Here is a 54,853-nt window from a genome sequence, read left to right on the forward strand (position 1 = left end):
CATCGCTGAAACGCACGGCGCTGACCCGACCGCCATCGCTGCCGATCAGCGCACGGGTCTGCTTGCCGAGGGCGAAGTGCAGGCCGCGGTGCTCCAGGGCACTTTGCAACAGGCGCCCGGCGCGGGCATCGAGCTGGCGCTCCAGCAGGGTGGCGCCGTTGTGCACCACGCTCACCTCCATGCCGCGCAGCTTGAGGCCGTGGGCGGCTTCCAGGCCCAGCAGGCCACCGCCGATGACCACGGCGCGGCGATGCCGGGTGGCGCTGTCGAGCATCAGGCGGGTGTCGGCGATGTCGCGGTAGCCGATCACGCCGTCCAGCGTGTTGCCGGGGATCGGCAGCATGAATGGTCGCGAACCGGTGGCGATCAGCAGGCGGTCGTAGGCCGCGCTGCTGCCGTCATCGGCGATCACCCGGCGGCGTACGCGGTCGATCTCCACCACCGTGCGGCCGAGCAGCAGTTCGATGCCGTGGCTGGCGTACCAGGCCAGGTCGTTGAGCACGATGTCATCGAAGGTCTGCTCGCCGGCCAGTACCGGCGAGAGCAGGATGCGGTTGTAGTTGGGGTGCGGTTCGGCGCCGAACACGGTGATGTCGTAGAGATCCGGGGCGATCTTCAGCAGCTCTTCGAGCGTGCGCACGCCGGCCATGCCGTTGCCGATCATCACCAGTTTCAATCGCTTCATCCTTCACCTCCATGGAGCCAGCCCAGGCGACCGCGAGGCCAAAAAAAAGCGTCCTGCACCGTGAGTGCAAGGACGCCTTTGTCCGGTCCCGATCGTTCGGGGAGCGTGCCGTTTGCCGGCGCGCGCTATGTCTGTGAGGTGAAGAGCAGGGAGTGTGCCAACTCGGCGGAGCCCGCCGCAGCGGGCTACCCGGGACGCGCTGCGCTACTGACAGCGCGCCTGCTGACTTGTATTGGTGCGCTGCGCACCGCCGTTGTGCGTCAAGGCGTCAGCAGCAGGCGCTTGCGCCCGTAGGTCTTCTCCAGGTTCTGTTGCAGCACCGGGAAGCTCACGTACTGGGCACGGCGCCAGGCGTCGATGCCGTCGGCGTAATGGGGGCTGGCCGGGTTGCCGGACTGCCCGGAGCTGTTCAGGCCGATCATCGGCTCCTCGCGGCCGAAGTCGACGATCATGCGCATGCTCGGGATCAGCCAGGTAGTGAAGTCCTGCCCCCAGTTGTAGGCCGAGACGTTCAGGGTGCTGTGGTCACCGCCGGCCGGGTAGGGGCCGCGATCCAGGTAGCCCTTGAGCGAGGCGATGCTGGCGCGCTGGCCGGCACCGAGGTGCGGCGCCAGCTGCGTGCTGCCGCTCAGCCACTCGTAGGTATGCAGCTTGCCCCACTGCCACGCCGTGCGCTCGTTGCCCAGGCGTTGCTCGAGCAGCTCGATGCTGGCCGCCAGGCTGCGAGCGAGGATCGCCGGTTTGTCTTCCTTCTGCGCGGTGCGCACGTCGTCCCAGAACGGGCTGTCTTCGCGGCCGAGCAGGTGATCGGCCTGCGCCGAGTAGGACAGGTTGGCGGTGTTGACCAGGGCTTGCCAGGCGGGCGAGGTGTCCGGGCCCAGCTCGTCGAGGAAGATCTGCCGCGCGCTCTGCTGCAGGAAGGCGCCATACACGGCGGCGTCCGCCGAGGTGGCTGACAGCTTGCCATCGAAAGCCATCAGTCGGCTCAGGGCTTCACGGGCCTTGCCGCGCTGCGCTTCGGGCAGGCGGTCGATGGCCTGGCGCAGCGGCTCGGCCATGTTCTGCGCCTCGAACATGCCCTGCAGCTTGGCCACGAAGGGCGAGGTCTGGTCGTATTGCATGGCGATCATGCTTGGCGTGTCGTGACGGCCGCTGCCCGCCAGCTGGGCGATGCGCTCGTAACGCTCTGGCGCGTACCAGGAGTTGGACAGCTGCATGCCATAGCCGCGTGGCGCGCTGCGCTGGTTGGCGCTGCCCAGCCAGCCTTGCTGCGGATCCTGGTCGTAGGGGTGGAGCATCGGGTCGGCGAAACCGTCCCACTCGTAGCGGCTGTCCCAGCCCGGCGATGGCACCAGGCCCTGGCCTTCACGACGATTGGGGAAGCGCCCGGTGACCTGCCAGCCGATGTTGCTGGCATCGGCGAATACCAGGTTCAGCGGCATGGCGCGGATTTCCCGGGTCGCTTCGAAGGCCTGCTCCACGGACTGGGCGCGGGACAGATTGAAGAAGGCATCGAGGCTGGCGTCTTCCTCGAACTGCGCAGTCTTCAGGGCCAGGCCATAGCCGCTCTGCAATTGCAGTGGCTGCAGCGGATGTTTGCGCTCGCCCAGCACGCTGTTCAGCAGCGGGCCGTGGCGGGTTTCGTAAACGGTCTCGCGGATCGATTTCTGACCCTTGATGAAAAAGGTTTCCTGGCGCTCCTGAGCGGGCAGCCATTTGCCGTCGGCCAGGTACAGCAGGCGATTGCCTTCGCGTTTGACCTTTTCGAGGAACAGGTCCTGGTTGTCGCCCATGACCATGGTCATGCCCCAGGCCAGCTTGCCGTTGAAGCCGGCCACCACGGCCGGCATGCCGGCGACGGTCACCCCGGAGGCCTGGAATTTCGGCGCGCGAATCTGTACGAAGCTCCACACCGAGGGCAGGCCGATCGGCAGGTGCATGTCATTGGCCAGCAGGCTCTTGCCGCTGCGGCTGCGCGACGGGGCGATGGCCCAGTTGTTCGAGGCGGCGACGCCGAGCATGTGCTGCTCGGAGACTTGTGCAGCGGCGCTCTTCACCGCCTGCAGGCCGGCGATGCTGCCGCCCAGGGACAGGCCCTTGAGCTTGTCGGCTTCCTCGAACGGCAGCGGCTCGTCCGGGTAGGTGGGCAGCAGCCAGGCAAGTTTGTCGGCGCCGACCTTCTGAGTCAGGCTCAGCGCGGCGATCTCTTCCTGCAGGTTCACCGAGAGGCCGAAGTTGAGCAGGCAGAAGATCATCACCGAATCTTCCGGCTTCCAATACGGCGGGCGATAGCCCGCCTCGGCCAGGTCCATCGGCAACTTGTCGCGGTAGCGGAACAGGTAGGCGTTGACGCCCCGGGCGTACACCTCGAAGAACGCCTTCATGCGCGGCGAGGCATTCTTGTAAAGCACCTCGGCGCTCTTCTTGAGGTTGGCCGCGCGCATGAACCTGTCCATCTCCAGCACCCCGGGGCCGGCCATTTCCGCCAGGCGACCTTCGGCCATCAGGCGCATGCTGACCATCTGGCTCAGGCGGTCGCTGGCGTGCACGTAGCCCAGGGTGAACAGCGCGTCATGGAAGGTATGCGTCTCGATCAGCGGCATACCCAGCGGGTTGCGGCGTACCGAAGCGGTCTGCGCCAGGCCCTGCACGCGAAAGGAGCCCTGATCCGGGTGCACGCTGTTGCGGTAACGGCTGTCGAGCAGGGACTGGCAACCGCTCAGCGCAACCATGCCGGTGACGAGGCCAGCCAGGCTCAGGGTGGCGAGAGGACGGAAAGCGCGCGGCAGCATGCGGCGGACTCCTGGAGGATTGTTAAAGGGGGTAGGGCGGAATGGCGCTAAAGGTAGAGAGGCCGATGGCGCCTGGCAAGGGGCGCGAGGGCCGATTCGACCTGGGGTTATGGCCGGGCGGCCAGCCCCTCGTCGAGCAACCAGCGCGCCGCCTCGTGGGCCTGCTGCTGATGGGCCTCGGTGAGCTCGGCAAAACGCGCTTCGTGCTGGCGACGTTCGGGGCGGCTCAGGGCCTGCCAGTCGGCGTGGGTCGGTACATGGGCGGTGGCGTCGTAAAGCTGCTGGAACACCTGCGCCTGGGGGCTGATGCTCAGTTGGCTATCGTAATTGTCGAGCAGCACCTTGATGCGGATGGCGCCTTCGATCAGCGGTAACTGGCCATCGAGGAGGGAGCTGGCCAGCACCCGCAGATCGTCATGCAGGCGCTGGCGTTGCGCGAGGTTGCTCTCGGCCTGCTGACGTTGCCTGGTCCAGACCCGGCGCCAGAGTTGAGCGGCGTACAGGGCCAGTGCGGCGACGATCAGTACCGCGAGCAGGATCAGCAACTGATCAGGCGCCATGGCACTTCTTGAATTTCTTCTCGCTGCCGCATGGGCAGGGGTCGTTGCGGCCGACGTCCTTCAAGGAATTGCGCACCGGCTCCTGAGGAGCATGGTTGCAGTGCGGGCCGTGCACATGGCCGTGGTCGTGATGATGATCATGGTCGTGGTTGCAGTCAGGGCCATGAACGTGGGGTTGCTGGGTCATGCGGGTCACTCCGGAAGATAATCGCCGGGAATTATCTCGCCATTGCGCGCCATGTGCACGCGGCGGCCGAAGAATAATCCGGTTTTCACTTCGCCCTGCAGGCGATAGCGAATCGGCTGGTCGGGCTCCTCCAGCAGCTTGACCACCTGGCGCACATGGCGCCACAGGTTGGTGCGCACCGGCACGTCGAATTCGAGATGGCCGTTGGCAGGGACGGTGAACCAGACTTCCGACTCGCCATCGGCGAGCAGCACATCGTTCAGGTGCACCACGTATTCGAGGCCACGTACCGGCAGGCTGACGTCGTTGGGGTTGTCGATGCGAAAACGCAGGATGAAGCGCTGTTCGAGCAGTTTGGCCTTGACCACGTTGACGTCAACCAGACGCACGTCCGGGTCTTCGAAGCTGTCCGAGAACCAGGTCGAGCAACCACCGAGTGTCGAGCCCAGACCGAGGAATACCATTAGGCTAAGAATTCTTATCATTTGCGCCTGAGAAAACATTTCATACTCCGTTCGAGGCCTCAGTGTAACAAGAGACGGCTTGGCTGCCCTAGTGCTGTCGCGCGTGATTCGCCGTGAGGAAAATGCCGACCGACGCTCGTGTATGCGCGAAAAGCTGCGTCATACTGGCCCTCACGCATTTAGGTTTTATTGCCGTGGCCGAAACGGTCCGGCGAGCCGACAGGAAGGAACGAGAAGATGGCGCGATACGAGATCGCATTTTCCGGTGAGCTGGTGCCCGGTGCCCAGCTGGAGGCGGTGCAGGCCAACTTGGCCAAGCTGTTCCAGGCCGACGCCCAGCGAATCGCCCAGCTGTTTTCCGGGCGCCGGGTGGTGATCAAGAACAACCTGGACGAAGCCGCGGCGGAAAAGTACCGCAGCACCCTGGAGCGCGCCGGTGCTCGGGTCGACGTGGTCGACACCGAGGCGCAGCTCATCGAGGAAATCGAGCTGGCGCCGCCGCCCCCGGCCAACCCGGTGAGCCAGGCTGCAGGGCAACCTGCCGCTCGCCTGGTGGTCGCGCCGCGGGACGAATACATGGCCGCCTTCGCCGATGTGGACGCGCCGGATTTCGGCGTGGCGGCACTGGGTGCCGATTTGCAGGATGGCAAGGCGGAGGTGGCGGCGCCTGATCTGGATCTCTCCGCGCTAAGCCTGGCACCGGTGGGCAGCGATATGGGCCAGGCCAAGGCTGCGCCCGCAGCGCCGGCCCCGGATACCTCGCACCTCAAGTTGCTCTGAGAAGCGCGCCTACAGATAGGTCGCGCAGCACTTCTTGAACTTCTGCCCGCTGGCGCATGGGCACGGGTCGTTGCGGCCCGCCTGCAAACCCACGGTGGGGTCGATGAAGTACCAGCGGCCGCCGTTCTGCACGAACGCCGAACGTTCGCGGTGGCTGTGCTCGCCAGCGGCGTCATGCCAACGGGCCACGAAGGTGACCCGCGCATGCTCGGGCTGGCCGCCGAGCAATTCCGAATGCTCGACCTCCAGGCCCAGCCAGGTGCTTTGCAGACTCCAGGCACGAATACCTTCTATATCCAGTTTCGCCTGCTGCGCCGGCAGTGAGGTGGCGACCAGGTAATCGACATTACCCAGCACATAGGCGCTATAGCGCGAGCGCATCAGGCTGGTGGCACAGGGCGCGTGGGCGCCGGCGTGGTAGCGCCCGCAGCAGTCGGGGAGGGAGTTGCCGCTGCCGCAGGGGCAGCCGCTTGGCGTGGCGTCAGGCATCGTGCTTACCACCAGTATTTGCCGAAGTTTTCCGGATTGGCCCAGAACTTGGCGTTCAGCCAGTCGGGCGCCTGTTTGTATTCGAGCAGGTCGTAGGTAAACAGGCTCAGTACTTGTTCATCCCGAGAAAAGCGTTCGCTGACATGCAGTGCCAGGGCGAAGAAGTCGGTGTCTTTCCAGCCGCAGGCCGGCAGATCGACCAGCACCGCCAGGCGGCTGGCATTCAGATTGCGGATGCCGCCGAGCAACTGCAGACCGGCGCGTCGCTCCAGATGCTCGAGACAGTCGACCACCACGGCGAGATCGAAACGTTGCCCGGCAAGCTCTGCTGGCAGGTAACCGGGGCTGGCGTGGGCCACCAGGCTGTGCGGATGCGCCTTTTTGAACGCATTGACCGCGGGTTGCTCGCTGGCACTGACCAACAGCAGCCGGGCAGGCGCATAACGTTGCATTAGAGCGGCCAGTGATTGTTGGGGGGTGCGGGCGGACGTGATTTGGCTCATTGGAAACCTCGAAACAATCACAAAAGACTACCGCGCATCCTCATATTCAACTAGAACTGTTCGGCCTGCAGTGATGTCGTAATGCTGTCTGGCAGATTTTGAAGCGGGCGTCTTTAATCCAGAGTGTCGGTTTTTGCGCCGATTCCATTAGGAGACTTGCATATGAGTATTACAAGGAAAGCGGTACCCCTGATCATTGCGTCCACCCTTCTGACGGGTTGCGCTGGCGTTCAGAAATCCGACTGGCCGACCTGTGCCGCTGTTGGTGGTGTGAGCGGTGCCGCTCTGGGTGCCATCGAAAGCTCGGCCTGGGCGGGCGGTGGTGCAGTAATTGGCGCGGGTTTCGCCGCTGCCTATTGCTGGGTTCACGGCGCCGAAGACCAGCAAGTGGCGGTAGTCGAAGAGACCGTCATGGTCGAAGAGACTGTTGCACCTGAGCCGGTTGCCGAAGCGGTGCGTGTCGAACTGGACGTCAAGTTCGACTTCGACAAGGCGCAGGTCAAGCCGGAGAGCATGGGCGATATCCAGAGCCTGGCTGACTTCATGAAGCAATACCCGCAAACCACCACCGTGGTTGAAGGCCATACCGACTCGGTTGGTACCGACGCCTACAACCAGAAGCTGTCCGAGCGCCGTGCCACCGCTGTGCGTGACGTGCTGGTCAACCAGTACGGTGTCGGCGGTACCCGCGTGAACGCAGTCGGCTATGGTGAAAGCCGCCCGGTTGCCGACAACGCCACCGAAGAAGGCCGTGCGATCAACCGTCGCGTAGAAGCCGAAGTCGAAGCCCGGCCATAAGCCTGACTCGACCTTCGTGAGCTTCCTGGCCGGCCCTGTGCCGGCCAGGAACACGATGTCACGCAATGGACATCGTTTTTGCTTGAGCCCTCTGTTTCCTCGCCCATAAAAGCAGTAATGTGCCGCACGATAACAAGTGGGGAGGGGCGTTAATGAGGATGATCGCAAGGCTGGGCAAACTGCTGGCGACACTGTTCTGGTGCGTCGTACTGGTCAATCTCGTCTCCCCCTATGCACAACCCTTCGCGCAGCTGCTGACGCTGGCCGGCGTCGCCGTGCTGGGCCTGCATCTGGCCGAACTGCTGCTGTTCAATGCGCTGCTCCGCGCGCAGCCACGGGTGGCCGTCGAGCGCGCCAAGGTGCTGGCGTTCGGCATGTTCCATGTCTGGTCGTTGCCTGCCGCCGAGACGGTGACCGCGGCGGTGCCGACGAATGCCGAGGAGGCCGCCCCATGCGCAAGCTGATTTTCCTGGCTGCCTTGTGCTGCCCGCTGGCAGCGCTGGCTGCAGCCGTGATCGAAGTCGATTCCCACCATTTCACCCGACTACCCGTGCAGGGCAGTGTTCTGCAGCTGGATCGCGTTGCCGTGGCTGACAGCGGCACCTTGCTGATTCCTGTCGGGGTCAGCGAAGTGCGCATCGGCGAATTGTATCTGGGCCACGATGCGCAGATCGCCATCGCACCGTCGAACGAGCGTCTGTTGCTGGATATCGGCAGCGGCCAGATTGCCGCGGGTGCGCAGATCAGCGCACCGGGGGCGCCAGGTACGCCACAACAGGCGGCCATGCCTGGGCGCACCCTGGTGATTCGCATGCAGTCGGTGAGCACCGAACCCTGGTTGCTCGATGCCCGTGGCGGCCGTGGTGCGGCGGGTTACGCCGGCCTCGACGGTGCCAATGGCAAGGCCGGCGGTTGCGCCTGGGGCAAGGCCGGCGCTGGCCATGACGGCCAGGATGGTAGCGACGGTCACCCTGGCGCCCCAGGCGGCCAGGTTCGCCTGGAAGTACCCAGTGATTTTCCTGTCGAGCACGTGCAGGCGCGGCTCGACGGTGGCGCGGGTGGCCCGGCGGGTACGGCGGGCAATGCCGGTAGCGGCGGCGCGAGCAAGGGCTGCTGGATCTACAGCACCAGTGCCGGCCTCGATGGCCGCCCTGGCGCACCTGGGCAGCCAGGCGCCGCGGGCCAAGCAGGGCGGCTGGATGTGGTGCGTTTCTAAGAGGAAAAGGGCCTGGCCCTTTTCATTACAGGCTGGGACGCGCCGCGGCGAGAGCCACCACGGCCAGACCTAGCAGCAGGTTGAAGGCCACCAGGCGGCGGATACGCCCCAGCACGGCGCCTGCCACCGGCCAGTCCTGCGCTTGCACGGCGCGGCGCATGGCCGGCAGTTGCAGCGCCTGGATGCGCAGGAACAACGCCAGCATCGCCAGGTACAGGCCCATCATCACGTGCACGTAGCGCGGCGCACCATCGAAACCACTGAAGCCCATGTGCAGCAGGCCGATGCCACTGACCGGCAGCAGCACGACGGCGATCCATACCCACACGAAGAAGCGTCGAAAAACTTCCAGCCACAGCGTCAGGCGCTCCGGCGCCTGCAGCGTAGCGGCCGCCGGGCGCAGCACCATCCACGCGAAGAACATGCCGCCGACCCAGATCAGCGCCGCGAGCAGGTGCAAGGTGTAGATGAGCGAATAGGGCGGCATTCAGGTACTCCGGTAGCCAGCGGATCATCTCGACGCAACTGCACAGCCGTCGGTTTGGCTGGTCCTGCATCGTGCAGGTCGCGCTCGGCCTGCCGTGATCGGTTTCAGAAAGTCGGGCCCGCTGCCGCGTTGCAGCGGTACTCTTCATCGGGAGCCGGCAAGCGAATCAGCACAGGGGCGATAGGCGCGTTATGATAGCGGCCGTCAGCGAATACTGAAAATATATCCAGCCTTTCTAAGCCAAGATCCTTAATGCTCAGCACCGAACTCAAGGCCCAGATTCAGGGCGCCTACACCCGTTTTCTCGAATCCAAGGGCCTCAAGCCTCGCTATGGGCAGCGCCTGATGATCGCCGAGGTGGCCAAGGTGCTGGGCACCATCAAGGTCGATGACGAAGGTCGTCGGCTCGGCGACCCCGCGGTGGTCGCCGTCGAGGCCGGCACCGGTACCGGCAAGACCGTGGCCTACTGCATCGCCGTGATTCCCACCGCCAAGGCCGCTGGCAAGCGCCTGGTGCTCGCCACCGCCACCGTGGCGCTGCAGGAGCAGATCGTGCACAAGGATCTGCCCGATCTGATGCGCAACAGCGGCCTGAACTTCAGCTTTGCACTGGCCAAAGGCCGTGGCCGTTATCTGTGTCTGTCCAAGCTCGACGTACTGCTGCAAGAGGGGCAGGCGCAAAGCTCCACGGCACAGTTGTTCGAGGAAGAAGGCTTTCGCATCGACGTGGACGAAGAAGGCCAGAAGCTGTTCACCAGCATGATCGAGAAGCTCGCCGGCAACAAATGGGACGGCGACCGTGACAGCTGGCCCCAGGAGCTGGAAGACAGCCGCTGGGCGCAGCTGACCACCGATCACAGCCAGTGCACCGGCCGCCATTGCCCGAATTTCGGCCAATGCACCTTCTATAAGGCCCGTGAAGGCATGGGCAAGGTCGACGTGATCGTCACCAACCACGACATGGTGCTGGCCGACCTTGCCCTGGGCGGTGGCGCGGTGCTGCCCGATCCGCGCGACACCCTGTACGTGTTCGACGAAGGTCATCACCTGCCGGACAAGGCCATCGGCCATTTCGCCCATTTCACCCGCCTGCGCTCGACGGCCGACTGGCTCGAGCAGATCGCCAAGAACCTCACCAAATTGCTGGCCCAACACCCGCTGCCGGGTGATCTCGGTCGGCTGATCGAGCAGGTGCCGGAGCTGGCCCGCGAGCTCAAAACTCACCAGCAATTCATGTTCAGCGCCTGCGAGCAGGTCGCCGATTTCAAGCCTGGTGAAGACATGGAAGGCCGCGAGCGGCCACGCCACCGGTTTGTCGGCGGCGTGGTGCCCGAGCATCTGATCGAGTTGGGGCTGGAGCTGAAAAAGGGCTTCTCCAAGCTCAACGACCTGTTCACCGGGGTGACCGAAAAGCTCAAGGAAGCCATGGATGGCGAGGGCAGCATCGGCATCGCCAGCCATCAGGCCGAGGAATGGTACCCGCTGTTCGGCAGCCTGCTGGCGCGCGCCCAGAGTACCTGGGAGCTGTGGCTGGCGTTCACCGCCGAAGACCCCGAGAACAGTCCGCCCATGGCACGCTGGCTGACCCTGGCCGAGAGCGGTGCGCTGTTCGATATCGAGGTCAATGCCAGCCCGATCCTGGCCGCGGAAACCCTGCGCCGCAACCTGTGGAGCGTTGCCTACGGCGCGCTGGTCACCTCGGCAACGCTCACGGCGTTGGGTACCTTCGACCGTTACCGCATGCGTGCCGGGTTGCCCAAGGCAGCGGCTACGGCGGTGGTGCCCAGCCCGTTCCACCATGCCGATGCCGGCGTGTTGCGCGTACCGGATCTGAAAGCGGATCCGCGCAACGCCGCCGAACACACCGCGGCGATCATTCGCGAGTTGCCGGGGTTGGTGCAGGGCTCGCGCGGTACGCTGGTACTGTTCTCCTCGCGGCGGCAGATGCAGGACGTGTTCGACGGCCTGGAGCGCGACTGGCGCAAGCGTGTGTTCATCCAGGGCAACCTGTCCAAGCAGGAAACCCTCAACAAGCACAAAGCGCGGGTCGACAGCGGCGAGGAGAGCGTGTTGTTCGGCCTGGCCAGTTTTGCCGAGGGCGTCGACCTGCCGGGCGCCTACTGCGAGCATGTGGTGATCGCGAAGATTCCCTTCGCCGTGCCGGACGATCCGGTCGAGGCGGCCCTGGCCGAGTGGATCGAAGCGCGCGGCGGCAACCCGTTCATGGAGATCGCCGTGCCCGATGCTTCGCTGCGCCTGGTGCAGGCCTGCGGGCGCCTGCTGCGTACCGAAGAGGATCGCGGCACCATCACCCTGCTGGATCGGCGCGTGGTCACCCAGCGCTATGGCAAGGCGATTCTCAACGCGCTGCCGCCGTTCCGCCGGGAAATCAGTTAGGCGTCTGCGGCGCTGCGCAAGAAAATCTCGCCGCCGGCCCGTCATCGGACATGCGGGCTTTGCGGTGGAGCCCCCATCTGTCGCACTATTGCGCCTGCGCGCGTGATGCGCGGCAACAGGCTCGTGACGGGATGGTCGCGAGCACTCATATTCGTCGTCGAGTTGCGGGGAGAAGGGGTCTTGAAGGTCAACACCTGGCTGCTGTCGGCCGATCGTTCGGGGCAGTGCACTGCGCACGCACCTGTAGGTCTGGTTTCCAAAGTTCTGTCACTGTGCATCGCTGCAGCCCGTCCTCGACACCCACTGGCGATGCGGCGCCTGGCGCTGGTCACGCTGCTAGGCCTGCCGGCCCTGGGCAGTGCGGCCGATCGCCAGGAGCTGTTCAACTTCGTGCGGCCGATGGATGCCGTGCAGGTATCTGGCGATAACGCCTACCTGCCCAGCGTCACGGCTGAGAGTGCCGCCCAGGGCGAGATCCTGCGCCGCCTGACCTTCAACCCGAGCGAGCGCCCGACCCTGCGCCTGACGCCGCAAAGCGGCAGTTGGGACTGGTCCGAGGCGAGCGCCATGAGCCTGCGCGTGCAGAATGCCATGGACTGGGCGCTGACCCTGGATGTGACCATCGAAAGTGCCGATGGCAAGCGCCTGACCAGCCAGATCGCCTTGCCGGCCGGCCCGGCGCAGACGCTGCTGATGCCCCTGGGCGCCACTTCGCCGCGTGCCCAGGGCATGCGTGCCGGTGCGCCGATGCCCTGGCGCTACGACGGTCGTCTGCTGCTCCTGGCGGAAACCGTGACGGGTGAAATCGACCCCAACAACGTTACTGCCGTGACCCTGTCGATGCCCAACCCCCAGGCCGCGCAGCACGTGCTGCTGGGCCGTTTCGGCGTGCGTGGCAGTGCTGATCTGGAGCAGGCCTACCGCGGTATCGTCGACGGCTACGGCCAGTTCACCCGCCGCGACTGGCCGGGCAAGATCAAGAACGACGAGCAACTGCGCCAAGCCGTTGTGCAGGAAGACAAGCAGCTGCAGGCCTGGAAGGCCGACCACCCCAGGCAGGACATCTACGGTGGCTGGATCGGCGGCCCGTCTTTCGAGGCCAGCGGCTTTTTCCGCACCGAGAAGCGTGGCGATCGCTGGTTCCTGGTCACCCCGGAAGGCAATCCCTTCTATTCACTGGGCGTGAACACGGTAATCGGCACCGAGAGCCAGACTTATATCGAAGGGCGTGAAGCGATGTTCAGCGCCCTGCCGGCCGAGGGCGAGCCGCTGGCGGCCTTCTATGGCAGCAGCGACAGCCAGTCCGAGACCGGCGCCAACCGTGGGCGCGACTTCGCCAGCGGTCGCTGGTACGACTTCTACTCCGCCAACCTGCAGCGTACCTATGGCGAGCTGAAGCCGCAGCTCTGGCGCGAGCGCGCGCAGAACCGCCTGCAGGCCTGGGGCTTCAATACCCTGGGTAACTGGAGCGACAACGATTTCGCCCAGGACAAGCGCATGCCCTACAGCATTCCGCTGTCGATCCATGGCGACTACGCGACCATCAGTACCGGCGTTGACTGGTGGGGCGGCATGCCCGACCCGTTCGACCCACGGTTCGCCATGGCCGCCGAGCGGGCCATCGCCATCGCCACCCGTGACCACCGCGACGATCCCTGGGTGATGGGCTATTACGCCGACAACGAACTGGCCTGGGCCGGCCCGGCGGAAGATCCGCTGTCACGCTATGCACTGGCCTACGCCACGCTGCGCCTGACCACCGACGTACCGGCCAAGCGCGCCTTCCTCAAGCAACTGCGTGACAAGTACCGTAACCAGGAAGGGCTGTCCAAGGCCTGGGGCATCGACCTCAAGGCCTGGGAGCTGATGGAGGATCCGGGCTTCCAGGCGCCGCCGGTGAACCCGGCGTATCCGGCCATCGAAAACGACATGAAGCGCTTTCTGCGCCTGTTCGCCGATACCTACTTCAAGACCATCGCCGACTCGCTCGACTGGCATACGCCCAACCACCTGCTGCTAGGTGGCCGCTTCTCGGCCAGTATTCCCGAGGCGGTCGAGGCGTGCGCGCAGTATTGCGACGTGCTGAGCTTCAACTTCTATACCCGCGAACCACAGCAGGGCTATGACTTCGAAGCCCTGCGCAAGCTGGACAAACCGCTGCTGGTCACCGAATTCCATTTCGGCTCCCGCGACCGTGGCCCGTTCTGGGGCGGCGTCGCCGAGGTGTACAAGGAAGAGGAGCGTGGCCCGGCTTATGCCAACTTCCTGAAAAAGGCCCTGGAAGAACCGCAGATCGTCGGCGTGCACTGGTTTCAGTATCTCGATCAGCCGGTTACCGGGCGCTTGCTCGACGGCGAGAATGGTCACCTGGGCCTGGTGGCGATCACCGATCGGCCGTGGGATGGTTTCGTCAGCGCCGTGCGCAAGGCCAACCTGAGCGTGCCGCCGTTGGTGCTCGAGCAGGCCGCCAAGGAACCCGAGGTAAAACCGGCCGCCGCGCCTGCTCAGAATGCTGCGCCGGCCACCGCGCCGGCAGCCGATAGCAACGCGCCGGCCGCCGAGCCCAAGCCGTAATCATCGCGCGCCAGCCGGGCTGGCGCCTTTCCCATGCAGGAGCCGTCAGTGCAGATTCAGGGTTACTTCGACCTCAAGTTCGAAGCGGTAAAAGACGCGTTCGCGGCCTTGTTCGATGATCCGCAGGAACGTGGCGCCGGCCTGTGCGTGCAGGTCGGCGGGGAAACCGTGGTGGACATCTGGGCCGGCGTCGCCGACAAGGACGGCCAGCAGGCCTGGCACAGCGATACCATCCTCAACCTGTTCTCCTGCACCAAGCCGTTCACGGCGGTGACCGCATTGCAACTGGTGGGCGAGGGCAAACTCGAGCTGGATGCGCCGGTCGCGCGTTACTGGCCGGAGTTCGCGGCAGCGGGCAAGGAGCGCATCACCCTGCGCCATTTGCTCAGCCACCAGGCGGGGCTGCCGGCGATCCGCCAGAACCTGCCTGCCGAGGCCCTGTACGACTGGCCGACGATGACCGCCGCGCTGGCCGCCGAGGCGCCCTGGTGGGCGTTGGGCGAGGGCCATGGTTATGCGCCGATCACCTTCGGCTGGCTGGTCGGTGAACTGTTGCGGCGGGTCGAGGGGCGTGGTCCGGGCGAGTCGATCGTGGCGCGCACCGCCAAGCCGTTGGGCCTGGATTTCCATGTCGGCCTGGCGGACGAGGAGTTTCACCGCGTCGCCACCATCAGCCGCGGCAAGGGCAACCTGGGCGATGCGGCAGCCCAGCGCATGCTCAAGACCATGATGAGCGACGCCCAGGCCATGACCACCCGGGCGTTCACCAACCCGCCGTCGATCATGACCAGCACCAACAAACCCGAATGGCGACGCATGCAGCAGCCGGCGGCCAATGGCCATGGCAACGCCCGCAGCCTGGCTGGTTTCTACAGCGGCCTGCTCGATGGCAGCCTGCTCGACAGCGAGCTGCTCGCTGAACTCACCCGCGAACACAGTGTCGGTGAGGACAAGACGTTGCTGACCTCCACGCGTTTCGGCCTTGGTTGCATGCTCGATCAGCCCACCGTTGGCAATGCCACATACGGCATGGGGCCGCGTACGTTTGGCCATCCCGGGGCGGGCGGTACCACCGGCTTTGCCGACCCCGAGCGTGATGTGGCCGTGGGTTTCGTTACGAATAACCTGGGGCCGTTCGTCTTAATGGACCCGCGTGCACAGAAACTTGCGGTTATCTTATGCGAGTGTTTTTAAGAACCGCGCTTAAACTCTTGCGCTACAACGCTTTTAGCTGACTCCGGATAACCCGGGTGCCTTCGACCGATTAGATACGGATGAACCGATGCTTTCCTATAAGACTTGCGCGCTGGCGCTTTGCGTACTGCTGACAGGTTGCTCCCTGTTCGAGAAGAAGGAAGACCCCAAGCCGGTTCCCATGCCGCCGCCCGAAGTCACCCAGGCCTGGCTGGACGAATACGAGCCGCTGCTGCGTGAGGCCATCAAGGACAGCAATTTCGAGATGGAGCGCCGCGAGAACCTGCTGGTGGTCACCGCGCCGGTCAAGGGCTCGTTCAACCCGGACCGCCCCGGCATGCTGCTGCCGATCACCCTGAGCCCGATCACCCGCGTGGCCAAGGTGCTGGAAAAGGACAGCAAGGTCGGCGTGCTGGTACTCGGCCACGCTGACAGCAGCGGCGCCCTGGAGACCAACCGCGCGCTGAGCCTCGAGCGCGCCCGTGCCTTCACCGCCATCTTCCGCCTCAGCGGCCTCAAGCAGGATCGCCTGATGGTCAAGGGCATGGGCCCGGACATGCCGCGCGCCGCCAACGACAGTGCCAACGGTCGTGAGCTGAACCGCCGTGTGGAAATCCTCCTGACCCGCCAGGACACCCTGCAGGCGCTGATTGCCAAATACAGCACCCCCGATCCGGCACCGGCTGCCGCCACTGCTGTTGCCGCCGCCGACAAGCCAGCCGAGAAGCCGGCTGCCAAGGCTGCCGCCAAACCTGCAGCCAAGGCCGTGGCCAAGGCGTCGGCCAAGCCCAAGGCAGCTGCAAAGCCGGCCGCCAAGCCCGCAACCAAGGCGGTTGCCAAAACTGCCGACAAGGGCACCACCAAACTGGCCGATGCCAAGAAAGTGGTTGCCGCAGATCAAGCCAAATAAGGCCTGTCCCGTTAAGCTAGGGTCTTTGTCGCTTTCGAGAGTACGCTCATGACTCAGACCCTGGCCGACATGCGCCGTGATTACACCCGTGACGGGTTGAGCGAGGATCAGGCGCCGCTGGAGCCCCTCGCGCTGTTCAGAAGCTGGTTCGCCGACGCGGTGAAAACCGAGCAGCCTCCTGTAGAACCCAATGCCATGACCCTGGCGACCGTCGATGCCGATGGTCGCCCGCATTGCCGTGTGCTGCTGCTCAAGGGCCTGGACGAGCGGGGCTTCACCTTCTTCAGCAACTACCAGAGCGCCAAGGGCGAGCAGCTGCAGGCCAATCCCTTTGCAGCATTGACCTTTTTCTGGCCGACCCTGGAGCGCCAGGTGCGTATCGAAGGGCGCGTCGAGCGGGTGACGCCTGGCGAATCCGATGCCTATTTTCAGGTACGCCCGCTGGGCAGCCGCCTCGGTGCTTGGGCATCGCCGCAGAGCCGGGTGATCCATGACCGCGGTGAGCTGGAAGGCCTGCTGGCACAAACCGAACGACGCTTCGCCGACCGGGCGCCCGAGTGCCCGCCGCACTGGGGTGGTTACCGCCTGCTGCCCGAGCGCATCGAGTTCTGGCAGGGGCGTGCCAGCCGCCTGCATGATCGTCTCGACTATCGGCTCAATGGCGAAGCCTGGCTGCGCCAGCGCCTGGCGCCCTGACGACCTTTCGTTGCGCCGCCGCTGCGGCGCACGGCATGCCCCTGGACACCCGCCCAGCCTGGCGGCTCGCCCCAAGCAGAGCGCACGATGCTAGAACTCGACTCCACCCTGGCCCAGCACATCGTTGATCGCGCCATGGCCATCCTGCCGTACAACATCAACGTGATGGATGCCCAGGGCATGATCATCGGCAGTGGCGACCCGCTGCGTCTGCACACCCGCCACGAGGGCGCACAGCTGGTGCTGGCCAACCGGCGGGTGGTGGAGATCGACGAGCAGGCCGCGGCCTGCCTGCGTGGCGTGCGCCCCGGGGTGAATCTGCCGCTGCTGCATGCCGACGAGCTGATCGGCGTGCTGGGCATTACCGGCGCCCCCGAGGTGGTGCGGCCCTACGCCGAACTGGTGCGCATGGCGGCGGAAATGCTGGTCGAACAACGCCAACTGCAAGCCGAACGCCACTGGCAACGGCATCAGCTCGACGCCTGGGTGCGTCAGCTGTTCGACCCCTCGGTTGCCATCGCGGCATTGGCGGCCGAAGCCGAGCGCCAGGGCCTGACGTTCACTTGGCCCCGTCAGGTATGCCTGCTTGAGCTGCACGGGCAGGGCGAGCCCCTGGCGCAGCAGGCGCGCCTGCTTGGCGCCCTGGCCGGCAAGAAGGAGCACCTGTGGGCGCCGTTGGGCATGCGTGAGCTGCTCTGGTGCCGGCCGCTGGCCGCCGGTCAGGACGACTCTCACTGGCTGGAGGGCGCCGACGAGCGTGGTTGGGGCGTGGGCCGTCTGCTGGTCAGCGACGCGGTTCAGTCACTCGCTGAACTGCGCCAGGCTTGTCTGGCGCTGCGTGATCTGCAGGCCTTCGCCCGGGCACGGCATCCGTCACTGCGCCTGGTGGCGCTGGAACAGCATCGTCTGCCGACCTTGCTGCATGCCCAGCGCCACAGCTGGTTGCTGCAGGGCTGGCTGGCGCCCTTGAAGCAGGTGCTCGCCCATGACGCCAGCGGCGTGTTGCGCGAAACCCTGGAAGCCTGGTGCCGGCATGACGGCCAGGTGCAGAGCTGCGCGGCGGCGCTGGGCATTCACCGCAACACGCTGCGCTATCGCCTGGAGCGAATCGCCGAACTCAATGGCGTCGAGTTGACGCGCCTGGATCGCCGTCTGCAGCTTTCCCTCGGGCTGGGTCTGATCGAACCCAATGGCTGAACCTCGTGGTGCGTGGGCACAGTAAATGTTGCCGCTGGCCTCTCTCTCGTTGTGCGCGTGAACAGGGTGCGAGCGCCCGCCGCTGAGTGACAATGTGTGACAGTGGCATCCCATAACAACAACGAGGACTCCGGCATGGCTCTGGTTCTGATCCTGGTCGCACTGATCGCGTTTATCGTGCTGTCGACCACCCGTCTCAAGCTGCACCCCTTTCTGGCCTTACTGGCGGCTGCGCTGATCGCCGGTTTCGCTTATCAACTGCCCCATCAGGACATTATCAAGACCATCACCACCGGCTTTGGCGGCATCCTCGGCAATATCGGCATCGTCATCGTGCTCGGCACCATCATCGGGGTGATTCTCGAGCGCAGCGGCGCGGCGATCACCATGGCCGAAACCGTGATCAAACTGCTCGGTGAGCGCTTCCCGACCCTGACCATGTCGATCATCGGTTATCTGGTGTCGATCCCGGTGTTCTGCGACTCGGGCTACGTGATCCTCAATTCCCTGAAGAATGCCCTGGCGGCACGCATGAAGGTATCGATCGTGGCCATGAGCGTGGCCCTGGCTACCGGCCTCTACGCCACCCATACCTTCGTGCCGCCGACACCGGGCCCGATCGCCGCTGCCGGCAACCTCGGGCTGGAATCGAGCCTGGGCCTGGTGATCGCCGTTGGCCTGTTCGTGGCCATGATTACCGCCCTGGCCGGCATGTGGTGGGCCAACCGTTTCATCGGCAAGGACATCGCCCTCGTGGATGACGGCACGCCGCTGCCCAGCGCCGAAGAGTTCGCCGAGCTGCGCAGCCAGTACGGCAAGCTGCCGAGCGCTGCCCAGGCCTTCGCGCCGATCTTCGTGCCCATCCTGCTGATCTGCCTGGGCTCCATCGCGGTGTTCCCCAGCAAGCCATTCGGCGAGGGCGAAATTCTGGCGGTGCTGCGTTTCTGTGGGCAGCCGGTAGTGGCGTTGCTGATCGGTCTGCTATTGGCTTGCACCCTGCTCAAGGGCAACGGCAAGCGCCAGAATCTGCATGACCGGGTCAGCGAGGGTATCGTTTCCGCAGCGCCCATTCTGCTGATTACCGGTGCTGGCGGCGCGTTCGGCGCGGTGTTGAGCGCCTCGCCGCTGGGTGCCTACCTGGGCGCCACGCTATCGGCACTGGGCGTCGGCTTGTTCATGCCGTTTCTGGTTGCCGCTGCCCTGAAAACCGCCCAGGGCTCGAGCACCGTGGCCCTGGTTACCACCTCGGCGATGGTGGCACCGCTGCTGGCGCAGCTTGGCCTGGACAGCGAAATGGGCCGGGTGCTGACGGTCATGGCGATCGGTGCGGGGGCGATGACCGTGTCCCACGCCAACGACAGTTTCTTCTGGGTGGTCACCCAGTTCAGCCGCATGCCAGTGGCGGTCGCCTACCGCGCCCAGACCATGGCTACGCTGATCCAGGGCCTGGTCGGCATGCTCACCGTGTGGCTGCTCAGCCTGGTCCTGCTGTAAGCCTTTTCCTCCACGGGGCGCTTGCGGGCGCTCCGCCGTTTTCGAGGTTTCTGCATGAAAATCGTCATTGCTCCGGATTCGTTCAAGGAGAGCCTGAGTGCGCCCGACGTGGCCCAGGCCATCGCGCGCGGCTGGTTGGCCGTGTACCCGGATGCCGAGATCGCCCTGTGCCCGATGGCCGATGGTGGCGAAGGTACGGTCGATGCCGTGCTGGCGGCGAGCGGCGGCGAGCGGCGCGAGCTGTTGGTGAAAGGGCCGCTGGACACGCCGGTGAAGGCTCACTGGGGTTGGCTTGGCGACGCCACGGCAGTGATCGAGATGGCCGCAGCCAGTGGCCTGCACTGGGTCCCCAGCGGCCAGCGCGACGCCCGCCTGACCTGCAGCTACGGCACTGGGCAATTGATCCTGGCGGCTCTGGATGCCGGGGCCACACGGATCATTCTCGGCCTGGGCGGCAGTGCCACCAACGATGGCGGCAGCGGCTTGCTGCGCGCTCTGGGCGTGCGCTTTCTGGATGCCGGCGGCAACCAGCTGCGTGCCGGTGGCGCGGCCTTGGCGGCGTTGCAGCGCATTGATCTCAGCGGTCTCGACAAGCGTTTGCAGCACGTGCAGGTCGAGGTGGCCGCGGACGTGGACAACCCACTGTGCGGCCCCAAGGGCGCCTCGGCGGTCTTCGGCCCGCAGAAGGGCGCAAGTGCCGCCCAGGTCATCGAACTCGATGCCGCGCTGGCGCGCCTGGCCGAAGTGGCGGGCGAGGCGCTGGGCGAAGATTTCAGTACCTTCCCGGGGGGTGGTGCCGCCGGAGGCCTGGGCTTTGCGGCCAAGGCGTTTCTCGGTGCGCGCTTTCGCCCTGGTGTCGAGCTGGTTGCCGAGCTGTCCGGCCTCGCTGACGCGGTGCGCGGCGCAACCTTGGTGATCACCGGGGAAGGGCGGCTGGATGCCCAGAGCCTGCACGGCAAGACCCCGGTCGGCGTAGCGCGGGTTGCCCAGGCCCACGGGGTACCGGTGATCGCCCTGGCAGGCAGCCTGGGGGAGGGTTATCAACAGGTACGCGAAGCCGGCATCGAAGCCTGTTTCAGCCTGGCTCCGGGACCGATCACCCTGGAGTACGCCTGCGCCCATGCCGGGCAGGAGCTCGAAGCACGTGCCGCCGACCTCGCCAGGTTGTGGCGCATCGCCCAGCGTGCCGGTCGCCGAGATTCGTTGTGAGACCAAGGTGACGATTTGCCAGTACGGCTGTCTATACTGACGTCGGGTTGATCAGATGCCGACCCTGTACCGATGCTGAACGGATGAAGCAATTTGTCGGCAATTACAGTGACCGTCCTGACGGCCAAGGTGTCGTAGGGTTATCAGTCAAGTCTGGAGAATCGTCATGCTTAAACCTGGTTTTTTTGCCGCCCTGTTCGCCGCCGCGACGCTGACGCTTGGCGGCTGTGCATCCAGCCTGACCGGCGACAGCTATTCGCGTGACGAGGCGCGAGCCGTACAGACCGTGCGCATGGGCACCATCGAGTCGCTGCGACCGGTCAAGATCGAGGGCACCAAGACGCCAATCGGTGGCGGTGCGGGTGCGGTGATCGGTGGCGTGGCGGGTAGCGGCGTCGGTGGTGGCCGGGGCTCCGCCGTGGCGGCGGTGATCGGTGCGGTTGCCGGTGGCTTGCTGGGCGCTGCGGCCGAGGAAGGCATCACCCGTACCCAGGGTGTGGAAATCACCGTACGCGAAGACGACGGCAGCATGCGTGCCTACGTGCAGGCCGTGGAGGAGAATCAGATCTTCCGCGTCGGTGAGCGTGTGCGCATCGTGACCGTCAATGGCACCAGCCGCGTCACCCATTGAGCCAACCTCCAGCACCGGTAGTTGAGCGGTGTCAATCGGGGCCGGAACAGCCTAGCTGTTTCGGCCCCTTTGCTTATGCTGTTGGTATGTAAGCAGGCGCTTTTGATAGCGTTTGGTAATAGTTCTACCCATGACCTCGCGTTGATAGCTAAGCATAATCACCCTGCGCTGCGAAGCGAGCGTCCGGGCTAAACAGATCGAACATAACGTGCGGATTATCAGTCAGTTATAACCAATCACTGGCCATCGATCGGGTCCCTGCTCCTGTGCATGGGCAGCGATTGGAGTTGTATCGGCTGCTGATCGGGCTTCGCGCATACCCTTGCAAGCATCGGTCGGACTGCAGTCGACCGGATTTGGCACACATCAATGGGCCGCCAGGTTGCAGGCGGGCTGGTACGAGAGGTTTTAGTGTATGGCGCTTGCGCTGGTCGTCGCCTTACCATTTCTAGGCATCCTTCTTCCACTCCTGGCTGACCGCAAGGGGCGCTCGCTGTGCGCCTTGGCCGCGGCACTGGCGCCGGCCGCCGCCATGGTCTTGCTGTGGGCGGAACGGCCAGGCACCTTCGAAGGGCATGGCCATGTGGTGCGCTATCCCTGGCTGACCGAGCTGGGGCTGGACCTGAGCTTTCGTCTCGACGGCCTGTCTTTCCTGTTCGCGCTGCTGATTCTGGGGATCGGCCTGCTGGTCATCCTCTACGCCCGTTATTACCTGGGCAAGCAGGAGCCGATGGGGCGTTTCTTTGCCTACCTGCTGTTGTTCATGGGTGCCATGCTGGGTGTGGTGCTGTCCGAAAACCTGCTGCTGATGTTGATGTTCTGGGAACTGACCAGCCTGTCTTCATTCCTGCTGGTGGGCTTCTGGAGTGGTAGCAGCGACGCGCGGCGAGGCGCGCGCATGGCGTTGACCGTCACGGGGGGCGGTGGCCTGGCATTGCTGGCCGGCATCCTGCTGCTGGGCCACATGGCCGGCAGCTTCGAGCTGAGCGTGGTGCTCGAGGCGGGTGACATCGTTCGCGCCCACTCGCTGTACCCCGTGGCCCTGACCCTGATTCTGCTTGGCGTGTTCACCAAGTCGGCGCAGTTTCCCTTCCACTTCTGGCTGCCCCAGGCCATGGCGGCGCCTACCCCGGTATCGGCCTACCTGCATTCGGCCACCATGGTCAAAGCCGGGGTGTTCCTGCTGGCGCGCCTCTATCCGGTGCTCGCCGGCACCGACTGGTGGTTCTACATGGTCAGCATGACCGGCATGGTCACGCTGTTGTTCGGCGCCTGCATGGCGCTGTTCCAGCATGACCTCAAGGGCTTGCTGGCCTACTCGACCATCAGCCACCTGGGCCTGATCACCCTGCTGTTCGGCCTCGATACCGAACTGGCGACCGTGGCGGCGCTGTTCCATATCATCAACCACGCCACCTTCAAGGCGTCGTTGTTCATGGCTGCCGGCATCATCGACCACGAAACCGGGAGCCGCGACATGCGGCGCATCGCCGGGCTATGGAAATACATGCCGCACACCGCGGTGCTGGCCATGGTGGCGGCCTCGGCGATGGCCGGTGTGCCGCTGCTCAATGGCTTCCTGAGCAAGGAAATGTTCTTCAGCGAAACGCTCAGCCAGGATCTGCTGGGCATCTTCAACTGGATGATTCCGGTGGCGGCAACCCTGGCGGGGGTGTTCTCGGTGGCGTATTCGCTGCGCTTCATTCACGACGTGTTCTTCAATGGCGAGCCCAAGGACCTGCCCAAATATCCGCCCCATGAGCCGCCGCGCTACATGAAGATTCCGGTGGAGATCCTGGTGTTCCTGTGCCTGCTGGTCGGCATGCTGCCCGCGTATACCGTGGCACCGCTGCTGAGCGCCGCGGTGTCGGCCAGCCTGGGTGGCGAGGCGCCGCAATACAGCCTGGCGATCTGGCACGGGTTCAACCTGCCGTTGGCCATGAGCGTGGTGGCACTGGCCGGCGGGGTGCTGGTCTACGCCTGCCGCGAGCCCCTGTTCCGCTGGTACAACGGCATGCCGACGGTGGACGCCAAGGATGTTTTCGAACGCGTGATCTACCGCCTGGTAAAGAGTGCCCGTGGCCTGACCCACCTGCTCGAGAGCGGCTCGCTGCAGCGCTACATCGCGCTGTTGCTGCTCAGTGCGCTGGTGCTGCTGGTGGTGGCGCTGTCGGAGCTCAAGAAACTCGATGGTGGGGTACCGTTGTCGCCGGTGGATGGCATAACCGCACTGGGCATGCTGATCCTCTGCCTGATGGCCGTGCTCACCGTGGTGTTCCACCGCAACCGGCTCAAGGCGCTGATGACGCTCAGTTGCGCCGGGCTCATGGTGGCCCTGGCCTTCGCCCGCTACTCGGCGCCGGACCTGGCCCTGACCCAGCTGTCGGTGGAGGTGGTGACCATCATCCTGCTGGTGCTGGCGCTGTTCTTCATGCCCGACCGCACGCCGCAGGAGTCCAGCAGCCTGCGCGGGCTGCGCGACGTGGCCCTGGCGGGCGGTGCCGGTATCGCCATCGCCTTGCTGACCTACGCGGTGATGACCCGTCCGTACGACAGCATCTCGGCGTTCTTCCTGGAAAACAGCGTCAGTGGCGGCGGCGGCACCAACGTCGTCAACGTGATTCTGGTGGACTTCCGCGGCTTCGATACCCTGGGTGAGATCGTCGTGCTGGCCATCGCCGCGGTCGGCATCTACGGCTTGCTGGCCGGGCTGCACCTGCCGCACCCGGATACCGACCGCAATGGCAAACTCTGGTCGACCGATAGCCACCCCATGATCCTCGATGTGATCGCCCGGTTGATGATGCCCATGGCACTGCTGGTGTCGGCGTTCATCTTCCTGCGCGGCCACAACCTGCCGGGCGGCGGCTTCATCGCCGGTCTGATCACCGCCATCGCCCTGATCCTCCAGTACGTTGCCCATGGCGTCGAGTGGACCCAGCAGCGGCTGCGCTGGAGTTACCACTCCATGGCCGGCCTGGGCATTCTCATCGCCGCGCTGACCGGCCTGGGCAGCCTGGCGTTCGGCGCACCGTTCCTGACCTCGGCGTTCGACTATTTCCATCTGCCGCTGATCGGCAAGTTCGAATTGGCCACGGCGCTGCTCTTCGACCTCGGTGTGTACCTCACGGTAGTGGGGGCGACGCTGCTGATCCTTTCCAACATTGGCCATGTCAGCCAGGACGAATCCAGCAAGGAGGTTCACTGATGGAAGCGCTCTACGCCCTGACCCTTGGCGTGCTGACCGCAGCGGGCGTGTATCTGCTGATGCGTGCGCGGGTCTACCCGGTGGTAATGGGGCTTACCCTGATCTCCTACGCCGTCAACCTGTTCCTGTTCGCCATGGGGCGCCTCGGCACCGGCGTGCCGGCGGTCATCGGCAAGAGCGCCGAGCACGGCGATCCGCTGCCCCAGGCGCTGGTGCTCACCGCGATCGTCATCGGCTTCGCGATGACGGCCTTCGTGGTGGTGCTGTCATTGCGTGCCCTGGGTGAGCTGCACACCGACCATGTGGATGGCGAGGAGCCGCGTTGATGAACCATGGGCTGATCCTGCCAATCCTGTTGCCAATGCTCGCCGGCAGCCTGCTGCTGGTACGTTCCTACCTCTCGTTGCGCGTCAAGCGCGTGCTTTCCCTGGCCGTGACCTGGGCGTTGCTGCCGATCAGCATCTGGCTGCTGCTGCAGGCCGATAGCGGTGAGCTGCAGCTCTATGCGCTGGGCAACTGGCAGGCGCCGTTCGGCATCGTGCTGATGCTCGATCGCCTGTCGGCATTGATGCTGGTGACCACCGCCGTGCTGGCCGGGTTCGCGATGCTCTACGCGGTGCGCGGCGACGACGAGCGGGGTGCCAATTTCCACGCCCTGTTCCAGTTCCAGCTGCTGGGCATCAATGGCGCGTTCCTGACCGGCGATCTGTTCAACCTGTTCGTGTTCTTCGAGATCCTGCTGATCGCCTCCTACTCGCTGCTGGTCTACGGCGGTGGGGCGCAGCGGATCAAGACCGGCGTGCACTACGTGGTGCTCAACCTGGTGGCCTCGTCGCTGTTCCTGATCGGTATCGGCATCCTCTACGGCCTGCTCGGCACCCTGAACCTGGCCGACCTGGCGCTCAAGATCGCCGAAGCCGATGCCGAGCGGCAGCCGCTGCTGGCCGCTGCCGGCTTCCTGCTGCTGATCGTGTTCGGCCTCAAGGCGGCGATACTGCCCTTGTATTTCTGGCTGCCCAGCGCCTATGCCGCGGCTACCGCTCCGGTCGCGGCACTGTTCGCGATCATGACCAAGGTGGGCCTGTATGCGATCGTGCGGGTGTTCACACTGCTGTTCGGCAACCAGGCCGGCGGCCTGGCCCACCTGGTCGACGACCTGCTCTGGCCGGTGGCGATGTTGACGCTGGTGGCGGGGGTTATCGGTGCGCTGGCGGTTCGCCGCTTCGAGCGGTTGATCGGTTACCTGGTCATCGTCTCGGTCGGCACCTTGCTGGCCGGCATTGCCCTGGGCACCGCCGATAGCCTGAGCGGCGCGCTGTTCTACCTGATCCACAGCAGCTGGATCTGTGCAGCACTGTTCCTGCTCGCCGATCTGGTCGCGCGTCAGCGCGGCGAACTGGGTGGGCGCCTGCGCACCGGCCCACGGCTGGCCAACCCGCTATTGCTGGGGGCGATGTTCTTTATCGCCGCAGTGTCGGTGGCCGGGCTACCGCCATTTTCGGGGTTTCTTGGTAAGGTGATGCTGCTGCGCGCCGCTGGCACCGGGCAACAGGCTCTGGAGCTCTGGCCGGTGGTATTGATCGGCGGGTTGGGCATGCTGGTCGCCCTGTCCCGTGCGGGCAGCGTGCTGTTCTGGCGCACTGCGGACGAGGCCGTCGCCAAGCCCGAACTCGATAGCGTGCGTACGTTGGCTGCCATCGGCCTGTTGGCCTGCAGCCCGTTGCTGGTGGTGGCGGCGCAACCGGTGTACGCCTACACCCAGGCCACGGCTGAGCAGTTGCTGGACGTTGGCGCTTACCTGCAACTGGTACGCGGAGGTGGAGCATGAGTCTCAAGCGCTGGCTTCCTCACCCCATATTTACCCTGATGCTGACGGTGATCTGGCTGTTTCTGGTCAACAAGCCGAGTCTCGGGCACCTGGTGCTGGGCGCCTTTCTCAGCTGGGGCATCATGCTGCTGTGCCGCGACTTCATGTTCGACGTGCCGCGCCTGCGCCGTCCGCTGAAGCTGTGCCGTTACATCCTGATGGTGCTGTGGGACATCCTGGTGGCCAACATTCATGTGGCGCGCCTGGTACTGGGCCCGACGCGCAGGCTCAGGCCGGCCTTCGTCGAGGTGCCGGTGCGCATCGAGAACGAGTTCTTGCTGGGCGTGCTGGCGTGCATCCTGTCGTTGACGCCAGGTACCGTATCCTCGGGGCTCAGCGCCGATCACAAGACGCTGTTGCTGCACGTGCTGGATGCGGCGGACGGCGATGACATCATCGCGCAGGTCAAGTCGCGCTACGAAGCGCCGCTGCTGGAGATTTTCGAATGCTCGATATCGTGATTCCCTTCTGCATGGCCCTGATGGGCCTTGCCATGGTACTCAACGTGGTCCGGCTGGTGCGTGGGCCGTCGATGCCGGATCGCGTGTTGGCGCTCGATACCCTGTACATCAACGCGCTGGCACTGATCGTGCTGTTCGGTATCTGGCTGCAATCGGATCTGTTCTTCGAGGCCGCGCTACTGATCGCCATCATGGGCTTCGTCGGCACCGTGGCGGTGGGCAAGCACATGATGCACGGCGAAATCATCGACTGAACGGAGGATCGTCAGCATGCCATTCTGGATCGAAGCACTGGTCGCATTCTTCTTGCTGGTGGGTTGCTCGTTCGCGCTGATCGGCGCGATCGGCCTGTATCGCCTGCCGGATTTCTTCACCCGCCTGCACGGCCCGACCAAGGCCACCACCCTGGGCGTTGGCGCCATGGTCGTGGCCTCGATGATCTTCTTTGGTAACCAGTCGCAGGGGCTCAGCATTCACGAACTGCTGATCACCCTGTTCCTGTTCATCACCGCGCCGGTCAGCGCGCACATGCTGGCCAAGGCGGCCATGCAGGACAAGGTCAAACTGGTCAGGCGCACCCGCGGTCGCCCCTGGGAATCCTGAGCGGCCTGGCGCGTCAGCGTTGCTGCGCGCCCCTTGGCCTGACCGGTTAGCCGGCGTTCTCGCCAAGGATTGCCCGTGCCACGCCCTCGGCCACACGAATACCGTCGACACCGGCAGACAGGATGCCGCCGGCGTAGCCTGCGCCTTCACCGGCCGGGAACAGTCCGCGCACGTTGAGGCTTTGCAGGTCTTCGCCACGGGTAATGCGCAGTGGTGACGAGGTACGCGTTTCGATACCGGTCAGCACCGCATCGTGCAGGTCGAAGCCCTTGATCTGCTTGGCGAACGCCGGCAAGGCCTCGCGGATCGCCTCGATGGCGAAATCCGGCAACGAGGGCGCCAGATCCCCCAGCTTGATCCCCGGCTTGTAGGACGGCTCCACGCTGCCCAGTGCGGTGCTTGGCCTGCCGGCGATGAAGTCGCCGACCAGTTGCCCCGGCGCTTCGTAATTGCTGCCGCCGAGCACGTAGGCGTGGGCTTCCAGGCGCTCCTGCAATTCCACACCGGCCAGCGGACTGCCGGGATAGTCCTGCTCGGGGGTGATGCCGACCACGATACCGGCATTGGCGTTACGCTCGTTGCGCGAGTACTGGCTCATGCCGTTGGTGACCACCCGGTGTGGCTCGCTGGTGGCCGCGACCACGGTGCCGCCCGGGCACATGCAGAAGCTGTACACCGAGCGGCCGTTTTTTGCGTGGTGCACCAGCTTGTAGTCGGCGGCGCCGAGCTTCGGGTGACCGGCGTATTTGCCGAGGCGTGCTCGGTCGATCAGCGACTGCGGGTGTTCGATGCGGAAACCCACCGAGAACGGCTTGGCTTCCATGAACACGCCGCGCGCGTGCAGGGCGCGGAAGGTGTCGCGCGAGCTGTGGCCAAGGGCCAGGATGACGTGGCGGCTGTGTATCTGCTCGCCGCTTTCCAGCTCCACGCCGACCAGTTGGCCGTCTTCGATCAGCACATCGCTGACGCGCTGCTGGAAGCGCACTTCGCCGCCGAGGGCCTTGATCTCTTCACGCATGGTGGCCACCACGCCGGTCAGGCGGAAGGTGCCGATATGCGGCTTGCTGACGTAGAGGATCTCCTCCGGCGCACCGGCCTTGACGAACTCTTCCAGCACCTTGCGCCCGTAGTGGTTGGGATCCTTGATCTGGCTGTACAGCTTGCCATCGGAAAAGGTGCCCGCGCCGCCTTCGCCGAACTGCACGTTGGACTCGGGGTCGAGCACCTTCTTGCGCCACAGGCCCCAGGTGTCCTTGGTGCGCTGGCGCACCTCCTTGCCACGCTCCAGGACGATGGGCTTGAGGCCCATTTGCGCCAGGATCAGCGCTGCGAAGATGCCGCACGGGCCGAAGCCGATGACCAGCGGGCGCTGGGCCGGTTGCTGTTCGGCAGCAATGCTCAGCGGCTTGTAGCGCACGTCCGGAGCGATGCCGATATGGCGGTCGTCGGCGAAGCGCGCCAGCAGCCCGGCCTCGTCGCGCACGCTGAAATCCAGGGTGTAGATGAACGGCATGTCGCCGGATTTCTTGCGGGCATCGTAGCTGCGCTTGAACACGCTGAGTTCCAGCAGCTCGTTGTCGTCGATACCCAGGCGTTCGACCAGGGCCGGGCGCAGGGCGTCGTCTGCATGGTCGAGGGGCAGTTTCAGTTCGGTGATGCGCAGCATGGAATCGTCCTTTCAGGGCCGGAGGCAACCCGGCAGCTTTTCGAGGGCGGCGATTATGGACGAAAAAGACGCGTGAGGCTGCAGTTCGCGCATTGCAGTCGACAAGTCGCCGCGTGAGTCGATGTGTCGCGTAATGCCAAGTCTGCGTCCACTGGGCAGAGGCTCATGACCAACAAGGATAGGCGCATGCACGGGAACAGGACGCTCAAAGCAGGGTACTTGGCAGGTTTGGTCGGGGCACTGGTGCTGATGCTGTTGCGCCGCCCCGGCTGACCGGGCGGCTGCGATCAGGCGCTGGCGCGGGCGCTCATCCAGCGCTGACGCTGCTCGGCCGTATGAAAGCTCCAGGCCACAAAGCGGCTCTGCTTCTGGCCCTGGCTCATTTCCACCGTGCGGGTTTGCAGGGCGCCGACTTTGTTCAGCGTGGCGTACACACCCGGCAGGTTGCCGGCCTTGGAGATCAGTGTGCTGAACCACAGCACCTGGTCGCGGTGTTCGGCGCTTTCCCCAATCAGCCGGGCCACGAACGCCGCCTCACCGCCCGGGCACCACAGCTCCGCCGCCTGGCCGCCGAAGTTGAGCACCGGCAGCTTGCGCTTGGGGTCGAGTTTGCCGAGGTTGCGCCATTTGCGCTTGCTGCCGCTGCCGGCTTCGGCGGCCGAGGCATGGAAGGGTGGATTGCAGAGGGTCAGCTCGAAGCGTTCGTCGGCGTTCAGCAGCCCCTTGAATACATGCCCGGCATCCGCCTGCAGGCGCAGCTCGATTGGCTCGCGGAGACCCGGGTTCGCCTGCACGATGGCCTGTGCCGAGGCGATGGCCTCGGGCGCGATGTCCGCGCCGAGGAAACGCCAGCCGTATTCGCGGTTGCCCAATAGCGGGTAGATGCAATTGGCGCCCACGCCGATATCCAGCGCCCGAACTGCCGCGCCGCGGGGGATGTCACCGCCGTTGTCGCCCGCCAGCAGGTCGGCCAGGTAGTGCAGGTAGTCGGCGCGCCCGGGAATCGGCGGGCACAGGTAGTCGGCCGGAATGTCCCAGTGATTGATGCCGTAGAACTGCTTGAGCAGCGTGCGGTTGAACACCTTGACCGCTGCCGGGTTGGCGAAGTCGATGCTCTGGTTGCCATAGGGGTTGATGATCACGAACGCCCCGAGCTCCGGGCTGGCCTTGATCAACGCCGGAAAGTCATAACGGCCCTGATGGCGATTGCGGGGGTGCAGCTGACCTTTGGCAGTGGAGGCGGCGGGCGGTTTGGGCGGGCGTTTGCTGGGCATGCTGATCATTGCGAAAGTGGCGGGCCGGGCATTTTCCCACAGGTGGTGGTGGTGTGCTTGGTGGTTTGCTGTTGGTGTTGCGGCGAGCTGAACTGCATATCCCAGTGGGAGCGGGCCGTGCCCGCGATTTCGCGCGCATGGCGCGCTCCCACAAAAACACCTTCTTTGGCGCTTGAACTACAGCGGAAATATCCACGGCACCATCACCACGCTGACGATCATCACCAGCACGGTGAACGGCACGCCGATGCGCACGAAGTCGCCGAAGCGATACTGGCCCGGCCCCAGTACCAGGGTGTTTACCGGGGATGAAATCGGCGTCATGAACGCCGCCGAGGCGGCGAGGGCGACGGTCATGGCGAACGGCAGTGGCGATGCGCCCAGTGCCTGGGCGGTGGCGATGGCGACCGGCGCCATCAGCACCGCGGTTGCGGTATTGGAGATGAACAGACCGATCAGCGCGGTGACCGCGAACAGGCTGGCCAGGATCACCCGTGGCCCGGCGTTGCCAAGCGCACTCACCAGGCCGTTGACCGCCAGGTCGATGCCGCCGGTTTTCTGCAGGGCCAGGGCGAACGGCAGCATGCCGACGATCAGGATCAGGCTCGGCCAGTGGATCGACCGGTAGGCGCTGGGCATGTCGATGCAGCGAAAGGCGCCCATCAGCAGGCAGCCGATCAATGCGGCCATCACGTTGGGCACCAGGCCGCTGATCATCAGCCCGACCATCACCGCCAGGCTCAGCAGGGCGTAGGGCGCCTTGCGCGCGGCGGGCGCCACCTCATCGACCTCGGCGGGCAGGCTGAGCACCAGGAAATCCCGATTGAGGCTTTGCAGGTGATGGATCTGCTTCCAACTGCCGGCCACCAGCAGGGTGTCGGCGTGGGTCAGCTTCTCGTCCACCAGCAAGCCTTCGAGTGCCTGCCCATGGCGACGCAAGCCGACCACGTTGAGCTTGTAACGGCTGCGCAGTCCCAACTCCTGGATGCTCTTGCCCGGCAGGTGCGACTCCGGCGGCAACGCCACCTCGGCCAAGCCGAGTTCGTGGGAGTGCACGCTGTAGTAGGAGCTGCGCAGCGGCAGCGCCTCCAGGCCCAGCTCCTGGTAGGCGCCGAGCACTGCGATGGCGGGGCTGGCCAGGTCGACCAGCAACACGTCGCCGGGCAGCAGCTGGGTGTTGCCGGTAGCCATCAACAGCAGGGTGCGAAATTGCCGCTGGCGTTCCACGGCAATCACGTTGATGCCGTACTGCGAACGCAACTGCAGCTCGTCCAGGGCCTGGTTGGCCAGGGGCGAGTCGGCACGCACCTGCAGGCGGCGCTCGCGCTCACTGAGCCGGTAACTGTCGGCCAGGTCGGCGAGGGTCAGGCGCGGCGGCGCAGAGGTATCGCCATCGGCGTCACGTTGCAGCCAGCGCCGCGTGGCGAGCATGTAGAGCACACCCAGCACCAGCACGGCCAGGCCAATCGGCGTGAAACTGAAGAAGCTGAAACCCGGCAGGCCAGCGCGCAGCAGCTCGCTGTGCACCACCATGTTCGGCGGTGTGGCCACCAGGGTCAGCATGCCGCTGATCAGGCCGGCGAAGGCCAGGGGCATCATCAGCCGGGCCGGTGCGACCTTCAGCCGCGCCGCCACACCAAGTACCACCGGAATGAAGATCGCCACCACGCCGGTCGAGCTCATCACCGAGCCAAGCCCGGCGACGGCCACCATCAGCAGTACCAGCAGGCGGGTTTCGCTGCTGCCAGCCTTGGCTACCAGCCAGTCGCCAAGCCGATAAGCGATACCGGTGCGTACCAGGCCTTCGCCAATCACGAACAGCGCCGCGATCAGAATCACGCTGGGGTCGGCGAAGCCGGCCAGGGTTTCCTGGATGCTCAGCACACCGGTCAGTGGCAGGGCGACGAGGATCATCAAGGCAACCACGTCCATACGCGGCTTGTTCAGGACGAACAGCACCACGGCCGTGAACAGCAGGCCGAGCACCATGAGTAAATCGAGGGTCATTCTGGCTCCTTGCCCCGATCTGCTGCCTTGGCCGTTACTCAGGCCTTAGCGCGAGATCGTATGAGTTTCCTGCAGTGTTTCAGGGATAGCCGAGGACAGCCTTGATCTGCTGCAGGTTGGCGGCGATCCAGCGTTTGTCGATGGCGCCCCAGTCGCGGATCAGGTAGTGGCCGGCGTTGTTGCGCTCGCCCTCCTGCTGCTGGAACTGGCAGTCGATATCCAGCTCTTCCAGTGCGCTCAGGGTGTCCTGGGCGGTGCGTCGTGGCATGCCGGTGGCGGCCATCAGGGCCGGCACGCTATCGGCAGCGCCACTGTCGATCAGCCAGGCGACGTAGAGCCGGCGGTAGAAGCTGGTCTTGGTCTTGCTCACTTGCATTTGCAGGGATCCCATCATGTGGTGGGCTTCGAGGATACTGCTTGCCAGAGCGGTATAACAAACCTCTTGTCTATAAACGAAAACGGCCTACCGGGGCTTTCACCACGGCAGGCCGTTTTTCGTTACGCGCTGGTTTACAGGCTGGCGATCTTGCCGCGCTGTTCCACCAGATTGGCCAGCGCCTGCTCGGCCTCGGCCAGCTTGGCGCGCTCTTTCTCCAGCACCTCGGCCGGTGCCTTGGCGACGAAACCTTCGTTGGCCAGCTTGCCGCCGACCCGCTTGGCTTCACCTTCCAGGCGCTGGATTTCCTTGTCCAGGCGCGCCAGTTCGGCCTCCTTGTCGATCAGCCCGGCCATCGGCACCAGTACCTGCATGTCGCCGACCAGGGCAGTGGCGGACATCGGCGCTTGTTCGCCGGCAGCCAGCACCTTCACCGATTCGAACTTGGCCAGCTTGTTGAGCAGCGGGGCGTTGTCGTTCAAGCGGCGCAGGTCTTCGCCATTGGCGTTGGCGAGGATCACGTCGATGCGCTTGGCCATGGAGATCTTCATCTCGCCACGGATCTGCCGCACGCCGAGCATCAGCTGCTTGACCCACTCGATGTCGCCTTCGGCGGCGGCGTCGATGCGGGCCTCATTGGCCACCGGCCACGGCTGCAGCATCAGGGTGTCGCCGCTGACGCCGGCCTGGCCCTTGATGCGCTGCCAGATTTCTTCGCTGATAAACGGCATGAACGGGTGCGCCAGGCGCAGGATCACTTCCAGCACGCGCACCAGGGTGCGGCGGGTGCCGCGCTGGCGCTCGAGCGGGGCGTTCTCGTCCCACAGCACCGGTTTGACCAGCTCCAGGTACCAGGCGCAGTACTCGTCCCAGACGAATTCGTACAGGGCTTGAGTCGCCAGGTCGAAGCGGAAGGCGTCGAGGTGGCGGGTCACGTCCTGCTCGCAACGCTGCAGGGCGGAGATGATCCAGCGATCGACCGGTGACAGGTCGACCGCTTCGCCATTGATGCCGGTGTCCTGGCCATCGGTGTTCTCGATGACGAAGTTGGCGGCGTTCCACAGCTTGTTGCAGAAGTTGCGATAGCCCTCGACGCGGCCCATGTCGAACTTCACGTCGCGGCCGGTGGTGGCCAGCGAGCAGAAGGTGAAGCGCAGGGCGTCTGTGCCGTAGCTGGCGATGCCGTCCGGGAATTCGGCCTTGGTCTGCTTGGCGATCTTCTCGGCGAGCTTGGGCTGCATCATGCCGCTGGTGCGTTTGGCCAGCAGTGTCTCGAGGTCGATGCCGTCGACGATGTCCAGCGGATCGAGGACGTTGCCCTTGGACTTGGACATCTTCTGGCCCTGGCCATCGCGCACCAGGCCGTGCACGTAGACGGTCTTGAACGGGATCTGCCCGGTCAGGTGGGTCGACAGCATGATCATCCGGGCGACCCAGAAGAAGATGATGTCGAAACCGGTGACCAGCACGTCGGTGGGGTGATGGGTCTTCAGGAAATCGGTCTGCTCGGGCCAGCCGAGGGTGGAGAAGGTCCACAGGCCGGAGCTGAACCAGGTGTCGAGCACGTCGTCGTCCTGACGCAGGGCGATGTCGCCGAGGTTGTGCTTGGCGCGCACTTCGGCTTCGTCGCGGCCGACATAGACGTTGCCCGCCTGGTCGTACCACGCCGGAATGCGGTGGCCCCACCACAGCTGGCGGCTGATGCACCAGTCCTGGATATCGCGCATCCAGCTGAAGTACATGTTCTCGTACTGCTTGGGCACGAACTGGATCTCGCCGTTCTCGACCACTTCGATGGCCTTCTCGGCCAGCGGCTTGGTGGACACGTACCACTGATCGGTCAGCCACGGCTCGATGATGGTGCCGGAGCGGTCGCCCTTCGGCACTTTCAGGGCGTGGTCGTCGATGCCTTGCAGCAGGCCGAGGGCATCGAACGCGGCGACGATCTGCTTGCGTGCCTCGAAGCGATCCAGGCCGGCGTATTCGGCGGGCAGGCTGGCATCGAGCAGGGCGTTGACGCTGCCATCGACGTTGAAGATCTGCGCGCCGGCCAGCACCTTGGCGTCCTGGTCGAAGATGTTGATCAGCGGCAGGTTGTGGCGCTTGCCGACTTCATAGTCGTTGAAGTCGTGGGCCGGGGTGATCTTCACGCAGCCGGTACCGAATTCCGGGTCGCAGTAATCGTCGGCGATGATCGGGATGCGGCGGCCCACCAGCGGCAGTTCGACGTACTGGCCGATCAGCGCCTGGTAGCGTTCGTCGTGCGGGTTCACGGCGACGGCGGCGTCACCCAGCGCGGTTTCCGGGCGCGTGGTGGCGACGATCAGGTAGTCGTTGCCCTCGGCGGTCTTGTTGCCATCGGCCAGCGGGTAACGCAGGTTCCACAGGTGGCCTTTCTCGTCGTGGCTTTCCACTTCCAGGTCGGAAATGGCGGTGTGGAACTTGGTGTCCCAGTTGACCAGGCGCTTGCCGCGGTAGATCAGGCCGTCTTCGTGCAGGCGCACGAAGGCTTCCTTGACCGCCTCGGACAGGCCGTCGTCCATGGTGAAGCGCTCGCGCGACCAGTCCACCGAGGAGCCTAGGCGGCGGATCTGGCGGGTGATGTTGCCACCGGACTCGGCTTTCCACTCCCAGACCTTGTCGAGGAACTTGTCGCGGCCCAGATCATGACGATCGATACCCTGGGCGCCCAGCTGACGTTCCACCACCATCTGCGTGGCGATACCGGCGTGATCGGTGCCCGGCTGCCACAGGGTGTTGCGACCCTGCATGCGGCGGAAGCGGATCAGCGCGTCCATGATCGCGTTGTTGAAGCCGTGGCCCATGTGCAGGCTGCCGGTCACGTTCGGCGGCGGGATCATGATGGTATAGGGCTCACCGGAGCCCTGCGGAGCGAAGTAGCCGTTCGCCTCCCAGTTTTCGTACAGGGCGGTTTCGATGGCGTGGGGCTGGTAGGTCTTGTCCATGCGCGGCGGGACCCTTCTGGCGTCTGATCGGAAAAGCCGAGCAGTATAACCAACCGCCGCGCAGTTTTGTTCCGCTCTCGCGGCTATCGGTCGAGCGGAAAAGTGCTGGTCAGGGCAGGGCAATCAGCGGCGCGGGGGGAGCAGGCGATTGAGGCGTGCCTGCAGGCGGCGCTTGAGTTCGGCTTCGATCTGCGGCACGAAATCGTCGATCACATCCTGCAGCAGCAGCTGCGCCGCGGCGCGCAGTTCGGTGTCCAGGCGATTGATCTCGTTGTCGCGGCCGATGGCGCGCTGCACGGTCTGGCGCAGTTCGTCTTCCGAGGCGATGCCGGCGGTGCTGCCAGGCGCGGCGGGCTGCGCGGCAGGGATCGGTTCTGGGGCGCGCACCACCTCGGATAGCACGGGAATGTCGTCCGGGTCGAACTTGTCGGTGAGCAGCGGCGGGTCGAGGTCGTCGTCGAGCAGTTCGCGAATCGATTCGAGATCGCTGAGCAGGGCGCCGGGTTTGTGGGGCGGGTTCAGGTTGTCCATGGCAGGGGTCTACAGTTCGACACGTTTGGGATCATAGCCGCGCTGCCGGTAGCTGCGGAAATTCTCCCGGCAGGCGGTCAGCAGGTCGGGTTCCTGGTTGACGATCTCGATCACCCGGCTGAAGCGGTCGATATGCGGGCTGAGCGTGCTGCTGAGGTTGATCAGCACGGCCTGCTGCGCCGCCGGCTCTTCGTCCAGACCGATTACCACCGGCGCCTGCGGATCATCCTGATGCAAACCGTGGGGGATGAAGCTCTCCTGGCGGGCTCGCCAGAGCAGCTCGTCGAGTTCGTGGCATTGCGCGCTGTCGTGACCGCGCAGGAACACCGGCAGGCCATGGCGCCAGGCTTTGCCGGCGAGCTGGCAGGCAGCTCGCAGGCGTTCGGCTGGAGTGGCCGACGACAGTACGTAGAATTCGATTCGGGGCATGTGCAAAGTGTCGGGCTTCAAGCGGCAAGCTTCAAGCGAAAAGCGCAGTGGCGGTCAGTAAACGGGTTTGCGTCATCGGCGAGCGAGGGTGGCCAGGGACGGCCACCCTCGGGTTACGGGCGATCAGGCCTGCACGCGGTCGAGCAGGTACTGGGTGAGCAACGGCACTGGGCGGCCGGTGGCGCCCTTGTCCTTGCCACCGCTGACCCAGGCGGTGCCGGCGATATCCAGGTGCGCCCACTTGTAGGCCTTGGTGAAGCGCGACAGGAAGCAGCCGGCAGTGATGGTGCCGGCTTTCGGCCCGCCGATATTGGCGATGTCGGCGAACGGGCTGTCCAGCTGCTCCTGGTATTCGTCGTACAGCGGCAGTTGCCAGGCACGGTCATCGGCCTGGCGGCCGGCGGCGAGCAGCTGGTTGACCAGATCATCGTCGTTGCCCATCAGGCCCGACACGTTGCTGCCCAGGGCGACGATGCAGGCGCCGGTGAGGGTGGCGATGTCGATCACCGACTGCGGCTTGAAGCGTTCGGCGTAGGTCAGGGTATCGCACAGCACCAGGCGGCCTTCGGCGTCGGTGTTGAGGATTTCCACGGTCTGCCCGCTCATGGTGGTGACGATATCGCCGGGGCGCGTCGCGCCGCCACTGGGCATGTTCTCGGCACAGGCCAGCAGGCACACCAGGTTGATCGGTAACTGCAGCTCGAGCACCGCGCGCAGGGTGCCTAACACGCTGGCGGCGCCGCCCATGTCGTACTTCATCTCATCCATGCCGGCAGCCGGCTTGATGCTGATGCCGCCGGTATCGAAGGTGATGCCTTTACCGACCAGGGCGTGGGGCTTGTCGCCTTTCTTGCCGCCGTTGTATTGCATCACGATCATTCGCGGCGGCTGGTCGCTGCCTTGGGCCACGGCCAGGAAGGCGCCGGCGCCCAGTGCCTGCAGCTTCTTCTCGTCGAGAATGTCGACCTTGAGGTTCTTGTGCGCCTTGGCCAGCTCTTTTGCCTGTTCGGCCAGGTAGCTGGGGTGGCAGATGTTTGGCGGCATGTTGCCCAGGTCTTTGGTCAGCGCCATGCCGATGGCGATGGCGCGCGCCTCGCGAGTGGCACGCTCGACGGCAGCGGTGTCGGCCTTGTCGGTGATCAGGGTGATTTTCTTCAGCGCACCCGGCTCGGCCTTCTGGCTCTTGAAACGGTCGAACTGATAGCCGGCATCGGCCAGGCTTTCCACTACCAGGCGAGCCTTGGCGTAGGCGTCGCGGCCCTTCACCTGAATATCCTGGAGGGCCAGCAGGGCGTCGCTGCCACCGAGATTTTTCAGGGCGGCATAAACGGCAGCGATCAATTTGCGCAGTTGGCGGTCAGACAGTTCGGCGTCCTTGCCGGTGCCGACCAGCAGCACGCGCTCGGCCTTGAGGTTCGCCACGCCGTGAGCCAGCAGGGTCTGGCCAGCCTTGCCAGCCAGGTCGCCACGCTTGAGCAGGGCGGCGATGGCGCCGCCGCTGGCAGCGTCCACTGCCTTGGCGGTAGCGCCGAGCTTGCCGCCCTCGGCGACCGGAATGACCAGGGTGGCGGTTTTCAGTGTTTCCGGGCGAGCGTTTTTGACGATAAATTCCATGCGTGGTGTCCCCAAGACAACGAGTCGCGAATGCAGGATAATGGACGACAATTTTTTCCGCCGGTTCGCTTGAAAGTGCGGGCCAGCATGCAGTTCGGCTAGTTTGAGCACAGCCGCCTGAGCCTGACAACCCTGGAGTGTCTGTTTGATCGTCTTCCGATATTTGTCCCGAGAGGTTCTGGTTACCCTGAGTGCGGTGAGTGCCGTGCTGCTGGTAATCATCATGAGTGGTCGCTTCATCAAGTACCTGGCCCAGGCGGCCCAGGGGATACTCGATCCGAGCGTGCTGTTCCTGATCATGGGCTTTCGCCTGCCCGGTTTCCTGCAGCTGATCCTGCCCCTTGGCCTGTTCCTGGGCTTTTTGCTGGCCTACGGGCGGCTGTACCTGGACAGCGAGATGACCGTGCTGTCGGCCACCGGCATGAGCCAGCAGCGGTTGTTTCTCTACAGCCTGGCACCCGCCGCGGTGGTGGCGCTGCTGGTGGCCTGGCTGAGCATGGGCCTGGCGCCCCAGGGCGTCACCCAGGTGGCCAAGATCTTCAATCAGCAGGATGCCCTCACCGAGTTCGATACCCTGGTGCCCGGGCGCTTCCAGTCGATGCGCAACGGCACGCGGGTCACCTATACCCGTGACCTGTCGGAAGATCGCACCGAGCTGGGCGGCATCTTCATTTCCGACAAGCGCGTCTCCCGTGACGGTGCCAAGGATCGCGGCATCAGCGTGCTGGTCGCCGAGAGTGGTCGCCAGGAGGTGCAGCCCGACGGCAGCCGCTACCTGATCCTGGAAAACGGTTACCGCTATGACGGCAATCCGGGGCAGGCCGACTACCGGGTGATCCAGTACGACACCTATGGCGTCCTGCTGCCCAAGCCGTCGGTGGCCGCGGATATCAGCGAGCGCGAGGCGATTCCGACCTCGCAACTGATCGGCAGCGACGATCCGCGCCTGCAGTCCGAGTTGCAGTGGCGTCTGTCGATTCCGCTGCTGGTGTTCATCGTCACCCTGATGGCCGTGCCGCTGTCGCGGGTCAACCCGCGTCAGGGGCGCTTCCTCAAGCTGCTGCCGGCGATTCTCCTGTACATGACCTACCTCGGCCTGCTGGTGGCGGCCCGCAGCGCGCTGGACAAGGGGCGGATCCCGCCTTACGTCGGGCTGTGGAGCGTGCACCTGTTGTTCCTGCTGGTTGGCCTGGCGCTGCTCTACTGGGAGCCGCTGCGTCTGAAGTTGGTAAGCCGTCGGGAGAATGCTCGTGGTTAAGCTGGATCGTTACATCGGCGTGCAGGTGCTGTTCGCCATCCTGGCTGTGCTCGGCATCATCGTCGGCCTGGCCCTGTTGTTCGCGTTGATCGACGAGCTGGGCGATATCGAAGGCAACTACGGGATCGGCGATGCGCTCTGGTACGTACTGCTGACGGCGCCACGACGCATCTACGACATGCTGCCGATGGCGGCGCTGGTGGGGTGCCTGATCGGCCTGGGTACCCTGGCCAGCAACAGCGAACTGACCATCATGCGTGCTGCCGGGGTGTCCATCGGGCGCATCGTCTGGGGCGTGATGAAGCCCATGCTGGCGCTGATGCTGGTGGGCATCTTGATCGGTGAATACGTGGCGCCCTGGACCGAAAACCAGGCCCAGGCCAGCCGTGCCATGGCCCAGGGTGGTGGCGAAGCGCAAACCGCCAAGCGCGGTATGTGGCACCGCCAGGGGCAGGAGTTCGTGCACATCAACACCGTGCAGCCGGGCGGTGTGTTGTTCGGGGTGACCCGCTATCGCTTCGATGACGAGCGCCGCCTGGAGTCCTCCAGCTTTGCGCGCCGCGCCACCTACGAAGGCAACTATTGGCAGCTGGAGGATGTGGCGACCACGCTGTTCCATGATCGCCGCACCGAAGTTGTCAAGGCGCCGACCGAGCGCTGGGATATCGAACTCAGCCCGCAATTGCTGGGCACCGTGGTGCTGGAGCCTGAGGCGCTGTCGATCACCGGCTTGTGGAGTTACATCCATTACCTGAAAGAGCAGGGCCTGAACAACGGCAACTACTGGCTGGCGTTCTGGACCAAGGTGCTGCAGCCGCTGGTCACCGCTGCGCTGGTGCTGATGGCCATCTCCTTCATCTTCGGCCCCTTGCGTTCGGTCACCCTGGGGCAGCGCGTGTTCACCGGCGTACTGGTGGGGTTCGTGTTCCGCATCGCCCAGGATCTGCTGGGCCCGTCGAGCCTGGTGTTCGGCTTCTCGCCACTGCTGGCCGTGCTGATTCCAGCGGGCATCTGCGCGATTGCCGGGCTCTGGCTGCTGCGCCGGGCCGGCTGATCCCACTGTGCCCTTTCCCGTCAGTGGGAAAGGGCGCGGTTTCGCTCTACTTCAAATAGGCTGCCGACGCGGGTCACCTGCGGTGCGCGTGCTTGGGCAGGCGCACGATGACGCTATCCGAGTACAGGTCGTGCCAGCTGCGCTTGCGCTTGTCGACCAGCGTCCAGAGATAGCCAAGGCCCAGCGCCAGCCAGGACAGCATGGCGATCAGAAAGCGCAACAGCGCCTGCCACAGGCTGATCGCCGTGCCGTCGGCATTCTGTACCCGAATGCCCCACACCTGCATGCCCAGGGTCTGGCCGCCATGGGTCCAGAACTTGGCGAAGAACGCGAACAGGCTGAGCAGCAGCAGGCTGGCGAGCAGTGGGTCGTGATCCAGGGCGCCGGCGTCTGCCCATTGGCGCAGCTGTGCCTCACCGTAGATGGCCATCTGGATGAGCTTGTAGATGAAGCCCACGACGATCAGCAGGGCGATGCACAGAAAGCCGTCGTAGAGCATGGCGGCCAGGCGCCGGCCAAGGCCTGCCGGAGGAAAGTCGCCTTGCGGGCGTAGTGTGGGTTTCGGCATATCGGGTTCGCATGCATAAGCGCGGTCAAAGCGCGGATACTAAGTTGCAGGCATAAAAAAACCCCTGACCTGAGTCAGGGGTTTTTTCAAGCAGCGGCTTATTCCTGGATTTGAACCTGGTCAGCCTGCATGCCTTTTTGACCTTGTACAGCAACGAAGCTAACTTTCTGGCCTTCTTTCAGGCTCTTGAAGCCGTTACCTTCGATAGCGCGGAAATGTACGAACAGATCCGGACCGCTTTCTGGAGTGATAAAACCAAAACCTTTCTCGTCGTTAAACCACTTGACGGTACCGTTCTGACGATTCGACATGTCTCTTATCCTTGGAACTAGAGTTGATGACAGCCTCCATGTGTAGAGGACTGAAGACTGGTTGCAAGGAGTGATGGAAGTCGAACGGGATGTAGCGGATCTAGAGCGATCTACTGCATCAGGTCACGATTCTCGGCGACCCATGCAAACACAGTGGCTGAACTCTACGCTAACTGTTACGCAAATGCCAACCCTTCGGACACGCATAAACCCACGTAATCATCGCGAGGCTTTGTCCGAATTGCAGATGGGTTTTTATAATGGCTCAAGCATGTGCAACGAGGCGATGCACGGCACTGTTTCAGTGCGAACTGTCACAAATTGGCAACAGTTGAAGGATATATGGTGCCCCGGGGGAGACTCGAACTCCCACTTCTTTCGAAAACGGATTTTGAATCCGCCGCGTCTACCGGTTCCGCCACCGGGGCACAATGGCGGCGCAGTATAGGGAGCAAGATGCCATTGGTCAATGCGCTTGCGTGGTCAGCGTAAGCGAATTCCGGTAAGCTGCTCCGCCCTGCAGTACGACACCTTTTTCGATCATGCGCGTTGCCGACTTTCATTTCGATCTGCCTGACCAGCAGATCGCCCGTCACCCCCTTGCCGAGCGCCGTGCCAGCCGATTGCTGATTCTCGACGGCGCCAGCGGTGCACTCGCTCATCGGCAGTTTGCCGACCTGCTCGAATACCTGCGCCCCGGCGACCTGATGGTGTTCAACAACACCCGGGTGATCCCGGCACGGCTGTTCGGGCAGAAGGCCACCGGCGGCAAGCTGGAGATTCTCATCGAGCGGGTGCTCGACGAGCACCGCGTGCTGGCGCACGTGCGTTCGAGCAAGTCGCCCAAGCCGGGCTCGCTGATCGATATCGATGGCGGCGCCCGGGCGCAGATGCTGGCGCGTCACGATGCGCTGTTCGAGCTGCGCTTCGAGGAGGCGGTGCTGCCGCTGCTCGAGCGCGTCGGGCACATGCCGCTGCCTCCTTATATAGACAGGCCCGACGAGGACGCCGACCGCGAGCGCTACCAGACTGTGTACGCGCAGAAGGCTGGTGCCGTGGCGGCGCCCACGGCAGGGCTGCATTTCGATGACGAGCTCTTGGCCGCGTTGCGCGAGAAGGGCGTCGAGAGCGCCTTCGTCACCCTGCATGTCGGTGCCGGAACCTTCCAGCCGGTGCGCGTCGAGCGTATCGAAGATCACCACATGCACAGCGAGTGGCTCGAGGTCAGCCAGGAAGTGGTCGATGCCGTACAGGCATGCCGCGCTCGTGGCGGCCGGGTGGTGGCGGTGGGCACCACCAGCGTGCGCTCCCTGGAAAGTGCTGCCCGTGATGGCGAGCTGAAGCCGTTCACCGGCGACACCGACATCTTCATCTATCCAGGCCGGCCGTTCCATGTGGTCGACGCGCTGGTCACCAACTTCCACCTGCCGGAGTCGACCCTGCTGATGCTGGTCTCGGCCTTCGCCGGCTATCCCGAAACCATGGCGGCCTATGCCCAGGCCGTGGCCGAGGGCTATCGCTTCTTCAGTTACGGTGATGCCATGTTCATCACCCGCAATCCCGCACCGCGCGGGCCCGAGGTTTCAGTATGACGCGCAGCTGCCGCATGTCCTTCGAACTGCTCGCCACCGACGGCAAGGCCCGCCGCGGCCGCCTGACGTTCCCCCGTGGCGTGGTGGAAACCCCGGCATTCATGCCGGTGGGCACCTATGGCACGGTCAAGGGCATGTTGCCGCGCGATATCGAGGCCATCGGTGCGCAGATCATTCTCGGCAACACCTTCCACCTGTGGCTGCGCCCGGGTACCGAGGTCATCAAGCGGCATGGCGACCTGCACGACTTCATGCAGTGGCAGGGGCCGATCCTCACCGATTCGGGCGGCTTCCAGGTGTTCAGCCTGGGAGCGATGCGCAAGATCAAGGAGGAGGGCGTGACCTTCGCCTCGCCGGTCGACGGCTCCAAGGTGTTCATGGGGCCGGAAGAGTCCATGCAGGTGCAGCGTGACCTGGGCTCGGACATCGTGATGATCTTCGACGAGTGCACCCCGTACCCCGCCGAGTTCGATGTGGCCAAGACCTCCATGGAGCTGTCGCTGCGCTGGGCCAAGCGCTCCAAGATCGCCCATGGCGACAGCAGCGCGGCGCTGTTCGGCATCGTCCAGGGCGGCATGCACGAGGCACTGCGCATGCGCTCGCTGGAAGGCCTGAGCGAGCTGGAGTTCGACGGCCTGGCCATCGGCGGCCTGTCGGTGGGCGAGCCCAAGGAAGAGATGATCAAGGTGCTCGACTACCTGCCCGGGCAGATGCCGAGCGACAAGCCGCGTTACCTGATGGGCGTCGGCAAACCCGAAGACCTGGTCGAGGGCGTGCGCCGTGGCGTGGACATGTTCGACTGCGTGATGCCGACCCGCAACGCGCGCAACGGCCACCTGTTCGTCGACACCGGGGTGTTGAAAATCCGCAACGCGTTCCACCGTCACGATGACTCGCCGCTGGATCCGACCTGCGACTGTTACACCTGCAAACACTTCTCGCGCGCCTATCTGCACCATTTGGATAAGTGCGGCGAAATGCTCGGCAGCATGTTGAATACAATCCACAACTTGCGCCATTACCAGCGCCTCATGGCTGGTTTGCGCGAGGCAATTCAACAGGGTACATTGGCCGCCTTTGTCGATGCCTTCTACGCCCGGCGCGGCCTGCCAACGCCGCCGCTGGATTGATTTTTCGATGGCTAAAAGATCTTTCAACAGGAGTGTCAAATGAGCTTTTTTATTCCCGCTGCCTACGCTGATGCCGCTGGCCCTGCTGCCGGCCCGGCCGGTACCGGTTTCGAGTGGATCTTCCTGATCGGCTTCCTGGTCATCTTCTACCTGATGATCTGGCGCCCCCAGGCCAAGCGCGCCAAGGAGCACAAGAGCCTGCTCGGCAATCTGCAGAAGGGTGACGAAGTGGTGACCAGCGGTGGCATCGCCGGCAAGGTTGCCAAGGTCAGCGACGACTTCGTGGTCATCGAAGTGTCCGACACCGTCGAACTGAAGATCCAGAAAGCAGCCGTTGCGGCAACCCTGCCCAAGGGCACGCTGAAAGCCATCTGATCACGGTTGAGAAGCTACCTGTGTTGCCATCGCTGCGTTAGATACAGGCTCGGAATGCTCATTTACGCCAGTAAAGTCCGCTTCCTCGCCTGCCTCTGTGGGGCCGCCAGCGGCCCTGCGCTGGCTGCCTCGCCTAGCTTCTTCAATGGTCTGTTAAGTCTCTGTTCCAGTTTTATCCATCCCGCGGGGCGCATATTGCGCCCCGCGTCATAAGCGGGCGGCGTCATTCATGCTCAACAAATACCCTTTGTGGAAATACCTGCTGATCGCAGTTGTGCTGATCGTCAGTCTGATTTATTCCGCACCCAATCTTTACCCCGATGATCCGGCGATCCAGATCAGCGGGGCCAGTTCGGCGCAGACCATCGCGCAAGCCGATCTCGACCGTATCAGCAAGGCGCTGACCGAGGCGGGCATCGAGGTCAAGGCGTCGAACGTCGGCGAGAACGGCCGCAGTGGCCTGATCCGCCTGCTCAGCCAGGGCGACCAGCTGCCGGCCAAGGACGTTGTGCGCAAGACCCTGGGCGACAACTACGTGGTGGCCCTGAACCTGGCCCAGACCACGCCCGACTGGCTGCGCAGCCTCGGTGCGAGCCCGATGAAGCTCGGCCTCGACCTTTCCGGCGGCGTGCACTTCCTGCTCGAAGTCGACATGGACAAGGCCCTCGAGGTTCGTCGCCAGGTCTATGAGGGCGAACTCAAGAGCCTGCTGCGCAAGGAGCGTGTGCGTTACCGCAGCATGCCGCAGCAAGGTGGCGCGATCCAGCTGGGCTTCGCCGATGGCGACACCCTGGCCAAGGCCGAAGAGCTGATCCGCAAGGACTACAAGGATTTCAATCTCGAAACCCAGGAGCGTGGTGGCCAGCAGGTGCTGCGCGTCACCCTGACGCCGGCCAAGATCGCGGAAATTCGCGAGTATTCGATTCGCCAGAACCTGACCACCGTGCGTAACCGGGTCAATGAGCTGGGCGTCGCCGAGCCGCTGGTGCAGCGCCAGGGTGCCAACCGCATCGTGGTCGAGTTGCCGGGCGTGCAGGACACGGCCGAAGCCAAGCGTATCCTCGGCAAGACCGCCAACCTCGAGTTCCGTCTGGCCGCCGACCCGAATGCGCCGCGCGGCACCACCGAGCAGTTCGGCTTCCGCGAGGAAGGTCGCCCGCCGGTAGAGCTCGAGCGTGAGCTGATCATCACCGGTGATCAGGTGACCGATGCCCAGGCCAGTTTCGACGAGAACGGCCGTCCGCAGGTGAACATCCGCCTGGATGGCCATGGCGGCGACCTGATGAACCGCGCCACCCGCAGCAATGTCGGGCGCAGCATGGCGGTGATCTTCATCGAGCAGCGTCCGCAGACCCGCTACGTGAAGCAGATGGTCGACGGCGTCGAGCAGGAAGTGCAGGTCGACTCCTTCCGGGAAGAGAAGCAGATCATCAGCCTGGCGACCATCCAGTCGCCGCTGGGCAGCCAGTTCCGCATCACCGGCCTGAACGGCCAGGGTGAGTCCTCGGAGCTGGCGCTGCTGCTGCGCGCCGGTGGCCTGGCGGCGCCGATGTACTTCGCCGAAGAGCGCACCATCGGCCCGAGCCTGGGTGCCGAGAACATCGTCAAGGGCATCGAGTCCACCGAGTGGGCGATGATCTTCGTGTCGCTGTTCATCATTGCCATTTACCGCTTCTTCGGCGTCCTGGCCACCATCGCCCTGGCGTTCAATCTGACCCTGCTGGTCGGGCTGATGTCGGTGATCGGCGCGACGCTCACCTTGCCAGGCATCGCCGGTATCGTGCTGACGCTGGGTATGGCGGTCGACGCCAACGTGCTGATCTTCTCGCGGATTCGCGAAGAGCTGGCCAGGGGGCTGTCGGTTCAGCGGGCGATCCATGAAGGTTTCGATCGCGCCTATTCGGCAATTCTCGACAGTAACCTGACCACCTTGCTGGTCGGTGCAATCCTCTTCGCACTGGGCACCGGTCCGGTGAAGGGCTTTGCGGTAACGCTGTCGCTGGGCATCATCACCTCGATGTTCACGGCGATCATGTTCACCCGCGGCATGGTCAACCTGATCTTCGGTGGCCGTAACTTCAAGAAATTGTGGATCTAAGGTGAAATCATGAAGTTACCTTCACGCATTCCGTTCATGGCGATACGCAACATCGCGTTCGCCGTCACCGTGGTTATCAGCCTTATCGGCCTGGGTAGCCTGTTCAAGCATGGCCTCAATTTCGGCCTGGATTTCACCGGTGGCACCCTGATCGAGCTGACCTACGAGCAGCCCGCCGATCTGGAGCTGATCAAGCGTGAGCTCGGTCAGGCCGGTTACAACGACGCCGTGGTGCAGAGCTTCGGCTCCACCACCGACGTGCTGGTGCGTCTGGCCGGCGACTCGCCCGACCTGGGCAACGAAGTGGCCACTGCGCTGCGCAAGATCGACGACACCTCGTTCGAGGTCAAGCGTGTCGAGTTCGTCGGCCCGCAGGTGGGTGAGGAGCTGCGTGACCAGGGCGGCCTGGCCATGCTGCTGGCACTGGGCGGCATCCTGCTGTACCTGGCCTTTCGCTTTCAGTGGAAGTTCGGGGTCGGCGCGGTTGGCTCCCTGGCCCACGACATCATCGTCACGCTCGGCATCCTGGCCTTCTTCAAGGTGCCCTTCGACCTGACCGTGCTGGCAGCGGTGCTGGCGATGGTGGGCTACTCGCTGAACGACACCATCATCATCTACGACCGCATTCGCGAAAACTTCCGGATGATGCGCAAGGCCGACATCATCGAGAACATCGATGTCTCGGTGACCCAGACCCTGCTGCGTACCATCGCCACCTCGCTGTCGACTGCCCTGGCGCTGGTCGCGCTGCTGGTATTCGGTGGCGACAGCCTGGGCGGCTTCGCGCTGACCCTGTTGATCGGCGTGGTAGTGGGTACCTACTCCTCGGTGTACATCAGTGCGCCGGTGCTGATCTGGCTGAAGCTGACCTCCGAGGATCTGATTCCTCCGGCGGCTGATGCCGAGGGTGTCGACGACCGCCCCTAAAGCGTGACTCGGTCATCATCTGCACTGCACTAAAGGCGGGCGGCAAGGGAACTTGTCGCCCGTTTTGCCTTTCCAAGGCTGGGAGTAGGGCGCATATAGGCGCCGCAGTTGTGATCAGGAGAATCGCATGAACAAGTCATTGTTGGTTGGTGCTGTGCTGGGTGCTGTCGGTGTCACTGCCGGTGGTGCCGTCGCGACCTACAGTATGGTGAGCGGGCCTAAGTACGCCGAGGTTCTGGCGGTCAAGCCGGTAACCGAAACCATCAAGACCCCGCGCGAAGAATGCCGGGATGTGGCCGTGACGCGTCAGCGTCCGGTGCAGGACCAGCACCAGATCGCCGGTACGGCGATCGGCGCCGTGGTCGGTGGCCTGCTGGGTAACCAGGTGGGCGGCGGTAACGGCAAGAAGATTGCCACCGTTGCCGGTGCGGTCGGTGGCGGTTACGCCGGCAACAAGGTGCAGGAAGGCATGCAGACGCGTGATACCTACACCACCACCGAAACCCGCTGCAAGACCGTCCACGACACCAGCGAGAAGATCGTTGGCTATGACGTGAAATACGATCTGGATGGCAAGGTCGGTCGCGTGCGCATGGACGAAGAGCCGGGCAGCAAGCTTCCGGTTCGTGACGGCAAGGTGGTAGTTGCCAGCTCCGAAGCTGACGAGTAATCGTCTGGCGGATGTAAAAAGGCGCTCCCCGGAGCGCCTTTTTCATGGGCAATAAAAAACCGGCCCTGGGCCGGTTTTTTTATGAGTCAGTTTTAAAGTCTAGCGAGCTAGAGCAATGCAAGGCAAAAGCAGGCGAGGAAGCGGAGTGTACTTTTGTACATGAGCATTCCGAGCCTGCTTTTAACGCCGCAGTGCCGACGCGCAGCAGACTTTCGCTGATTCTTAGCGCTTGAGCGAAGCCGACAGGTGCGGCTGAATCGCGGTCAGTACCGCCTTGAAGCACTTGGTGTTGCCGGCAACGATCTGGCCTTTCTCGAGGAATTCATGGCCGCCGCTGAAGTCGCTGACCAGGCCGCCCGCTTCCTGGATCAGCAGGGCGCCGGCTGCCATGTCCCACTCGGACAGGCCGAATTCCCAGAACGCATCGAAGCGGCCCGCTGCCACGTAGGCCAGGTCCAGGCTGGCAGCGCCAGCGCGGCGCACGCCGGCGGTCTGGCCGACCAGGCTGCGGAACATGCCCAGGTAGTTCTCGAGGTTGTCGAGCTGGTCGTTGCGGAACGGAAAGCCGGTGCCGAGCAGGGCGCCGTCCAGGCTCTTGCGGTTGCTGACGCGCAGGCGGCGACCGTTCAGGGCGGCGCCACGGCCGCGGCTGGCGGTGAATTCTTCCTGGCGAACCGGATCGATGATCACCGCGTGCTCCAGGCGGCCGCGGTATTTGCAGGCCAGGCTGACGGCGAAATGCGGAACGCCGCGCACGAAGTTGGTGGTGCCGTCGAGCGGGTCGATGATCCACTGGTAGTCGGCGCCTTCACCGCTGCCTTCGAGCAGGCCGCCTTCCTCGCCGAGGAAGCTGTGGGTCGGGTACGCCTTGCGCAGGGCTTGGACGATCATCAGCTCGGCCGAGCGGTCGATCTCGGTCACGTAGTCCTTGGCATCCTTTTCATCCACCGAGATGACATCCAGGCGTTCGATGGAGCGGAAGATCATTTCACCGGCGCTGCGGGCGGCGCGCAGGGCGATATTCAGCATGGGCTGCATGGAGGTTCACCTGGGGTCGTAATAAAGCCGGCCATTCTAGCAGAAAAGATTCGGGCGGTAAGTGCCGGCCGTTGCCTGCGTGGCACAAAGAAGGGGGCTTCTGTAAGATTTGTCACCTCATTTATCCGACGCGGGCCTCTACCTTGCTGCAGAACATTCGAGTGGTACTGGTCAATACCAGTCATCCCGGCAATATCGGCGGGGTGGCCAGGGCCATGAAAAACATGGGGCTGTCGCGCCTGGTGCTGGTCGAGCCGCGGCAGTTTCCCAGTGACGAAGCGGTGGCCCGGGCCTCCGGCGCTAGCGATATCCTCGATTGCGCCCAGGTGGTGTCCTGCCTCGAAGAGGCGCTGGTCGGCTGCAGCCTGGCCTTTGGCACCAGTGCTCGCGAGCGGCGCATTCCCTGGCCGTTGATCGATCCGCGCGAGTGTGGCGTGGCGGCGGTGCAGAAGGCCGTCGAAGGCGGCGAGGTGGCGCTGGTGTTCGGGCGTGAGCACGCCGGCCTGACCAACGAAGAGCTGCAGCGCTGTCATTTTCACGTGCATATTCCCTCCGATCCGGCATTCAGCTCGCTGAACCTGGCGGCTGCCGTGCAGGTGCTGACCTACGAAGTGCGTATGGCGGCCTTGGCGCGCGAGGTTGTGCCGGCGCCGGTGCGTGAGGAAGGGCTCGCCGATGAGGGTGATCAGCCGGTGACGGCGGACGAAATGGAGTCCTTTTACGGGCATCTGGAAAAGTCGTTGGTGGAAATCGGCTTTCTCGATCCCGCCAGCCCGCGGCATCTGATGAGTCGCCTGCGTCGCCTGTACGGGCGCAGCGAGGTGACCCGGCTGGAAATGAATATCTTGCGCGGCATCTTGACCGAAACCCTCAAGGCGGCGCGCGGTGAGCACCACAAACGGGGAAAGACTGATGTTTGAGCGCATGCGGGAAGATATCCAGGGTGTTTTTCATCGTGATCCGGCGGCGCGCAATGCCTTCGAGGTGGTCACCTGCTACCCCGGGCTGCATGCAGTCTGGCTGCATCGTGCGGCGCACGCGCTGTGGGGCTCCGGTTGGAAGTGGCTGGCACGGGGCGTGTCGAACTTCAGCCGCTGGCTGACCGGTATCGAGATCCACCCGGGGGCGGTCATTGGCCGGCGCTTTTTCATCGATCACGGCATGGGTATCGTCATCGGCGAAACCGCCGAAATCGGCGATGACGTGACGCTTTACCAGGGCGTGACCCTGGGTGGTACCAGCTGGAACAAGGGCAAGCGCCACCCGACGCTGGAAGATGGCGTGGTGGTGGGTGCCGGCGCCAAGGTGCTCGGTCCGTTCACGGTGGGTGCCGGTGCCAAGATCGGCTCCAATGCGGTGGTCACCAAGGCGGTGCCAGCCGGTGCGACCGCGGTGGGTATTCCCGCCAAGATCATCGTCAAGGGTGGTGACGGGATCGAGGCGCAACGCCAGGCCATGGCCGACAAGCTCGGTTTCGATGCCTACGGCGTCAGCCAGGACATGCCCGACCCCGTGGCCCGTGCGATCGGCCAGTTGCTCGATCACCTGCATGCGGTCGACAGCCGCCTGGAGGGCATCTGCGGTGCACTGGGGGAGCTGGGCAGTGACTACTGCGCCAAGGATATGCCGCAACTGCGTGACGAGGATTTCGCCGGCGTCTGCAAGGAGTCGGGCGACAAGCCGGCGGTGTGATGCGGGGTGGGGCGGGCTTTGCTATGATCCGCCGCCGCTTGGCGTGGGGAGGGGTGTCTAAAGTCCGAGTATTTTAGTTGGTCTTATAGTTGACTCAAATACTCGGATAAGAGGATAATCGCCTCACATTGTGAATCCTTGGTAACCCTTCATGCGACTGACTACCAAAGGCCGATACGCCGTGACCGCCATGCTCGATCTGGCGCTGCATGCCCAGAATGGGCCGGTATCCCTCGCCGATATCTCCGAGCGTCAGGGTATTTCCCTTTCCTATCTCGAGCAGCTGTTCGCCAAGCTTCGTCGTGGCAGCCTGGTGTCCAGCGTGCGCGGCCCGGGTGGTGGTTATCAGCTGTCGCGCAACATGCAGGGCATCCAGGTCGCCGAGGTGATCGACGCGGTCAACGAATCCGTCGATGCCACGCGTTGCCAGGGGCAGGGCGGTTGCCATTCCGGCGATATCTGCCTGACCCACCACCTGTGGTGCGACCTGAGCCAGCAGATTCACGAGTTTCTCAGCGGCATCAGCCTGGCCGACCTGGTCACGCGCCGTGAAGTGCAGGAAGTCGCCCAGCGTCAGGATCAACGTCGCTGCGCCAGCAACGGCAGGGCGCACCTTCTGGATAAGATTGAAGCGTCCACCGTCGATTGAGCACGCAAGGCGCCGGCCTGATACCTGATTAGGAGATACCGAAAAAATGAAATTGCCAATCTACCTGGATTACTCCGCGACAACGCCGGTCGACCCGCGCGTTGCGCAGAAAATGATCGAATGCCTGACCAACGAAGGCAACTTCGGCAACCCGGCTTCGCGTTCCCACGTGTTCGGCTGGAAGGCCGAGGAAGCGGTCGAAAACGCCCGTCGCCAGGTTGCCGAGCTGGTCAACGCCGACCCGCGCGAAATCGTCTGGACCTCCGGGGCTACCGAGTCCGACAACCTTGCCATCAAGGGCGTCGCCACCTTCTACGCCAGCAAGGGCAAGCACCTGATCACCTCGAAGATCGAGCACAAGGCGGTGCTCGACACCATGCGTCAGCTCGAGCGTGAGGGCTTCGAAGTCACCTACATCGAGCCTGGCGAAGATGGCCTGATCACCCCGGCCATGGTCGAGGCGGCGCTGCGTGAGGACACCACGCTGGTGTCGATCATGCACGTCAACAACGAGATCGGTACCGTCAACGACATCGCCGCGATCGGCGAACTGTTGCGTGCTCGTGGCGTGTTCTTCCACGTCGACGCGGCCCAGTCGACCGGCAAGGTCGAGATCGACCTGCAAAAGCTCAAGGTCGACCTGATGGCCTTCTCGGCGCACAAGACCTACGGCCCGAAAGGCGTTGGTGCCCTGTACGTTCGCCGCAAGCCGCGTATTCGCCTGGAAGCCCAGACCCACGGTGGTGGTCACGAACGGGGCATGCGCTCCGGCACCCTGGCGACCCACCAGTGCGTCGGCATGGGTGAAGCCTTCCGTATCGCCAAGGAAGAAATGGCCGCCGAAAACGCCAAGGTACTGGCGCTGCGCGACCGCTTCTTCAAACAGGTCGACGGCCTGGAAGAGCTGTACATCAACGGCAGCATGACGGCCCGCGTTCCGCACAACCTGAACCTGAGCTTCAACTACGTTGAAGGCGAGTCGCTGATCATGGCCCTCAAGGACCTGGCGGTGTCGTCCGGTTCGGCCTGTACCTCGGCGTCCCTGGAGCCTTCCTACGTGCTGCGTGCCCTGGGCCGCAACGACGAACTGGCACACAGCTCGATTCGCTTCACCTTCGGCCGCTTCACCACCGAAGAAGAAGTCGACTACGCCGCGCAGAAGGTCTGCGAGGCCGTTACCAAGCTGCGCGAATTGTCGCCGCTCTGGGATATGTTCAAAGAAGGTGTCGACATTTCCAAGGTGGAATGGGCAGCACACTAAAAGCTGCCGGTGAGCGGCCCCTGATGAGAGAGGATTGATAACATGGCTTACAGTGAAAAGGTCATCGACCACTACGAGAACCCGCGCAACGTCGGCAAGATGAACGCGGAAGACCCGGACGTCGGCACCGGCATGGTCGGTGCGCCGGCCTGCGGCGACGTGATGCGCCTGCAGATCAAGGTCAACGAGCAGGGCGTCATCGAAGATGCCAAGTTCAAGACCTACGGCTGCGGTTCCGCCATTGCCTCCAGCTCCCTGGCCACCGAGTGGATGAAGGGCAAGACGCTGGATGAGGCGGAAACCATCAAGAACACCCAGCTCGCCGAAGAACTGGCGTTGCCGCCGGTGAAGATCCACTGCTCGGTCCTCGCCGAGGACGCCATCAAGGCGGCCGTGCGCGACTACAAGCAGAAGAAAGGTTTGCTCTAAGGAGGTTTGTCGATGGCTATCAGCATGACTCAGGCTGCCGCTCAGCATATCCAGCGTTCCCTTGATGGGCGCGGAAAGGGTGAGGGCATCCGCCTGGGCGTCCGCACCACCGGCTGCTCCGGTCTGGCCTACGTGTTGGAGTTCGTCGACGAAACCGCCAGCGAAGACCAGGTGTTCGAGAGCCATGGCGTCAAGGTGATCATCGATCCCAAGAGCCTGGTCTACCTTGACGGCACCGAGCTCGATTTCGTGCGCGAGGGGTTGAACGAAGGCTTCAAGTTCAACAACCCGAACGTGCGCGGCGAGTGCGGCTGCGGCGAAAGCTTCAACATCTGATGAAGCATTCAGGCCCTTGTCACTTCGCCCTGTTCGAGTTGCAGCCGAGTTTTCGTCTGGATCTCGAACAGTTGGCCGTCCGTTATCGCGAACTGGCGCGCAGCGTGCACCCGGATCGTTTCGCCGATGCCTCCGAGCGTGAACAGCGCGTGGCACTCGAGCGTTCGGCAAGCCTCAACGAGGCTTACCGCACGCTGAAGAGCGATTCGCAGCGCGCGCGTTACCTGCTGGCGATGCGTGGCCCCGAGTTGCCACTGGAAGTCACCGTGCAGGATCCTGACTTCCTGATGCAGCAGATGCAGTGGCGCGAAGAGCTCGAAGACCTGCAGGACGACGCCGATCTGGCGGGTGTGGCGGCCTTCAAGGGGCGCCTGAAAGTGGCCCAGCAGGCGCTGAACGAACGCTTCGCCGAAGCTTGGGAGGACGATGCGCGCCGAGAAGAGGCCGAACGCCTGATGCGCCGCATGCAGTTTCTCGACAAGCTTTCCCACGAGGTGCGCCAGCTCGAAGAGCGCCTCGACGATTAATGCTCGTACGGCTGCCGTGGCCGTGCCTGATACTCAAATAAGCACTGACTACCTATGGCTTTATTGCAGATTGCTGAGCCCGGCCAGAGCCCTCAACCGCACCAGCGTCGTCTGGCGGTCGGGATCGACCTGGGCACCACCAATTCCCTGGTCGCTGCCGTGCGCAGCGGCGTCAGCGAGCCGCTGCCGGACGGCAACGGGCGCCTGATCCTGCCTTCGGCCGTGCGCTACCATGCCGATCGCGTCGAAGTCGGCGAGGCCGCCCGTCTCCAGGCCGCCAGTGATCCCTTCAACAGCATCCTGTCGGTCAAGCGCCTGATGGGCCGTGGCCTCGCCGATGTGAAGCAATTGGGTGAGCAACTGCCTTACCGCTTCGTGGCGGGCGAGTCGCACATGCCGTTCATCGATACCGTGCAGGGCCTGAAAAGCCCCGTGGAGGTGTCCGCCGATATCCTCAAGGTATTGCGCCAGCGCGCCGAAGCGACCCTGGGTGGCGAACTGGTCGGTGCGGTCATCACCGTGCCGGCTTATTTCGACGACTCCCAGCGCCAGGCCACCAAGGACGCCGCGCGCCTGGCCGGCCTGAACGTGCTGCGCCTGCTCAACGAGCCGACTGCCGCTGCAGTGGCCTATGGTCTCGACCAGAAGGCCGAAGGCGTGGTGGCGATCTATG

At 64.3% G+C, this 54,853-nt stretch carries 52 protein-coding genes, 1 tRNA gene and 2 pseudogenes (2 of these 55 only partly in view); 35 read left to right on the top strand and 20 right to left on the bottom strand.

The window, feature by feature from the left end:
* The 5 genes from QYS36_RS12015 to QYS36_RS12035 all read right to left on the bottom strand — a co-directional run.
* On the bottom strand, positions 1-685 hold the 5' portion of the coding sequence (locus QYS36_RS12015; RefSeq protein WP_308839693.1) for an FAD-dependent oxidoreductase. Its footprint begins 581 nt before the window's first position; the window shows 685 of its 1,266 coding nt (coding positions 1-685); the start codon lies at positions 683-685; the stop codon falls past the left edge of the window.
* Between the two features lie 260 nt (positions 686-945).
* Positions 946-3,477, bottom strand: a complete 2,532-nt coding sequence (locus QYS36_RS12020; protein WP_374990449.1) for a penicillin acylase family protein — start codon at positions 3,475-3,477, stop codon at positions 946-948.
* 107 nt (positions 3,478-3,584) lie between these two features.
* Positions 3,585-4,037, bottom strand: coding sequence for a DUF2489 domain-containing protein (locus QYS36_RS12025; protein WP_308839694.1), 453 nt, complete (start codon positions 4,035-4,037; stop codon positions 3,585-3,587).
* Positions 4,027-4,224, bottom strand: a complete 198-nt coding sequence (locus QYS36_RS12030) for an SEC-C metal-binding domain-containing protein (protein ID WP_308839695.1) — start codon at positions 4,222-4,224, stop codon at positions 4,027-4,029. Before QYS36_RS12030 ends, QYS36_RS12025 begins: the two co-directional genes overlap by 11 nt.
* 5 nt (positions 4,225-4,229) lie before the next feature.
* Positions 4,230-4,727, bottom strand: coding sequence for an LEA type 2 family protein (locus tag QYS36_RS12035; RefSeq protein ID WP_308839696.1), 498 nt, complete (start codon positions 4,725-4,727; stop codon positions 4,230-4,232).
* 198 nt (positions 4,728-4,925) lie between these two features.
* On the opposite strand from QYS36_RS12035, the gene QYS36_RS12040 reads away from it, so the two are divergent.
* A complete protein-coding gene (locus QYS36_RS12040; RefSeq protein WP_308839697.1) occupies positions 4,926-5,468 on the top strand; it encodes a hypothetical protein in 543 nt (180 codons plus the stop codon).
* Positions 5,469-5,477: 9 nt separating this feature from the next.
* On the opposite strand, the gene QYS36_RS12045 is transcribed toward QYS36_RS12040, so the two are convergent.
* Positions 5,478-5,957 carry a YchJ family protein gene (locus QYS36_RS12045; RefSeq protein ID WP_308839698.1) on the bottom strand — a complete coding sequence of 160 codons (480 nt, stop codon included), beginning with the start codon at positions 5,955-5,957 and terminating at the stop codon, positions 5,478-5,480.
* A gap of 5 nt (positions 5,958-5,962) precedes the next feature.
* Entirely contained in the window at positions 5,963-6,460 is a 498-nt protein-coding gene (locus QYS36_RS12050) for a DUF6231 family protein (protein ID WP_308839699.1), read from the bottom strand.
* Positions 6,461-6,901: 441 nt separating this feature from the next.
* On the opposite strand from QYS36_RS12050, the pseudogene QYS36_RS12055 reads away from it, so the two are divergent.
* From QYS36_RS12055 to QYS36_RS12065, 3 genes and pseudogenes are all read left to right on the top strand, one after another.
* A pseudogene (locus QYS36_RS12055) lies at positions 6,902-7,258 on the top strand (OmpA family protein); the annotation flags it as partial.
* 152 nt (positions 7,259-7,410) lie between these two features.
* Entirely contained in the window at positions 7,411-7,722 is a 312-nt protein-coding gene (locus QYS36_RS12060; RefSeq protein ID WP_308839700.1) for a DUF1145 domain-containing protein, read from the top strand.
* Positions 7,710-8,474, top strand: a complete 765-nt coding sequence (locus tag QYS36_RS12065) for a collagen-like protein (RefSeq protein ID WP_308839701.1) — start codon at positions 7,710-7,712, stop codon at positions 8,472-8,474. The genes QYS36_RS12060 and QYS36_RS12065 overlap by 13 nt, the downstream gene beginning before the upstream one ends.
* Positions 8,475-8,499: 25 nt before the next feature.
* On the opposite strand, the gene QYS36_RS12070 is transcribed toward QYS36_RS12065, so the two are convergent.
* Positions 8,500-8,961, bottom strand: a complete 462-nt coding sequence (locus tag QYS36_RS12070; protein ID WP_308839702.1) for a CopD family protein — start codon at positions 8,959-8,961, stop codon at positions 8,500-8,502.
* Between the two features lie 252 nt (positions 8,962-9,213).
* Here QYS36_RS12070 and dinG point away from each other — a divergent pair, with 252 nt between their 5' ends.
* The 15 genes and pseudogenes from dinG to QYS36_RS12145 all read left to right on the top strand — a co-directional run bounded on the left by dinG (position 9,214) and on the right by QYS36_RS12145 (position 27,402).
* Positions 9,214-11,358 (top strand): ATP-dependent DNA helicase DinG, encoded by a 2,145-nt coding sequence (gene dinG / locus QYS36_RS12075; RefSeq protein ID WP_308839703.1) that lies wholly within the window; start codon positions 9,214-9,216, stop codon positions 11,356-11,358.
* A 309-nt stretch (positions 11,359-11,667) separates the two neighbouring features.
* Complete coding sequence (locus QYS36_RS12080) at positions 11,668-13,932, top strand: beta-agarase (RefSeq protein WP_308839777.1); 2,265 nt, start codon at positions 11,668-11,670, stop codon at positions 13,930-13,932.
* Positions 13,933-13,980: 48 nt separating this feature from the next.
* Complete coding sequence (locus tag QYS36_RS12085) at positions 13,981-15,126, top strand: serine hydrolase domain-containing protein (protein WP_308839704.1); 1,146 nt, start codon at positions 13,981-13,983, stop codon at positions 15,124-15,126.
* 169 nt (positions 15,127-15,295) lie between these two features.
* Positions 15,296-16,036 (top strand): annotated as a pseudogene (locus QYS36_RS12090) (OmpA family protein); the annotation flags it as partial.
* Positions 16,037-16,084: 48 nt separating this feature from the next.
* On the top strand, positions 16,085-16,732 hold the full coding sequence (gene pdxH, locus QYS36_RS12095; RefSeq protein WP_192423081.1) for a pyridoxamine 5'-phosphate oxidase: 648 nt from the start codon (positions 16,085-16,087) through the stop codon (positions 16,730-16,732).
* A gap of 87 nt (positions 16,733-16,819) precedes the next feature.
* A complete protein-coding gene (locus QYS36_RS12100) occupies positions 16,820-17,929 on the top strand; it encodes a sugar diacid recognition domain-containing protein (RefSeq protein ID WP_308839705.1) in 1,110 nt (369 codons plus the stop codon).
* 135 nt (positions 17,930-18,064) lie between these two features.
* Entirely contained in the window at positions 18,065-19,423 is a 1,359-nt protein-coding gene (locus QYS36_RS12105) for a GntP family permease (RefSeq protein WP_308839706.1), read from the top strand.
* 54 nt (positions 19,424-19,477) lie between these two features.
* Positions 19,478-20,632, top strand: coding sequence for a glycerate kinase (locus tag QYS36_RS12110; protein ID WP_308839707.1), 1,155 nt, complete (start codon positions 19,478-19,480; stop codon positions 20,630-20,632).
* A 166-nt stretch (positions 20,633-20,798) separates the two neighbouring features.
* A complete protein-coding gene (locus QYS36_RS12115; RefSeq protein WP_308839708.1) occupies positions 20,799-21,263 on the top strand; it encodes a hypothetical protein in 465 nt (154 codons plus the stop codon).
* 415 nt (positions 21,264-21,678) lie between these two features.
* On the top strand, positions 21,679-24,471 hold the full coding sequence (locus QYS36_RS12120) for a monovalent cation/H+ antiporter subunit A (protein ID WP_308839709.1): 2,793 nt from the start codon (positions 21,679-21,681) through the stop codon (positions 24,469-24,471).
* Positions 24,471-24,797 carry a Na+/H+ antiporter subunit C gene (locus QYS36_RS12125; protein WP_308839710.1) on the top strand — a complete coding sequence of 109 codons (327 nt, stop codon included), beginning with the start codon at positions 24,471-24,473 and terminating at the stop codon, positions 24,795-24,797. The genes QYS36_RS12120 and QYS36_RS12125 overlap by 1 nt, the downstream gene beginning before the upstream one ends.
* Entirely contained in the window at positions 24,797-26,299 is a 1,503-nt protein-coding gene (locus QYS36_RS12130; protein WP_308839711.1) for a monovalent cation/H+ antiporter subunit D, read from the top strand. Before QYS36_RS12125 ends, QYS36_RS12130 begins: the two co-directional genes overlap by 1 nt.
* Positions 26,296-26,799: a Na+/H+ antiporter subunit E gene (locus QYS36_RS12135; protein ID WP_308839712.1), complete on the top strand. Its 504-nt coding sequence runs from the start codon at positions 26,296-26,298 to the stop codon at positions 26,797-26,799. The genes QYS36_RS12130 and QYS36_RS12135 overlap by 4 nt, the downstream gene beginning before the upstream one ends.
* Positions 26,784-27,053, top strand: a complete 270-nt coding sequence (locus QYS36_RS12140) for a K+/H+ antiporter subunit F (protein ID WP_308839713.1) — start codon at positions 26,784-26,786, stop codon at positions 27,051-27,053. Before QYS36_RS12135 ends, QYS36_RS12140 begins: the two co-directional genes overlap by 16 nt.
* Positions 27,054-27,069: 16 nt before the next feature.
* Positions 27,070-27,402 carry a Na+/H+ antiporter subunit G gene (locus tag QYS36_RS12145; RefSeq protein WP_308839714.1) on the top strand — a complete coding sequence of 111 codons (333 nt, stop codon included), beginning with the start codon at positions 27,070-27,072 and terminating at the stop codon, positions 27,400-27,402.
* Positions 27,403-27,448: 46 nt separating this feature from the next.
* On the opposite strand, the gene QYS36_RS12150 is transcribed toward QYS36_RS12145, so the two are convergent.
* The 8 genes from QYS36_RS12150 to QYS36_RS12185 form a co-directional block, all read right to left on the bottom strand.
* Positions 27,449-29,068, bottom strand: a complete 1,620-nt coding sequence (locus QYS36_RS12150; RefSeq protein WP_308839715.1) for an NAD(P)/FAD-dependent oxidoreductase — start codon at positions 29,066-29,068, stop codon at positions 27,449-27,451.
* Positions 29,069-29,355: 287 nt separating this feature from the next.
* The gene (rlmF, locus tag QYS36_RS12155) at positions 29,356-30,342 is read right to left on the bottom strand and encodes a 23S rRNA (adenine(1618)-N(6))-methyltransferase RlmF (RefSeq protein WP_308839716.1); all 987 of its coding nucleotides are present in this window, start codon (positions 30,340-30,342) and stop codon (positions 29,356-29,358) included.
* A gap of 177 nt (positions 30,343-30,519) precedes the next feature.
* Positions 30,520-32,349 (bottom strand): SLC13 family permease, encoded by a 1,830-nt coding sequence (locus QYS36_RS12160; protein WP_308839717.1) that lies wholly within the window; start codon positions 32,347-32,349, stop codon positions 30,520-30,522.
* 79 nt (positions 32,350-32,428) lie between these two features.
* A complete protein-coding gene (locus tag QYS36_RS12165; protein ID WP_308839718.1) occupies positions 32,429-32,725 on the bottom strand; it encodes a winged helix-turn-helix domain-containing protein in 297 nt (98 codons plus the stop codon).
* Positions 32,726-32,859: 134 nt separating this feature from the next.
* A complete protein-coding gene (locus QYS36_RS12170) occupies positions 32,860-35,691 on the bottom strand; it encodes a valine--tRNA ligase (RefSeq protein WP_308839719.1) in 2,832 nt (943 codons plus the stop codon).
* A 123-nt stretch (positions 35,692-35,814) separates the two neighbouring features.
* Complete coding sequence (locus QYS36_RS12175) at positions 35,815-36,222, bottom strand: DNA polymerase III subunit chi (protein ID WP_308839720.1); 408 nt, start codon at positions 36,220-36,222, stop codon at positions 35,815-35,817.
* A 9-nt stretch (positions 36,223-36,231) separates the two neighbouring features.
* Positions 36,232-36,651 carry a DNA polymerase III subunit chi gene (locus QYS36_RS12180; protein WP_308839721.1) on the bottom strand — a complete coding sequence of 140 codons (420 nt, stop codon included), beginning with the start codon at positions 36,649-36,651 and terminating at the stop codon, positions 36,232-36,234.
* Between the two features lie 123 nt (positions 36,652-36,774).
* The gene (locus QYS36_RS12185) at positions 36,775-38,265 is read right to left on the bottom strand and encodes a leucyl aminopeptidase (RefSeq protein ID WP_308839722.1); all 1,491 of its coding nucleotides are present in this window, start codon (positions 38,263-38,265) and stop codon (positions 36,775-36,777) included.
* A 145-nt stretch (positions 38,266-38,410) separates the two neighbouring features.
* Between QYS36_RS12185 and lptF the strand changes: the two genes are divergently transcribed.
* Both lptF and lptG read left to right on the top strand, forming a co-directional pair.
* On the top strand, positions 38,411-39,523 hold the full coding sequence (gene lptF / locus QYS36_RS12190; protein WP_308839723.1) for an LPS export ABC transporter permease LptF: 1,113 nt from the start codon (positions 38,411-38,413) through the stop codon (positions 39,521-39,523).
* Positions 39,516-40,577 carry an LPS export ABC transporter permease LptG gene (gene lptG, locus QYS36_RS12195; RefSeq protein ID WP_308839724.1) on the top strand — a complete coding sequence of 354 codons (1,062 nt, stop codon included), beginning with the start codon at positions 39,516-39,518 and terminating at the stop codon, positions 40,575-40,577. The genes lptF and lptG overlap by 8 nt, the downstream gene beginning before the upstream one ends.
* 73 nt (positions 40,578-40,650) lie before the next feature.
* Here lptG and QYS36_RS12200 read toward each other — a convergent pair whose 3' ends face one another.
* The 3 genes from QYS36_RS12200 to QYS36_RS12210 form a co-directional block, all read right to left on the bottom strand.
* Positions 40,651-41,145 carry an RDD family protein gene (locus QYS36_RS12200; RefSeq protein WP_308839725.1) on the bottom strand — a complete coding sequence of 165 codons (495 nt, stop codon included), beginning with the start codon at positions 41,143-41,145 and terminating at the stop codon, positions 40,651-40,653.
* Positions 41,146-41,243: 98 nt separating this feature from the next.
* Complete coding sequence (locus tag QYS36_RS12205; RefSeq protein ID WP_003284681.1) at positions 41,244-41,456, bottom strand: cold-shock protein; 213 nt, start codon at positions 41,454-41,456, stop codon at positions 41,244-41,246.
* Between the two features lie 343 nt (positions 41,457-41,799).
* Positions 41,800-41,884, bottom strand: a tRNA-Leu gene (locus QYS36_RS12210).
* A gap of 114 nt (positions 41,885-41,998) precedes the next feature.
* Between QYS36_RS12210 and queA the strand changes: the two genes are divergently transcribed.
* The 6 genes from queA (at position 41,999) to QYS36_RS12240 (ending at position 48,248) form a co-directional block, all read left to right on the top strand.
* Complete coding sequence (queA, locus tag QYS36_RS12215; protein WP_308839726.1) at positions 41,999-43,048, top strand: tRNA preQ1(34) S-adenosylmethionine ribosyltransferase-isomerase QueA; 1,050 nt, start codon at positions 41,999-42,001, stop codon at positions 43,046-43,048.
* 14 nt (positions 43,049-43,062) lie between these two features.
* Positions 43,063-44,178 (top strand): tRNA guanosine(34) transglycosylase Tgt, encoded by a 1,116-nt coding sequence (gene tgt / locus QYS36_RS12220; RefSeq protein WP_308839778.1) that lies wholly within the window; start codon positions 43,063-43,065, stop codon positions 44,176-44,178.
* Positions 44,179-44,217: 39 nt separating this feature from the next.
* Entirely contained in the window at positions 44,218-44,553 is a 336-nt protein-coding gene (yajC, locus tag QYS36_RS12225; RefSeq protein WP_308839727.1) for a preprotein translocase subunit YajC, read from the top strand.
* Between the two features lie 229 nt (positions 44,554-44,782).
* Positions 44,783-46,651, top strand: a complete 1,869-nt coding sequence (secD, locus tag QYS36_RS12230; protein WP_308839728.1) for a protein translocase subunit SecD — start codon at positions 44,783-44,785, stop codon at positions 46,649-46,651.
* A 9-nt stretch (positions 46,652-46,660) separates the two neighbouring features.
* Positions 46,661-47,578: a protein translocase subunit SecF gene (secF, locus tag QYS36_RS12235; RefSeq protein ID WP_308839729.1), complete on the top strand. Its 918-nt coding sequence runs from the start codon at positions 46,661-46,663 to the stop codon at positions 47,576-47,578.
* A 127-nt stretch (positions 47,579-47,705) separates the two neighbouring features.
* Complete coding sequence (locus tag QYS36_RS12240) at positions 47,706-48,248, top strand: glycine zipper 2TM domain-containing protein (protein WP_308839730.1); 543 nt, start codon at positions 47,706-47,708, stop codon at positions 48,246-48,248.
* A gap of 222 nt (positions 48,249-48,470) precedes the next feature.
* On the opposite strand, the gene suhB is transcribed toward QYS36_RS12240, so the two are convergent.
* Complete coding sequence (suhB, locus tag QYS36_RS12245) at positions 48,471-49,286, bottom strand: inositol-phosphate phosphatase (protein ID WP_013792395.1); 816 nt, start codon at positions 49,284-49,286, stop codon at positions 48,471-48,473.
* Positions 49,287-49,429: 143 nt separating this feature from the next.
* Between suhB and trmJ the strand changes: the two genes are divergently transcribed.
* The 8 genes from trmJ to hscA form a co-directional block, all read left to right on the top strand.
* Entirely contained in the window at positions 49,430-50,206 is a 777-nt protein-coding gene (gene trmJ, locus QYS36_RS12250) for a tRNA (cytosine(32)/uridine(32)-2'-O)-methyltransferase TrmJ (RefSeq protein WP_308839731.1), read from the top strand.
* The gene (cysE, locus tag QYS36_RS12255; RefSeq protein WP_308839732.1) at positions 50,199-50,978 is read left to right on the top strand and encodes a serine O-acetyltransferase; all 780 of its coding nucleotides are present in this window, start codon (positions 50,199-50,201) and stop codon (positions 50,976-50,978) included. Before trmJ ends, cysE begins: the two co-directional genes overlap by 8 nt.
* Positions 50,979-51,129: 151 nt before the next feature.
* The gene (gene iscR, locus QYS36_RS12260) at positions 51,130-51,627 is read left to right on the top strand and encodes a Fe-S cluster assembly transcriptional regulator IscR (RefSeq protein WP_308839733.1); all 498 of its coding nucleotides are present in this window, start codon (positions 51,130-51,132) and stop codon (positions 51,625-51,627) included.
* 46 nt (positions 51,628-51,673) lie between these two features.
* On the top strand, positions 51,674-52,888 hold the full coding sequence (locus QYS36_RS12265; protein ID WP_308839734.1) for an IscS subfamily cysteine desulfurase: 1,215 nt from the start codon (positions 51,674-51,676) through the stop codon (positions 52,886-52,888).
* A gap of 42 nt (positions 52,889-52,930) precedes the next feature.
* Positions 52,931-53,317 (top strand): Fe-S cluster assembly scaffold IscU, encoded by a 387-nt coding sequence (gene iscU, locus QYS36_RS12270; RefSeq protein WP_002552476.1) that lies wholly within the window; start codon positions 52,931-52,933, stop codon positions 53,315-53,317.
* Between the two features lie 12 nt (positions 53,318-53,329).
* The gene (iscA, locus tag QYS36_RS12275; RefSeq protein WP_308839735.1) at positions 53,330-53,653 is read left to right on the top strand and encodes an iron-sulfur cluster assembly protein IscA; all 324 of its coding nucleotides are present in this window, start codon (positions 53,330-53,332) and stop codon (positions 53,651-53,653) included.
* Positions 53,653-54,180, top strand: coding sequence for a co-chaperone HscB (gene hscB / locus QYS36_RS12280; RefSeq protein WP_308839736.1), 528 nt, complete (start codon positions 53,653-53,655; stop codon positions 54,178-54,180). The genes iscA and hscB overlap by 1 nt, the downstream gene beginning before the upstream one ends.
* Before the next feature lie 54 nt (positions 54,181-54,234).
* Positions 54,235-54,853, top strand: the 5' end (the start) of a protein-coding gene (gene hscA / locus QYS36_RS12285) for a Fe-S protein assembly chaperone HscA (RefSeq protein ID WP_308839737.1). The gene runs 1,247 nt beyond the window's last position; the window shows 619 of its 1,866 coding nt (coding positions 1-619); it begins with the start codon at positions 54,235-54,237; its stop codon lies beyond the right edge, outside the window.

Source organism: Pseudomonas sp. G34, from assembly GCF_031119625.1.
Classification (GTDB): Bacteria; Pseudomonadota; Gammaproteobacteria; order Pseudomonadales; family Pseudomonadaceae; genus Aquipseudomonas.

What these genes read in the sequence shown, in the direction of transcription:
- QYS36_RS12040 (WP_308839697.1), top strand. Translation starts at nt 4,926, where the DNA reads ATGGCGCGATACGAGATCGCATTTTCCGGTGAGCTGGTGCCCGGTGCC.
- QYS36_RS12175 (WP_308839720.1), bottom strand. Translation starts at nt 36,222, where the DNA reads ATGGACAACCTGAACCCGCCCCACAAACCCGGCGCCCTGCTCAGCGAT.
- QYS36_RS12080 (WP_308839777.1), top strand. Translation starts at nt 11,668, where the DNA reads ATGCGGCGCCTGGCGCTGGTCACGCTGCTAGGCCTGCCGGCCCTGGGC.
- QYS36_RS12135 (WP_308839712.1), top strand. Translation starts at nt 26,296, where the DNA reads ATGAGTCTCAAGCGCTGGCTTCCTCACCCCATATTTACCCTGATGCTG.
- QYS36_RS12265 (WP_308839734.1), top strand. Translation starts at nt 51,674, where the DNA reads ATGAAATTGCCAATCTACCTGGATTACTCCGCGACAACGCCGGTCGAC.
- QYS36_RS12125 (WP_308839710.1), top strand. Translation starts at nt 24,471, where the DNA reads ATGGAAGCGCTCTACGCCCTGACCCTTGGCGTGCTGACCGCAGCGGGC.
- QYS36_RS12165 (WP_308839718.1), bottom strand. Translation starts at nt 32,725, where the DNA reads ATGCAAGTGAGCAAGACCAAGACCAGCTTCTACCGCCGGCTCTACGTC.
- QYS36_RS12050 (WP_308839699.1), bottom strand. Translation starts at nt 6,460, where the DNA reads ATGAGCCAAATCACGTCCGCCCGCACCCCCCAACAATCACTGGCCGCT.
- secF (WP_308839729.1), top strand. Translation starts at nt 46,661, where the DNA reads ATGAAGTTACCTTCACGCATTCCGTTCATGGCGATACGCAACATCGCG.
- cysE (WP_308839732.1), top strand. Translation starts at nt 50,199, where the DNA reads ATGTTTGAGCGCATGCGGGAAGATATCCAGGGTGTTTTTCATCGTGAT.
- QYS36_RS12205 (WP_003284681.1), bottom strand. Translation starts at nt 41,456, where the DNA reads ATGTCGAATCGTCAGAACGGTACCGTCAAGTGGTTTAACGACGAGAAA.
- pdxH (WP_192423081.1), top strand. Translation starts at nt 16,085, where the DNA reads ATGACTCAGACCCTGGCCGACATGCGCCGTGATTACACCCGTGACGGG.
- QYS36_RS12030 (WP_308839695.1), bottom strand. Translation starts at nt 4,224, where the DNA reads ATGACCCAGCAACCCCACGTTCATGGCCCTGACTGCAACCACGACCAT.
- secD (WP_308839728.1), top strand. Translation starts at nt 44,783, where the DNA reads ATGCTCAACAAATACCCTTTGTGGAAATACCTGCTGATCGCAGTTGTG.
- suhB (WP_013792395.1), bottom strand. Translation starts at nt 49,286, where the DNA reads ATGCAGCCCATGCTGAATATCGCCCTGCGCGCCGCCCGCAGCGCCGGT.
- QYS36_RS12150 (WP_308839715.1), bottom strand. Translation starts at nt 29,068, where the DNA reads ATGCTGCGCATCACCGAACTGAAACTGCCCCTCGACCATGCAGACGAC.
- QYS36_RS12185 (WP_308839722.1), bottom strand. Translation starts at nt 38,265, where the DNA reads ATGGAATTTATCGTCAAAAACGCTCGCCCGGAAACACTGAAAACCGCC.
- QYS36_RS12140 (WP_308839713.1), top strand. Translation starts at nt 26,784, where the DNA reads ATGCTCGATATCGTGATTCCCTTCTGCATGGCCCTGATGGGCCTTGCC.
- QYS36_RS12170 (WP_308839719.1), bottom strand. Translation starts at nt 35,691, where the DNA reads ATGGACAAGACCTACCAGCCCCACGCCATCGAAACCGCCCTGTACGAA.
- queA (WP_308839726.1), top strand. Translation starts at nt 41,999, where the DNA reads ATGCGCGTTGCCGACTTTCATTTCGATCTGCCTGACCAGCAGATCGCC.
- iscR (WP_308839733.1), top strand. Translation starts at nt 51,130, where the DNA reads ATGCGACTGACTACCAAAGGCCGATACGCCGTGACCGCCATGCTCGAT.
- hscB (WP_308839736.1), top strand. Translation starts at nt 53,653, where the DNA reads ATGAAGCATTCAGGCCCTTGTCACTTCGCCCTGTTCGAGTTGCAGCCG.
- QYS36_RS12120 (WP_308839709.1), top strand. Translation starts at nt 21,679, where the DNA reads ATGGCGCTTGCGCTGGTCGTCGCCTTACCATTTCTAGGCATCCTTCTT.
- QYS36_RS12070 (WP_308839702.1), bottom strand. Translation starts at nt 8,961, where the DNA reads ATGCCGCCCTATTCGCTCATCTACACCTTGCACCTGCTCGCGGCGCTG.
- iscU (WP_002552476.1), top strand. Translation starts at nt 52,931, where the DNA reads ATGGCTTACAGTGAAAAGGTCATCGACCACTACGAGAACCCGCGCAAC.
- dinG (WP_308839703.1), top strand. Translation starts at nt 9,214, where the DNA reads ATGCTCAGCACCGAACTCAAGGCCCAGATTCAGGGCGCCTACACCCGT.
- QYS36_RS12130 (WP_308839711.1), top strand. Translation starts at nt 24,797, where the DNA reads ATGAACCATGGGCTGATCCTGCCAATCCTGTTGCCAATGCTCGCCGGC.
- QYS36_RS12105 (WP_308839706.1), top strand. Translation starts at nt 18,065, where the DNA reads ATGGCTCTGGTTCTGATCCTGGTCGCACTGATCGCGTTTATCGTGCTG.
- QYS36_RS12020 (WP_374990449.1), bottom strand. Translation starts at nt 3,477, where the DNA reads ATGCTGCCGCGCGCTTTCCGTCCTCTCGCCACCCTGAGCCTGGCTGGC.
- QYS36_RS12065 (WP_308839701.1), top strand. Translation starts at nt 7,710, where the DNA reads ATGCGCAAGCTGATTTTCCTGGCTGCCTTGTGCTGCCCGCTGGCAGCG.
- QYS36_RS12240 (WP_308839730.1), top strand. Translation starts at nt 47,706, where the DNA reads ATGAACAAGTCATTGTTGGTTGGTGCTGTGCTGGGTGCTGTCGGTGTC.
- QYS36_RS12200 (WP_308839725.1), bottom strand. Translation starts at nt 41,145, where the DNA reads ATGCCGAAACCCACACTACGCCCGCAAGGCGACTTTCCTCCGGCAGGC.
- QYS36_RS12160 (WP_308839717.1), bottom strand. Translation starts at nt 32,349, where the DNA reads ATGACCCTCGATTTACTCATGGTGCTCGGCCTGCTGTTCACGGCCGTG.
- QYS36_RS12045 (WP_308839698.1), bottom strand. Translation starts at nt 5,957, where the DNA reads ATGCCTGACGCCACGCCAAGCGGCTGCCCCTGCGGCAGCGGCAACTCC.
- QYS36_RS12060 (WP_308839700.1), top strand. Translation starts at nt 7,411, where the DNA reads ATGAGGATGATCGCAAGGCTGGGCAAACTGCTGGCGACACTGTTCTGG.
- QYS36_RS12025 (WP_308839694.1), bottom strand. Translation starts at nt 4,037, where the DNA reads ATGGCGCCTGATCAGTTGCTGATCCTGCTCGCGGTACTGATCGTCGCC.
- QYS36_RS12035 (WP_308839696.1), bottom strand. Translation starts at nt 4,727, where the DNA reads ATGTTTTCTCAGGCGCAAATGATAAGAATTCTTAGCCTAATGGTATTC.
- QYS36_RS12180 (WP_308839721.1), bottom strand. Translation starts at nt 36,651, where the DNA reads ATGCCCCGAATCGAATTCTACGTACTGTCGTCGGCCACTCCAGCCGAA.
- rlmF (WP_308839716.1), bottom strand. Translation starts at nt 30,342, where the DNA reads ATGCCCAGCAAACGCCCGCCCAAACCGCCCGCCGCCTCCACTGCCAAA.
- tgt (WP_308839778.1), top strand. Translation starts at nt 43,063, where the DNA reads ATGTCCTTCGAACTGCTCGCCACCGACGGCAAGGCCCGCCGCGGCCGC.
- QYS36_RS12110 (WP_308839707.1), top strand. Translation starts at nt 19,478, where the DNA reads ATGAAAATCGTCATTGCTCCGGATTCGTTCAAGGAGAGCCTGAGTGCG.
- QYS36_RS12115 (WP_308839708.1), top strand. Translation starts at nt 20,799, where the DNA reads ATGCTTAAACCTGGTTTTTTTGCCGCCCTGTTCGCCGCCGCGACGCTG.
- yajC (WP_308839727.1), top strand. Translation starts at nt 44,218, where the DNA reads ATGAGCTTTTTTATTCCCGCTGCCTACGCTGATGCCGCTGGCCCTGCT.
- QYS36_RS12145 (WP_308839714.1), top strand. Translation starts at nt 27,070, where the DNA reads ATGCCATTCTGGATCGAAGCACTGGTCGCATTCTTCTTGCTGGTGGGT.
- iscA (WP_308839735.1), top strand. Translation starts at nt 53,330, where the DNA reads ATGGCTATCAGCATGACTCAGGCTGCCGCTCAGCATATCCAGCGTTCC.
- QYS36_RS12100 (WP_308839705.1), top strand. Translation starts at nt 16,820, where the DNA reads ATGCTAGAACTCGACTCCACCCTGGCCCAGCACATCGTTGATCGCGCC.